The sequence below is a fragment of the Erwinia sp. 9145 genome (assembly GCF_000745075.1).
GTDB lineage: Bacteria > Pseudomonadota > Gammaproteobacteria > Enterobacterales > Enterobacteriaceae > Erwinia > Erwinia oleae.
Window position 1 is genome coordinate 4,195,057 of record NZ_JQNE01000001.1, and the last position, 57,671, is coordinate 4,252,727.

The 57,671-nt window shown below is 55.8% G+C and carries 51 protein-coding genes, 6 tRNA genes, 2 rRNA genes and 3 other RNA genes (2 of these 62 only partly in view); 45 read left to right on the forward strand and 17 right to left on the reverse strand.

Translation table 11 applies throughout. The features are described 5' to 3' along the window. The 11 genes from FA91_RS19705 to FA91_RS20720 form a co-directional block, all read left to right on the forward strand. Positions 1-497 carry the 3' portion of a TDP-N-acetylfucosamine:lipid II N-acetylfucosaminyltransferase gene (locus FA91_RS19705; RefSeq protein ID WP_034918615.1) on the forward strand. It extends 577 nt beyond the left edge of the window, so 497 of the gene's 1,074 nt are visible here — the last part of the coding sequence; the start codon falls outside the window, past its left edge; it ends in the stop codon at positions 495-497. Continuing rightward, complete coding sequence (wzyE, locus tag FA91_RS19710; RefSeq protein ID WP_034918616.1) at positions 494-1,831, forward strand: ECA oligosaccharide polymerase; 1,338 nt, start codon at positions 494-496, stop codon at positions 1,829-1,831. Before FA91_RS19705 ends, wzyE begins: the two co-directional genes overlap by 4 nt. Before the next feature lie 48 nt (positions 1,832-1,879). Continuing rightward, positions 1,880-2,620 (forward strand): lipopolysaccharide N-acetylmannosaminouronosyltransferase, encoded by a 741-nt coding sequence (wecG, locus tag FA91_RS19715; RefSeq protein WP_034918619.1) that lies wholly within the window; start codon positions 1,880-1,882, stop codon positions 2,618-2,620. A 168-nt stretch (positions 2,621-2,788) separates the two neighbouring features. After that, positions 2,789-2,865 (forward strand) — tRNA-Arg (locus tag FA91_RS19720). Between the two features lie 57 nt (positions 2,866-2,922). Next, positions 2,923-2,998: transfer RNA gene (locus FA91_RS19725), tRNA-His, on the forward strand. Positions 2,999-3,013: 15 nt separating this feature from the next. Then, positions 3,014-3,100, forward strand: a tRNA-Leu gene (locus FA91_RS19730). A 26-nt stretch (positions 3,101-3,126) separates the two neighbouring features. Beyond that, positions 3,127-3,203: transfer RNA gene (locus FA91_RS19735), tRNA-Pro, on the forward strand. A gap of 35 nt (positions 3,204-3,238) precedes the next feature. Then, positions 3,239-3,366, forward strand: a non-coding RNA gene (locus FA91_RS20710) — RtT sRNA. Between the two features lie 72 nt (positions 3,367-3,438). Then, positions 3,439-3,515: transfer RNA gene (locus tag FA91_RS19740), tRNA-Pro, on the forward strand. A gap of 34 nt (positions 3,516-3,549) precedes the next feature. Further along, positions 3,550-3,677, forward strand: a non-coding RNA gene (locus FA91_RS20715) — RtT sRNA. A 34-nt stretch (positions 3,678-3,711) separates the two neighbouring features. Next, positions 3,712-3,839: non-coding RNA, RtT sRNA (locus FA91_RS20720), on the forward strand. Between the two features lie 569 nt (positions 3,840-4,408). Here the strand turns inward: FA91_RS20720 and hemY are convergent. The 4 genes from hemY to hemC are packed head-to-tail and all read right to left on the reverse strand — an operon-like array spanning position 4,409 to position 8,428. Beyond that, the gene (hemY, locus tag FA91_RS19750; protein ID WP_034918624.1) at positions 4,409-5,599 is read right to left on the reverse strand and encodes a protoheme IX biogenesis protein HemY; all 1,191 of its coding nucleotides are present in this window, start codon (positions 5,597-5,599) and stop codon (positions 4,409-4,411) included. Between the two features lie 2 nt (positions 5,600-5,601). Then, positions 5,602-6,732 carry a uroporphyrinogen-III C-methyltransferase gene (gene hemX, locus FA91_RS19755; protein WP_034918627.1) on the reverse strand — a complete coding sequence of 377 codons (1,131 nt, stop codon included), beginning with the start codon at positions 6,730-6,732 and terminating at the stop codon, positions 5,602-5,604. 23 nt (positions 6,733-6,755) lie between these two features. Continuing rightward, positions 6,756-7,496: a uroporphyrinogen-III synthase gene (gene hemD, locus FA91_RS19760; protein WP_034918628.1), complete on the reverse strand. Its 741-nt coding sequence runs from the start codon at positions 7,494-7,496 to the stop codon at positions 6,756-6,758. Then, a complete protein-coding gene (gene hemC / locus FA91_RS19765) occupies positions 7,493-8,428 on the reverse strand; it encodes a hydroxymethylbilane synthase (RefSeq protein ID WP_034918631.1) in 936 nt (311 codons plus the stop codon). Before hemC ends, hemD begins: the two co-directional genes overlap by 4 nt. A gap of 278 nt (positions 8,429-8,706) precedes the next feature. Between hemC and FA91_RS19770 the strand changes: the two genes are divergently transcribed. The 7 genes from FA91_RS19770 (at position 8,707) to uvrD (ending at position 16,917) form a co-directional block, all read left to right on the forward strand. Then, on the forward strand, positions 8,707-11,244 hold the full coding sequence (locus tag FA91_RS19770) for a class I adenylate cyclase (RefSeq protein WP_034918635.1): 2,538 nt from the start codon (positions 8,707-8,709) through the stop codon (positions 11,242-11,244). A 102-nt stretch (positions 11,245-11,346) separates the two neighbouring features. Then, positions 11,347-11,529, forward strand: a complete 183-nt coding sequence (locus FA91_RS19775; RefSeq protein ID WP_034918637.1) for a lipoprotein — start codon at positions 11,347-11,349, stop codon at positions 11,527-11,529. Positions 11,530-11,556: 27 nt separating this feature from the next. Beyond that, positions 11,557-12,381: a diaminopimelate epimerase gene (gene dapF, locus FA91_RS19780; protein ID WP_034919597.1), complete on the forward strand. Its 825-nt coding sequence runs from the start codon at positions 11,557-11,559 to the stop codon at positions 12,379-12,381. Then, the gene (locus tag FA91_RS19785) at positions 12,378-13,085 is read left to right on the forward strand and encodes a DUF484 domain-containing protein (RefSeq protein WP_034918640.1); all 708 of its coding nucleotides are present in this window, start codon (positions 12,378-12,380) and stop codon (positions 13,083-13,085) included. The genes dapF and FA91_RS19785 overlap by 4 nt, the downstream gene beginning before the upstream one ends. Next, on the forward strand, positions 13,082-13,981 hold the full coding sequence (xerC, locus tag FA91_RS19790) for a tyrosine recombinase XerC (protein ID WP_034918642.1): 900 nt from the start codon (positions 13,082-13,084) through the stop codon (positions 13,979-13,981). The genes FA91_RS19785 and xerC overlap by 4 nt, the downstream gene beginning before the upstream one ends. Then, positions 13,981-14,697, forward strand: coding sequence for a 5-amino-6-(5-phospho-D-ribitylamino)uracil phosphatase YigB (gene yigB, locus FA91_RS19795; RefSeq protein WP_034918645.1), 717 nt, complete (start codon positions 13,981-13,983; stop codon positions 14,695-14,697). The genes xerC and yigB overlap by 1 nt, the downstream gene beginning before the upstream one ends. A 57-nt stretch (positions 14,698-14,754) precedes the next feature. After that, positions 14,755-16,917 (forward strand): DNA helicase II, encoded by a 2,163-nt coding sequence (uvrD, locus tag FA91_RS19800; protein ID WP_034919599.1) that lies wholly within the window; start codon positions 14,755-14,757, stop codon positions 16,915-16,917. On the opposite strand, the gene FA91_RS21475 is transcribed toward uvrD, so the two are convergent. After that, the gene (locus tag FA91_RS21475; RefSeq protein WP_255350085.1) at positions 16,914-17,045 is read right to left on the reverse strand and encodes a hypothetical protein; all 132 of its coding nucleotides are present in this window, start codon (positions 17,043-17,045) and stop codon (positions 16,914-16,916) included. The two genes, uvrD and FA91_RS21475, sit on opposite strands and share 4 nt — an antisense overlap. A gap of 32 nt (positions 17,046-17,077) precedes the next feature. Here FA91_RS21475 and ysgD point away from each other — a divergent pair, with 32 nt between their 5' ends. Further along, positions 17,078-17,134 (forward strand): YsgD/CorL family protein, encoded by a 57-nt coding sequence (gene ysgD / locus FA91_RS21410; RefSeq protein ID WP_231566816.1) that lies wholly within the window; start codon positions 17,078-17,080, stop codon positions 17,132-17,134. A gap of 130 nt (positions 17,135-17,264) precedes the next feature. Then, on the forward strand, positions 17,265-18,218 hold the full coding sequence (gene corA, locus FA91_RS19805; RefSeq protein ID WP_034918648.1) for a magnesium/cobalt transporter CorA: 954 nt from the start codon (positions 17,265-17,267) through the stop codon (positions 18,216-18,218). Between the two features lie 15 nt (positions 18,219-18,233). Here the strand turns inward: corA and rarD are convergent, their stop codons facing one another. Both rarD and FA91_RS19815 read right to left on the reverse strand, forming a co-directional pair. Continuing rightward, on the reverse strand, positions 18,234-19,157 hold the full coding sequence (rarD, locus tag FA91_RS19810; protein WP_051937351.1) for an EamA family transporter RarD: 924 nt from the start codon (positions 19,155-19,157) through the stop codon (positions 18,234-18,236). 37 nt (positions 19,158-19,194) lie between these two features. Beyond that, positions 19,195-19,668 (reverse strand): thioesterase family protein, encoded by a 474-nt coding sequence (locus FA91_RS19815; protein ID WP_034918650.1) that lies wholly within the window; start codon positions 19,666-19,668, stop codon positions 19,195-19,197. Between the two features lie 172 nt (positions 19,669-19,840). On the opposite strand from FA91_RS19815, the gene pldA reads away from it, so the two are divergent. The 3 genes from pldA to rhtC are packed head-to-tail and all read left to right on the forward strand — an operon-like array spanning position 19,841 to position 23,264. Continuing rightward, positions 19,841-20,719, forward strand: coding sequence for a phospholipase A (gene pldA, locus FA91_RS19820; RefSeq protein WP_034918652.1), 879 nt, complete (start codon positions 19,841-19,843; stop codon positions 20,717-20,719). Positions 20,720-20,777: 58 nt separating this feature from the next. Continuing rightward, positions 20,778-22,604, forward strand: coding sequence for an ATP-dependent DNA helicase RecQ (recQ, locus tag FA91_RS19825; protein WP_034918654.1), 1,827 nt, complete (start codon positions 20,778-20,780; stop codon positions 22,602-22,604). 33 nt (positions 22,605-22,637) lie between these two features. Then, positions 22,638-23,264 carry a threonine export protein RhtC gene (gene rhtC / locus FA91_RS19830; RefSeq protein ID WP_034918655.1) on the forward strand — a complete coding sequence of 209 codons (627 nt, stop codon included), beginning with the start codon at positions 22,638-22,640 and terminating at the stop codon, positions 23,262-23,264. On the opposite strand, the gene rhtB is transcribed toward rhtC, so the two are convergent. Beyond that, entirely contained in the window at positions 23,261-23,884 is a 624-nt protein-coding gene (gene rhtB, locus FA91_RS19835) for a homoserine/homoserine lactone efflux protein (RefSeq protein ID WP_034918658.1), read from the reverse strand. The two genes, rhtC and rhtB, sit on opposite strands and share 4 nt — an antisense overlap. 95 nt (positions 23,885-23,979) lie before the next feature. On the opposite strand from rhtB, the gene pldB reads away from it, so the two are divergent. Further along, a complete protein-coding gene (pldB, locus tag FA91_RS19840) occupies positions 23,980-24,972 on the forward strand; it encodes a lysophospholipase L2 (protein WP_034918660.1) in 993 nt (330 codons plus the stop codon). Between the two features lie 63 nt (positions 24,973-25,035). Further along, complete coding sequence (yigL, locus tag FA91_RS19845) at positions 25,036-25,836, forward strand: sugar/pyridoxal phosphate phosphatase YigL (protein ID WP_034918663.1); 801 nt, start codon at positions 25,036-25,038, stop codon at positions 25,834-25,836. 31 nt (positions 25,837-25,867) lie between these two features. On the opposite strand, the gene glpQ is transcribed toward yigL, so the two are convergent. Further along, positions 25,868-26,917: a glycerophosphodiester phosphodiesterase gene (gene glpQ, locus FA91_RS19850; RefSeq protein WP_034918664.1), complete on the reverse strand. Its 1,050-nt coding sequence runs from the start codon at positions 26,915-26,917 to the stop codon at positions 25,868-25,870. A 14-nt stretch (positions 26,918-26,931) separates the two neighbouring features. Beyond that, positions 26,932-28,281, reverse strand: a complete 1,350-nt coding sequence (glpT, locus tag FA91_RS19855; protein ID WP_034919603.1) for a glycerol-3-phosphate transporter — start codon at positions 28,279-28,281, stop codon at positions 26,932-26,934. A 396-nt stretch (positions 28,282-28,677) separates the two neighbouring features. Here glpT and FA91_RS19860 point away from each other — a divergent pair, with 396 nt between their 5' ends. Next, positions 28,678-29,526, forward strand: a complete 849-nt coding sequence (locus FA91_RS19860; RefSeq protein WP_034918667.1) for a carboxylate/amino acid/amine transporter — start codon at positions 28,678-28,680, stop codon at positions 29,524-29,526. Positions 29,527-29,584: 58 nt separating this feature from the next. Here FA91_RS19860 and FA91_RS19865 read toward each other — a convergent pair whose 3' ends face one another. The 3 genes from FA91_RS19865 to metR form a co-directional block, all read right to left on the reverse strand. Beyond that, positions 29,585-29,830, reverse strand: a complete 246-nt coding sequence (locus FA91_RS19865; RefSeq protein ID WP_034918670.1) for a hypothetical protein — start codon at positions 29,828-29,830, stop codon at positions 29,585-29,587. Positions 29,831-30,027: 197 nt separating this feature from the next. Next, complete coding sequence (locus tag FA91_RS19870; protein ID WP_034918674.1) at positions 30,028-30,498, reverse strand: DUF1456 family protein; 471 nt, start codon at positions 30,496-30,498, stop codon at positions 30,028-30,030. 84 nt (positions 30,499-30,582) lie between these two features. Continuing rightward, positions 30,583-31,518: an HTH-type transcriptional regulator MetR gene (gene metR / locus FA91_RS19875; protein WP_034918677.1), complete on the reverse strand. Its 936-nt coding sequence runs from the start codon at positions 31,516-31,518 to the stop codon at positions 30,583-30,585. A gap of 135 nt (positions 31,519-31,653) precedes the next feature. Between metR and metE the strand changes: the two genes are divergently transcribed. Continuing rightward, on the forward strand, positions 31,654-33,924 hold the full coding sequence (gene metE, locus FA91_RS19880) for a 5-methyltetrahydropteroyltriglutamate--homocysteine S-methyltransferase (protein WP_034918678.1): 2,271 nt from the start codon (positions 31,654-31,656) through the stop codon (positions 33,922-33,924). Between the two features lie 47 nt (positions 33,925-33,971). Here the strand turns inward: metE and FA91_RS19885 are convergent, their stop codons facing one another. After that, the gene (locus tag FA91_RS19885; protein WP_034918679.1) at positions 33,972-34,793 is read right to left on the reverse strand and encodes a dienelactone hydrolase family protein; all 822 of its coding nucleotides are present in this window, start codon (positions 34,791-34,793) and stop codon (positions 33,972-33,974) included. 267 nt (positions 34,794-35,060) lie between these two features. Between FA91_RS19885 and udp the strand changes: the two genes are divergently transcribed. The 9 genes from udp to tatD all read left to right on the forward strand — a co-directional run bounded on the left by udp (position 35,061) and on the right by tatD (position 43,141). Next, positions 35,061-35,822, forward strand: a complete 762-nt coding sequence (udp, locus tag FA91_RS19890) for a uridine phosphorylase (protein ID WP_034918682.1) — start codon at positions 35,061-35,063, stop codon at positions 35,820-35,822. 179 nt (positions 35,823-36,001) lie between these two features. Further along, complete coding sequence (rmuC, locus tag FA91_RS19895) at positions 36,002-37,528, forward strand: DNA recombination protein RmuC (protein WP_034919606.1); 1,527 nt, start codon at positions 36,002-36,004, stop codon at positions 37,526-37,528. Positions 37,529-37,604: 76 nt separating this feature from the next. Next, entirely contained in the window at positions 37,605-38,360 is a 756-nt protein-coding gene (gene ubiE, locus FA91_RS19900; RefSeq protein ID WP_034918685.1) for a bifunctional demethylmenaquinone methyltransferase/2-methoxy-6-polyprenyl-1,4-benzoquinol methylase UbiE, read from the forward strand. 12 nt (positions 38,361-38,372) lie between these two features. Beyond that, positions 38,373-38,978 (forward strand): SCP2 domain-containing protein, encoded by a 606-nt coding sequence (locus FA91_RS19905; RefSeq protein ID WP_034918686.1) that lies wholly within the window; start codon positions 38,373-38,375, stop codon positions 38,976-38,978. Further along, positions 38,975-40,612 carry a ubiquinone biosynthesis regulatory protein kinase UbiB gene (ubiB, locus tag FA91_RS19910; RefSeq protein ID WP_034918688.1) on the forward strand — a complete coding sequence of 546 codons (1,638 nt, stop codon included), beginning with the start codon at positions 38,975-38,977 and terminating at the stop codon, positions 40,610-40,612. The genes FA91_RS19905 and ubiB overlap by 4 nt, the downstream gene beginning before the upstream one ends. Before the next feature lie 99 nt (positions 40,613-40,711). Beyond that, on the forward strand, positions 40,712-40,960 hold the full coding sequence (tatA, locus tag FA91_RS19915; protein ID WP_034918691.1) for a twin-arginine translocase TatA/TatE family subunit: 249 nt from the start codon (positions 40,712-40,714) through the stop codon (positions 40,958-40,960). 3 nt (positions 40,961-40,963) lie between these two features. After that, positions 40,964-41,494, forward strand: a complete 531-nt coding sequence (tatB, locus tag FA91_RS19920) for a Sec-independent protein translocase protein TatB (protein WP_034918693.1) — start codon at positions 40,964-40,966, stop codon at positions 41,492-41,494. Positions 41,495-41,496: 2 nt separating this feature from the next. Then, entirely contained in the window at positions 41,497-42,249 is a 753-nt protein-coding gene (gene tatC / locus FA91_RS19925) for a Sec-independent protein translocase subunit TatC (protein ID WP_034918696.1), read from the forward strand. A gap of 73 nt (positions 42,250-42,322) precedes the next feature. Further along, a complete protein-coding gene (gene tatD / locus FA91_RS19930) occupies positions 42,323-43,141 on the forward strand; it encodes a 3'-5' ssDNA/RNA exonuclease TatD (protein WP_051937354.1) in 819 nt (272 codons plus the stop codon). On the opposite strand, the gene rfaH is transcribed toward tatD, so the two are convergent. Then, positions 43,129-43,617 (reverse strand): transcription/translation regulatory transformer protein RfaH, encoded by a 489-nt coding sequence (gene rfaH, locus FA91_RS19935; RefSeq protein WP_034918698.1) that lies wholly within the window; start codon positions 43,615-43,617, stop codon positions 43,129-43,131. The two genes, tatD and rfaH, sit on opposite strands and share 13 nt — an antisense overlap. 250 nt (positions 43,618-43,867) lie before the next feature. On the opposite strand from rfaH, the gene ubiD reads away from it, so the two are divergent. Together ubiD and fre are read left to right on the forward strand one after the other, a co-directional pair. Further along, a complete protein-coding gene (gene ubiD / locus FA91_RS19940; protein WP_034918701.1) occupies positions 43,868-45,361 on the forward strand; it encodes a 4-hydroxy-3-polyprenylbenzoate decarboxylase in 1,494 nt (497 codons plus the stop codon). 16 nt (positions 45,362-45,377) lie between these two features. After that, positions 45,378-46,082 (forward strand): NAD(P)H-flavin reductase, encoded by a 705-nt coding sequence (fre, locus tag FA91_RS19945; RefSeq protein WP_034918704.1) that lies wholly within the window; start codon positions 45,378-45,380, stop codon positions 46,080-46,082. Positions 46,083-46,136: 54 nt separating this feature from the next. On the opposite strand, the gene fadA is transcribed toward fre, so the two are convergent. After that, the gene (gene fadA, locus FA91_RS19950; protein ID WP_034918706.1) at positions 46,137-47,300 is read right to left on the reverse strand and encodes an acetyl-CoA C-acyltransferase FadA; all 1,164 of its coding nucleotides are present in this window, start codon (positions 47,298-47,300) and stop codon (positions 46,137-46,139) included. 11 nt (positions 47,301-47,311) lie between these two features. Further along, positions 47,312-49,498, reverse strand: a complete 2,187-nt coding sequence (gene fadB / locus FA91_RS19955; protein ID WP_034918709.1) for a fatty acid oxidation complex subunit alpha FadB — start codon at positions 49,496-49,498, stop codon at positions 47,312-47,314. Between the two features lie 184 nt (positions 49,499-49,682). Here fadB and pepQ point away from each other — a divergent pair, with 184 nt between their 5' ends. The 7 genes from pepQ to FA91_RS21510 form a co-directional block, all read left to right on the forward strand. Continuing rightward, positions 49,683-51,014: a Xaa-Pro dipeptidase gene (gene pepQ, locus FA91_RS19960; protein WP_034918712.1), complete on the forward strand. Its 1,332-nt coding sequence runs from the start codon at positions 49,683-49,685 to the stop codon at positions 51,012-51,014. Beyond that, the gene (locus tag FA91_RS19965; protein WP_034918715.1) at positions 51,014-51,622 is read left to right on the forward strand and encodes an IMPACT family protein; all 609 of its coding nucleotides are present in this window, start codon (positions 51,014-51,016) and stop codon (positions 51,620-51,622) included. Before pepQ ends, FA91_RS19965 begins: the two co-directional genes overlap by 1 nt. Before the next feature lie 33 nt (positions 51,623-51,655). Continuing rightward, positions 51,656-53,107 (forward strand): Trk system potassium transporter TrkH, encoded by a 1,452-nt coding sequence (gene trkH / locus FA91_RS19970; protein ID WP_034918718.1) that lies wholly within the window; start codon positions 51,656-51,658, stop codon positions 53,105-53,107. Between the two features lie 14 nt (positions 53,108-53,121). After that, positions 53,122-53,658, forward strand: coding sequence for a menaquinone-dependent protoporphyrinogen IX dehydrogenase (hemG, locus tag FA91_RS19975; RefSeq protein ID WP_034918720.1), 537 nt, complete (start codon positions 53,122-53,124; stop codon positions 53,656-53,658). A 374-nt stretch (positions 53,659-54,032) separates the two neighbouring features. After that, positions 54,033-55,574: ribosomal RNA gene (locus FA91_RS19980) — 16S ribosomal RNA — on the forward strand. A 70-nt stretch (positions 55,575-55,644) separates the two neighbouring features. Further along, positions 55,645-55,720: transfer RNA gene (locus FA91_RS19985), tRNA-Glu, on the forward strand. Between the two features lie 231 nt (positions 55,721-55,951). Continuing rightward, positions 55,952-57,671 (forward strand): 23S ribosomal RNA (locus FA91_RS21510) (it continues 287 nt past the right edge of the window). Together the 16S and 23S rRNA genes with 1 tRNA gene alongside form the textbook arrangement of a ribosomal RNA operon.

Genomic DNA, 57,671 nt, shown 5'->3' on the forward strand with positions numbered 1-57,671 from the left:
GCAATCAGCATATTCAGGCGTTGCACGAGATCCGCCAGCAACTGGGCGAAGACGTTTCGATCGTGATTCCGTTAGGCTACCCTGAAAACAATGAAGCCTATGTTCAACAGGTACGTCAGGCGGCGGAAGCGCTGTTCAACGCTGATAGCTTACAGATCCTCACCAATAAGCTCGATTTCAATGCCTATTTGCAACTGATTTCACGCTGTGATTTGGGCTATTTTATTTTTGAGCGGCAGCAGGGTATTGGCACGCTTTGCCTGCTGATTCAGGCCAATATTCCTTTTGTGATCAACCGGAAAAATCCCTTTTGGCAGGATCTGGCTGCGCAGCAGGTGCCGGTGCTGTTTACCGGTGATGCGCTCGATCGCAAACTGATTGACGAGGCGCAGCGACAGATGAGCCTGCTGGATAAATCGGGCATCGCCTTTTTTGATCCCGCTTTCGTTGCGGGCTGGAAAGAAGCCCTCGCCCTGGCGGAAGGAGCGACGGCATGACCGAATGGCAGTTTGCTGGCCTGCTGGTGGTTTATCTGCTCTCGCTGGGCGTTATTTTAACGCTGACCTGGCGCGAGTTCCGGCGCGTACGATTCAACTTTAACGTTTTTTTCTCGCTGCTTTTTCTGCTGACCTTCTATTTTGGCTTTCCGCTAACCTGCCTGCTGGTTTTCCGCTTTGGCGTGCAGGTGGTGCCGCCTGAATATCTGCTCCAGGCGCTGCTTTCCGCCACCGGTTTCTATGTCATTTATTACATCAGTTATAAAACGCGGCTGAGGCCGACGTCCGCGCGGCCGTCGCGGCCTGCCTTCACCGTTAATCGCATTGAAACGTGGCTCACGCTCAGTATTCTGGCGCTGATTGCGCTGGGATCGGTACTGGTGTTCTTTTTACACAACGGATTTTTGCTGTTCAGACTGCACAGCTACAGCCAGATTTTCTCCAGCGATGTCTCCGGTGTTGCGCTTAAGCGTTTCTTTTACTTCTTTATTCCTGCGATGCTGGTGGTCTATTTTCTCGATCCGCGCTTTCGTAACTGGCTGCTTTTCCTTGCGGCGACGGTCAGCTTCGGCCTTCTTACCTACGTGATCGTCGGCGGAACGCGGGCGAATATCATCATCGCTTTCGCCCTGTTTTTGTTCATCGGCATTATTCGCGGTTGGATCACGTTGTGGATGCTGGCGGCCGCAGGTGCCGCGGGCGTTGTCGGTATGTTCTGGCTGGCGCTTCGACGCTATAACCTTGACGTCAGCGGAGACGAGGCCTTTTACACTTTCCTTTATCTGACGCGCGACACCTTCTCGCCATGGGAAAACCTGGCCCTGCTACTGCAAAACTATGACAAAATTGAGTTTCAGGGGCTGGCGCCTGTTGTCCGCGATTTTTACGTTTTCATTCCTTCCTGGCTGTGGCCGGACAAACCTTCGACCGTTCTTAACAGCGCAAACTATTTCACCTGGGAAGTGCTGAATAATCACTCAGGCCTGGCAATTTCGCCGACGCTGCTGGGGTCGCTGGTGGTCATGGGCGGCGCAGCGTTCATCCTGCCCGGCGCGATACTGGTGGGATTGATCATCAAATGGTTCGACTGGCTGTATGTGAAAGGCCAGCAGGAGAGCAATCGTTATAAGGGCGCAATTCTGCAAAGTTTCTGTTTTGGCGCGATATTTAATATGATCGTGCTCGCCAGAGAAGGACTGGATTCGTTTGCGTCGCGTGTGGTGTTCTTTTGCGTGATTTTTGTCGCAGCGGTAGTGGTCGCCAAGCTGCTTTACGCTTTCCTCGACGCTGCTGGCCTGATTCGCGCCAGGGGCTCCATGCGCGTACAACACTGATTTTAAGCAGGCCGTTTGCCTCACGCTGTGAATGAATAAGGAAAATGCATGAACTCCCTGAACGCTGCGCCGCAGTATCAAATCCGTGGTCTCACGCTGTTGGGGTTTCGTGATATGGCCGGGTTTGTTGACTATCTTTACCAGCCCGATGGCCTGAAAACCGGTACGCTGGTGGCGATAAATGCCGAGAAGGTGCTGACCGTAGAAAGCCAGCCGGAGATCCGCCAACTGATTGATGCAGCAGAATATAAATATGCCGATGGCATCAGCATTGTGCGCTCAATTCGTAAAAAATATCCGCAGGCGAAGGTTTCCAGGATTGCTGGCGCCGACCTGTGGGAGGCGTTGATGGCGCGCGCGGGGCGTGAAGGAACGCCGGTTTTTCTGATTGGCGGCAAGGCTGCCATATTGCAGGAAACGGTGGATAAACTTCGCCGACAGTGGAACGTGAATATTGTCGGCGCGCAGAACGGCTATTTTGAGCAGGCCGATCGTGATGCGCTGTTCGCGCGGGTTGCCGCCAGCGGCGCCCGGTTCGTGACGGTGGCGATGGGCTCGCCGCGGCAGGAGGTGCTGATGCGTGACTGCAAAGCCGTTTATCCGCAGGCGCTCTATATGGGCGTCGGCGGCACCTACGACGTATTTACGGGGCATGTGAAGCGTGCGCCTGAAATATGGCAGCGTTTGGGCCTGGAGTGGCTCTACCGCCTGATTGTGCAGCCCTCCCGAATACGGCGTCAGCTCAAGCTGCTGAAATACGCGAATTATCACTGGCGGGGCGATCTTTAAAACGTGGCTTTTTTATGGAGAAAAGCCTTGGTGCGCGTGAGGATGGGGCACAAAACGTCTGCGCTTTAGACAGAACGCACAAAGCATAAGCAAACGCGTTTTTTTGTGAAAAAAGCACTGGACAGGATCGGCTCAAATCCGTAGTATCCCCATCCGCAACGGCGCTATGCGCCCGTAGCTCAGCTGGATAGAGCGCTGCCCTCCGGAGGCAGAGGTCTCAGGTTCGAATCCTGTCGGGCGCACCATTAAGTTGTGTGCAAGAGCTGCGGTGGTAACAACCGCGTTAGTAAAGAGTAGTGATGGTGGCTATAGCTCAGTTGGTAGAGCCCTGGATTGTGATTCCAGTTGTCGTGGGTTCGAGTCCCATTAGCCACCCCAGATTTTGTCAGGTATGCGAAGGTGGCGGAATTGGTAGACGCGCTAGCTTCAGGTGTTAGTGTCTTAACGGACGTGAGGGTTCAAGTCCCTCTCTTCGCACCACAAAATCGATAGTGCTTTGCAGTATTCGGCGAGTAGCGCAGCTTGGTAGCGCAACTGGTTTGGGACCAGTGGGTCGGAGGTTCGAATCCTCTCTCGCCGACCACTTTCAAAAAAACGGCTTCTTTGAAGCGGTTTTTCCTCTGTGATCATTAACAGAGGATGAGAACCTCCGAAGGAGGTTTGAGTCGAGCGTAGCGAGACAACGTTGCCCGGGCAACGGCCCGCAGGGCGCTCTCGCAGAGAGCGTCATCCTCTCTCGCCGACCACTTTCAAAAACGGCTTCTTTGAAGCGGTTTTTTTTGAGTTCATAAAAAAGCTCAACAAGCAGTAACAGATTACGGCGAGTAGCGCAGCTTGGTAGCGCAACTGGTTTGGGACCAGTGGGTCGGAGGTTCGAATCCTCTCTCGCCGACCACCACAGAAAAACCTGCTTACAGAGCAGGTTTTTTTTCGGCTGTGATTAACAGAGGATGAGAACCTCCGAAGGAGGTTTGAGCCGAGCGAAGCGAGACAACGTTGCTCCGGCAACGGCCCGCAGGGCGCTCTCGCAGAGAGCGTCATCCTCTCTCGCCGACCACCACAGAAAAACCTGCTTTCAGAGCAGGTTTTTTTTCGTCTGTGATTAACAGAGGATGAGAACCTCCGAAGGAGGTTTGAGCCGGGCGAAGCGAGACAACGTTGCTCCGGCAACGGCCCGCAGGGCGCTCTCGCAGAGAGCGTCATCCTCTCTCGCCGACCACCACAGAAAAACCTGCTTTCAGAGCAGGTTTTTTTTCGTCTGTGATTAACAGAGGATGAGAACCTCCGAAGGAGGTTTGAGCCGGGCGTAGCGAGATGAATTTGTCGCCTTAGGGTGACAGATAAGCCATTGAAGTCATGAAGGTTTACCTGGCTATACGCTCTCTGTCGTGAAAATGAGACGTTCGCCAGCGGCCGACTGATGGGAAAAGGTGACAAAAAAGCGCCTGTCGATTTTATAATGTTAATTATCAATGTGTTAGTTGATAGCGTCGGGTGGGAAAAATATTGGCATGTGATATGCATTAGTAAAAACGTAGATGCTCATTCCACTTTTTATGTTTGCTCACGCTTCATAAGCCAGGAATGTCGCAAAGCCATTATCGTACCTGTTGTCCACCAGCCCATATCGTCGCAAGGCCTTATGGGAGTTAAGGACATTACGTTGAGTCGGGTACTCGCTCATTGTCTTACTGACCTGATTTTACACCTGCCGGTTTGGCGGGTGTTTTTTTATGCATAAAAAAAGGTCTCAGTACGACTGAAACCCTTTTATAAAAATGCGGTAACTCAGGGATTATTTTTCAACGTCAGCAGCAGCCCGTCACGACGCATTTCTGCGGCTTCCTCAGGTTTGTGCTGCTTGTCCAGCGTGTCGGCCAGCCAGGCATAGTCAAACGCATCAGGACGCTGCTTCAGCGCTTCACGAAACGCCTCAGAAGCCTGCTGCCATTCGCCATGCTTCATCAGCAGCTGACCCAGCGTGCTGTAGAGCAGCGGCGTGGCGCCATGCTGCTTAATCTGCTGACGAAGCGCTTTTTCAAGCTGCTCAGGATTGCCCGCGTTCAGACGCGGCATCAGCAGTACCAGACGTTCGTCATAGCTGCGTTTCAGCCCATCCAGCACGATGGTTTGCGCGGTGTCGTGATCGTTGCAGACGATCAGATGATCCGCCATCGCGACCTGGAGCACGGTTTCCTGACGCGTTTTACGGCTCTGCTCCTGCCACCAGCGCTTCAGGCCATCGCTGCCGCGGTCGGCCATCGACTGATTCATCAGACCCAGCCACGCTTCCTGTTGCAGAGCCTGACGGTGCGCCTCATCGCCAACCTGCGCTTTCTGCATTGACGGCAGAATATCCAGCAGCGCGCCCCATGCGCCGGTGCGAACGTAGGCCTGTTCCGCAAGGCGCAGCACTTCAGGATGACGCGGCGCCACTTCCAGCAGACGATCGATGCCGTTGCGGGCGGCGTGATCTTCATTGCGCGCCAGCTGAATACGCACGCGGGTGATCTCTACCGGCAGCTGATCGCTGCCCGCCAGTTCGGCAGCCCGCGCCAGATGCTGATTTGCCCGCATCTCATCGTTGCGCTGCTGAGCGGCTTCCGCTGCCAGCAAATAGTTCACAACGGGCTGTTCCGCGTGATCGGCATGACGCGTCAGCAGCTTTTCAACCTGACGGTAATCGCCTTCGGCCAGCTTCACCAGCGCGGCGTTGGTCTGCTTACGCGCCCGCTTGCTTTTGCGGCCGAGGAACCAGCCACGCGTCCTTACGCCGGTACGGAGCAAACGGCGCAGAAGCCACTCCACGGCAAGGATCACCAGTAAAGAGAGGATCAGAATGATTGCCAGGCCGGTGACGCTGGTTTCGATGTTCCAGCTGTCGGTCTGGATCAGCACATAGCCCTGATGACCGGCCAGCATCGGCCCCAGCACAATACCCGCCATCAACAGTAAAAACAGGATCAGAACTTTAAGCATGGTTATTCTCCCTGCTGCTGTTGCCCGGCAGCGGGCTGCGCCAGCAGGTTGCGAACGCGCGTTTGCATCAGTTTATCCAGCATTGGCTGGCTGGCCAGCGCATCCGGCACCTCCATCGAAATGCTTTGCTGACTGAGCTCGTCCAGCTGGCTGAGAAACGCTTTCGTGGCCGGATCGTTGGCGTCAAACCAGGCGCGAACCCAGGCAGAAACCGTATCGATGGACTGTTTATAAATCTCGTCCTGATGGCGCGGCACCGCCTGCGCGGCGATCAGCAGACGCGAACGAATGTTCTCACGCAGGTAGACGTCCTGGTTCGGCGCCAGCAATGGTTCGGCGGTGGTATCGCGGCGGCGAACCGTAATGAAATCATCCATAAAGTTGTGCCAGCTTTTCACCAGGTTCTGACGCCATTCGCGCAGGGAAGAGGAGAGCTCACCGCTGTCGGCGTCCATCGGCGCGTTGTCGTCGTCGCGATCGGCAATGCGCAGGTTATCCACGCCGTTCGACAGCTGGTTCAGCTTCAGGGTGATGCCGTCATAATCGATCTGGCTGACCGCCGAAAGATTACTGATATCCTGATTAAGCGCGCGGCGTACGTCGATCAGGCTGGGATCGTTCATGTCGCCCAGGCTGGCATCTGCCGTTTTGAGCAGCGCCGCAGCGGTGGTTACGTCCTGATCGCTCCAGAGTTTGCGACCAGCCAGTTTTACCAGATAGTCGGCCTGCGCCAGAAGCCAGGTTTTCGCATCATTACCGGAGATGGTCGCCACTTTTCGCTTGAGTTCGTCGAGCTGTTGGCTGGTCGCCGCCTGCTGCTGCCGGGCGGTGTTCAGGGCGTCGGTCTGCGCGGTGAGCTGCTGCATCAGCGCTTTTTTATCGCTGGCGGCCTGCTGCTGGAGATCGGAAAGCTGGCTGGCCAACGCCTCACTGGCCGCCGCCTGGCGATCGGCCTGCTGTTTACCGTGAATATAGAGCCCGGCACCCACGGCCAGCGCAATGGCGATGGCCAGAACCGCCAGCGCCGTGCTGGTGTTTTTTGTCTTTCGAGGTGGTTTTTTCTCTGCCAGTGAGGTTTCAACCGCCGGGGTGGTTTCCTCAATGCTGGCCGAGGCGTCTTTGTGTTCCGTCATTGCGACTCTTCCCATCTTAAAGTTTATTGTAACGCGCGCAGCAGGGCATCGTTATTGGCGTTTTCCGCCACGACGATATCATGCCAGCCCAGTTCTCTGGCGCGGGTAGCCAGGCGTTCACTGACGACAACCAGCCGACAGTGGAGAAGCCATTCCTCGCGGTCGACAGCCGGGAACAGCGAATAAATTTGTTGCAGCATTTCGCCGCTGGTCACCACCACGGTGGTGATGCCCCGATCACGCCAGCGGCGTCCTTCAATAGCGCCCTGATAAATTTTTGCACTACGTTGATAGCACTCAATAAACTGTATATCAGCGCCGCGCTGTTGCAAGGTTTCAGCGAGTAATTCACGCCCGCCGTTGCCGCGCAAGATCAGCGCGCGCTTGCCGGAAACCTGCTGAAGCGCAGGTAACTGTATCAGCACTTCACTGATTTCCTGCTCATGCGGCCAGACGACATTCAGCCCGCTTACGGCGTGCAACGCAAGCGCAGTGGAACGTCCTATAGCATAGTAGTTCAGGCTGGCCGGCCACGATACGCCAGCGCGTGCGAGCGCGGGCTGCGCATAATGGACAGCGTGCTGCGAAAGGAGCATAACAAGGTCGCCCGGTTGCAGCGCGGCGAGCTGCTCTGGCAGCTGTGAGAGGCCGGTGCCGGGTGTAAATTCGATAAGCGGCATTGACCAGGCGGTTCGTCCCTGCCTGCGCAAGCGGGTAACCAGCTCTTCTGCGGCGGGTTCGGGACGCGTCACCAGAATGCTCATGCGGGCGCCTGATAGATTCTGGCAAGGATTTCCCGCCCGCCGCCGTTGAGCAGCTCTTCCGCCAGCGAGATACCCATTTTTTCAGCCTCTGCGCGCGGGCCGCGGCGTTCACCGCGGATCATCGCCGTGCCGTCCGGCGAACCGATCAGGCCACGCAGCCAGAGCGCATCGCCTTCCAGCACCGCATAGCTGCCGATCGGCACCTGACAGCCGCCTTCGAGGCGGGTATTCATGGCGCGCTCGGCTTTTACACGCGTGGCGGTGTCGTCGTCATTCAACGGCGCCAGCAGGGCGATAGTTTGCGCGTCGTCAAGGCGGCACTCTATGCCTACCGCACCCTGGCCGACCGCCGGCAGCGACTCTTCGGCTGGCATGGTGTGACGAATGCGATCGGTAAGCCCAAGCCGTTTCAGGCCTGCGGCGGCAAGGATGATGGCATCGTATTCTCCGGCGTCCAGCTTGCCCAGGCGCGTGCCGACGTTACCGCGCAGCGAACGGATGATAAGATCGGGACGACGCGCGCTTAACTGGCACTGACGGCGCAGGCTGGAGGTGCCGACGACCGCGCCGTGAGGCAGGTCGTTAACGGCGGCAAAACGGTGCGAGACAAAAGCGTCAAGCGGATCGTCCCGCTCGCAGATGGTTACCAGACCCAGACCGTCCGGGAACGCGACCGGCACATCTTTCATCGAATGCACCGCAATATCGGCCCGATCGGAGAGCATTGCCTGTTCAAGTTCTTTAACGAACAATCCTTTGCCGCCCACTTTTGCCAGCGGCGTATCAAGCATCACGTCGCCTTTGGTCACCATGGGCACCAGCTCAACGCGCAGGCCCGGATGGTATGCCATCAGGCGCTGTTGAACATATTGTGCCTGCCATAATGCGAGCGGGCTTTGTCTGGTAGCAATTCTTAAAATTTTGTCTAACATGCTTCATACCGTTTTGATCGGACGCTGATTATCCTATCATTGTTACGAGAAGGCTGACAGTTTCCACGGTCTGAAACGGGCGCATTGAAGGATCTTCGGCGAAAGCGATTGTAAAGCGTGCTAAACTTACGTGTAGCGCATCTTTCTTTACGGTCAATCTGCCAGGTGTTAGATTGATCACGTTTCCGGCAATAGTTCGCACGACTATTTTTAACTATAAGCGGCGGATCTCGGAAACAGGGTTTTTTGTAAGCACTGGGACAATCAGGCGAGACGTCTTGTACCTCTACATAGAGTCACTGAAACAGAGACTGGATGCCATCAACCAGCTTCGCGTCGATCGCGCGCTGGCCGCGATGGGACCTGCGTTTCAACAGGTTTACAGTCTGCTGCCAACCTTATTACATTATCATCATCCGCTGATGCCGGGTTACCTTGAAGGTAACGTTCCACATGGCATCAGCTTTTACACGCCTGATGAAAGTCAGTTGAAATATCTGCATGATTTAGAAGGGAAATCTGGAAAATCTGCTGCCGTTCCTCTGGCGGGTGAAATGCCCATCACCGGCATCTATTCAATGGGAAGTACCTCCTCGGTTGGGCAAAACTTCACTTCTGACCTTGATATCTGGGTTTGTCATCAGTCCTGGCTCGACAACGAAGAGCGCCTTTGCCTGCAAAAGAAATGCACGCTACTGCAAAACTGGTGTGCGGCGATGGGCGTTGAAGTCAGCTTCTTCCTGATCGATGAAAACCGTTTTCGTCATAATGAAAGCGGCAACCTTGGCGGCGAAGACTGCGGTTCCACGCAGCATATTCTGTTGCTGGACGAGTTTTACCGTACCGCCGTACGCATGGCGGGCAAACGTATTTTATGGAATATGGTGCCGGGTGAAGAGGAAGAGCATTACGACGATTACGTCATGTCGCTTTACCAGAAAGGCGTCCTGACGCCAAACGAATGGCTCGATCTTGGCGGACTGAGCACGCTTTCAGCGGAAGAATACTTCGGCGCCAGCCTCTGGCAACTGTATAAAAGCATCGATTCCCCGTATAAAGCGGTGCTGAAGACGCTGCTGCTGGAAGCCTATTCGTGGGAATACCCCAGCACACGGCTGCTGGCGATGGACATCAAGCAGCGCCTGCACGATGGTGAAATCGTCTCTTACGGCCTCGACCCCTACTGCATGATGCTGGAGAGAGTGACGCACTACCTGACCAGCATTGACGACATGCCGCGCCTCGACCTGGTGCGCCGCTGCTTTTACCTGAAGGTGTGCGAAAAACTCTCTGTCGGGCAGACTAAATCCGGTTGGCGACGCGAGATCCTCGGTCAGTTGGTGAAAGAGTGGGGCTGGGACGCGCAGCGCGTCGCCATTCTGGACAGCCGCGCAGAATGGAAAATCGGTCGCGTGCGCGAAGCGCATAACGAACTGCTGGACGCGATGATGCAGAGCTATCGCAACCTGATCCGCTTCGCGCGCCGCAACAATCTCAGCGTCAGCGCCAGCCCGCAGGATATCGGCGTGCTGACCCGCAAACTTTACGCCGCGTTCGAAGCGCTGCCCGGTAAGGTCACGCTGGTGAATCCACAGATCTCGCCGGATCTCTCCGAGCCGCATCTCACCTTTATTCACGTGCCGAACGGTCGCGCCAATCGCGCAGGCTGGTATCTGTACAATCAGTCGCCGGATATGCAGTCGATTATCAGCCATCAGCCGCTGGAATATAACCGCTACCTCAACAAGCTGGTTGCCTGGGCGTGGTTCAATGGCCTGCTCACCAGCAAGACGCAGTTGCACATCAAGGGCAATGACCTTTGCGATTTGCCGCGGCTTCAGGAGCTGGTGGCGGACGTTTCGCAACACTTCCCGCTGCGCCTGCCTGCGCCAACGGCGAAAGCGCTTTACAGCCCGTGCGAAATCCGTCATCTGGCGATCATCGTCAATCTGGAGTATGACCCGACAGCGGCATTCCGTAATCAGGTGGTGCATTTCGATTTCCGCAAGCTGGACGTCTTCAGTTTCGGTCAGCAGCAGCAGTGCCTGATCGGCAGTATCGACCTGCTTTATCGCAATTCGTGGAACGAAGTGCGCACGCTGCATTTCAGCGGCGAGCAGGCGATGATCGAAGGATTGAAAACCATTTTGGGCAAAATGCATCAGGACGCCGCGCCGCCGGATCACGTTGAGGTCTTTTGCTACAGTCAGCATCTGCGCGGGCTGATCCGTACCCGCGTTCAGCAGCTGGTTTCAGAATGCATTGAGCTGCGGCTGTCGAGCACGCGCCAGGAGCCGGGGCGTTTTAAAGCCGTGCGCGTGGCGGGGCAGACCTGGGGCCTGTTCTTCGAACGCCTCAGCGTCTCCGTGCAGAAGCTGGAAAACGCCGTCGAATTTTACGGGGCTATTTCGAATAACAAACTGCACGGGCTGTCGATCAAAGTTGAAACGGATCAGTCGCGCCTGCCTGCGGTCGTGAACGGTTACGCCAGCGAAGGCATTATTCAGTTCTTCTTTGAAGACACGAAGGACGACCGCGGCTTCAATATCTACATTCTCGATGAAACCAATCGCGTGGAGATTTATCACCACTGCGAGGGCAGTAAAGAAGAACTGGTACGCGACGTCAGCCGCTTTTACTCCTCTTCTCACGACCGTTTTACCTACGGCTCCAGCTTTGTAAACTTTAACCTGCCGCAGTTCTATCAAATTGTGCAGGCGGAAGGCCGCTTCCAGGTGATCCCATTCCGCAGCCGGGCGCTCAGCGATCCGCTGCCGGAGGTGGATGACTACACGCAGCATTATCAAATGCGCTAAGTCGTATTTGCCGCGTGACGAAACACCTTTTCCTGTTGCTTTTACTCTTTCACCTGCGATGATAGACAACCAACAGGCACCCATAACAAGCAGAAACCTAGCATGAACAAAATGATTTGCCGGATGGCGCTGGTGCTGGCGGCAGCCAGCCTGACGGGATGTGGGCTGAAAGGGCCGTTGTACTTTCCGCCGGACGATCGGCCAAAACAGCAAACCGCGCCCGATGCGGCACAGACTGTCAAACCGTCGCAGAGTGATGAGCAGCAGACGCCAACGACTCGCTAAACCATGAACCCTTCGTCGGAGCAGAAAATGCAGTTCTCAAAAATGCACGGCCTGGGCAATGACTTTATGGTGGTCGATGCCGTTACGCAAAACGTCTATTTTTCTCCAGAGCTGATCCGCCGGCTGGCGGATCGCCATCTGGGGATCGGCTTCGATCAACTGCTGGTAGTTGAACCGCCTTACGATCCCGATCTCGATTTTCACTATCGCATTTTCAATGCTGACGGTAGTGAAGTGGCGCAGTGCGGCAACGGCGCGCGCTGCTTTGCCCGCTTCGTACGGCTGAAAGGGCTGACGAATAAAAGCGATATACGCGTGAGCACCCAGACCGGACGGATGGTGCTCAGCGTCACGTCCGATGAGCAGGTATGCGTCAACATGGGCGAGCCCAACTTTGAACCGCAGCAGGTGCCTTTTCGCGCCAACAAGGCCGAAAACCTTTACCTGATGCGCGCCGCCGAGCAAACGGTGATGTGCGGCGTGGTGTCGATGGGCAATCCGCACTGCGTAATGCAGGTCGACAGCGTGAAAACCGCGCAGGTCGAGGTGCTCGGTCCGGTGCTCGAAAGCCATGAGCGTTTCCCGGAGCGGGTCAACGTGGGCTTTATGGAAGTGGTGAGCGAGCAGCATATTCGCCTGCGCGTTTTTGAACGCGGCGCTGGCGAAACGCAGGCCTGCGGCAGCGGCGCCTGTGCGGCAGTAGCGGTCGGTATTCAACAGACGCTGCTGGCGGAAAAAGTCAGGGTTGATCTGCCTGGCGGCAGCCTAAACATAGCCTGGAAAGGCGTTGGTCATCCGCTCTATATGACCGGCCCCGCCACTCACGTTTACGACGGATTTATCCATTTATGAAAAATGTCGGTGAACAACAGGACGCCAGCGAACTGTTGCTGGACGATCGTGCCATCAGCGATTACCTGCTGCAAAATCCAGACTTCTTTATTCGCAATGCGCGCCAGGTCGAGCAGATGCTGGTGCCGCATCCGGTGCGGGGAACGGTTTCACTGGTGGAGTGGCAACTGGCTCGTCAGCGCAACCACATCACCCGGTTGGAAGAAGAGATCACCCTGCTGATGGAGCAGGCCAGCGCGAATCAACAGCTTTTCGACCGGCTGTTAACGCTTCAGGGGCGCCTGGCGGCGGCGCCCAGCCTGCATGACATGCTCAACCGGCTGCATCGCTGGGCGCGCGAGCTGGGTCTGGCCGGTGCGAATGTGCGTCTGTTCAGTGAAAAATGGCGCATCGGCGCGCCGTCCGATTTCACCCAACTGGCGCTGTCGCGTCAGGCGTTCGAGCCCGTCCGCATTCAGCGACTCGGCAAACACCAGCACTACCTGGGCAGCCTGAACGGCCCGGAACTGCTGCTGCTGCTGCCGCAGGCGAAAGCGATCGGCTCGGTGGCGATGTCGCTGATGGGCGAGCAGGGCGATCTCGGCGTACTGATCTTCAGTAGTCGCGACACGCAGCACTATCAGTCCGGCATGGGAACGGTACTGCTACAGCATCTGTCGCAGATGCTGCCGGAACTGCTGCTGCGCTGGGTTGAGCGTGCATGAGCGCGCTCCAGCCTGCCGTTGACGGCTTTCTGCGCTACCTGAAGGTTGAGCGTCAGCTCAGCCCGCTGACGCAGGTTAACTACCAGCGCCAGCTCTCCGCCTGCATAATGCTGCTGGAGGAGATGACGGTGACGGCGTGGAATACGCTTGATGCGGCGGGCGTGCGCTCGCTGGCGGCCCGCAGCCGTCGCGCGGGCCTGAAGCCCGCCAGCCTGGCGCTGCGCCTCTCCGCGCTGCGCAGTTTTCTTGACTGGCAGGTGGCGCAGGGCGCGCTGAAAGCCAATCCGGCGAAAGGCGTCGCCACGCCGCGCGCGCCGCGTCACCTGCCGAAAAATATCGACGTCGATGAGGTCAACCAACTGCTGGAGATCGATCTGAACGATCCGCTGGCGGTACGCGACCGCGCGATGCTGGAAACGATGTACGGCGCAGGTCTGCGTCTCTCTGAGCTGGTTGGCATTGATACCGGCCATCTCGATCTGGAAGCAGGCGAAGTCTGGGTGATGGGGAAAGGCAGTAAGGAGCGGCGGCTGCCCATCGGCCGCACGGCAGTACAGTGGCTGACGCACTGGCTGGAAATGCGCGAGCTGTTTGCGCCCGCCGACAACGCGGTATTTCTTTCCATGCAGGGAAAACGTATTTCGACGCGCAACGTACAAAAACGGTTTGCCGAGTGGGGCGTGAAGCAGGGCGTGTCGAGCCATATTCATCCGCACAAGCTCCGCCACTCTTTTGCCACCCATATGCTGGAATCCAGCGGCGATCTGCGCGCGGTGCAGGAGCTGCTGGGCCACGCCAACCTGACCACCACGCAGATCTATACCCATCTCGACTTCCAACATCTGGCGTCGGTTTACGATGCCGCCCATCCCCGTGCCAAACGAGGAAAATCCTGATGCATTTCTACCGCCCGCTGCGGCCCGTTGCCGCGATGAGCTTCGATCTCGACGACACCCTGTACGATAACGCCGGGGTCATCCGCCGCACGACAGATGAATCCCACACGTTCCTGCAAAACTATCATCCCGCGCTGAAGCAGTTCAGCGTGGAGCAGTATCAGCTGCTGCGTGACAGCCTGCGTGAGCAGGAGCCGGAAATTTATCATGACGTCAGCGAATGGCGACGTCGTGCGGTGGCGCTGGCGATGCGCAATGCCGGTTTAACGGAGCAGGAAGCAGAAGCGGGTTCGCGCGCGGTGATGGCGCATTTCGCCCACTGGCGCAGTCAGATCGAGGTGCCGGACGAGACGCACAGCACGCTGAGCGCACTGGCAGAAAAGCTGCCGCTGGTGGCGATCACCAACGGCAACGCCGAGCCGCACCTGTTCGGTCTTGATAAATATTTCAAATTTATTCTGCGTGCGGGGCCGCACGGTCGCGCCAAGCCGTATGAGGATATGTATCGGCTGGCGGCAGAGAAGCTTAACCTGCCGCTTTCCGCCATCCTGCATGTTGGCGACGACCTGACCACCGACGTTGCCGGCTCAGTACGTTGCGGTATGCAGGCCTGCTGGATCAACCTGCGCGAAGGCAATCTGATGCATATCAACGACACACGTCTGCTGCCAACGCTGGAAATTTCCCGGTTGGCATCGCTGACGGCGCTGATATAATAGCTGTTTAAATATCCAGTGGCGCGATGCGTCATTTCTCCTGATTTGGTGGTGCCTGTGGACGTTTCTGAGTTACTGGACGGTCTGAACGACAAACAACGCGAGGCCGTTGCCGCGCCGCGCAGCAACCTGCTGGTGCTGGCGGGCGCGGGCAGCGGCAAAACGCGCGTGCTGGTGCATCGCATCGCCTGGCTGCTGTCGGTGGAGAATGCGTCCCCCTACTCGATCATGGCCGTTACCTTTACCAACAAAGCCGCCGCCGAAATGCGTCACCGCATCGAACAGTTGATCGGCACCAGCCAGGGCGGCATGTGGATCGGCACCTTCCACGGCCTTGCGCATCGCCTGCTGCGGGCGCACCATCTGGACGCCAGGCTGCCGCAGGACTTTCAGATCCTCGACAGCGAAGACCAGCTTCGCCTGCTCAAACGCCTGATCAAAGCGATGAACCTTGATGAGAAGCAGTGGCCCGCGCGCCAGGGCATGTGGTACATCAACGGTAAAAAAGATGAGGGGCTACGGCCCAAACACATCGAAAGTTATGGCAATCCCGTCGAGCAGACGTGGCTGCGCATCTATCAGGCCTATCAGGAAGCGTGCGATCGCGCCGGGCTGGTGGATTTCGCCGAGCTGCTGCTGCGCGCCCATGAGCTGTGGCTGGATAAGCCGCATATCCTCAACCACTATCGGGAACGCTTCACCAATATTCTGGTGGATGAGTTTCAGGACACCAACAACATCCAGTACGCCTGGATCCGTATGCTGGCTGGCAGTACGGGGAAAGTGATTATCGTTGGCGACGATGACCAGTCGATCTACGGCTGGCGCGGCGCGCAGGTTGAGAATATTCAACGCTTTCTTAACGACTTCAGCGGCGCGGAAACCATTCGGCTGGAGCAGAATTACCGTTCCACCAACAACATTCTGAAAGCGGCGAATGCGCTGATTGCCAATAATAATGGTCGTCTCGGTAAAGAGCTGTGGACCGACGGCAGCGATGGCGATCCCATTTCGCTTTATTGCGCTTTCAACGAGCTGGACGAAGCGCGCTTTGTGGTCAACCGCATCAAAGTGTGGATGGAGAACGGCGGCGCGCTGAACGACTGCGCCATACTTTATCGCAGCAACGCCCAGTCGCGCGTGCTGGAAGAGGCGCTGCTGCAAACCAGCCTGCCTTACCGGATTTATGGCGGCATGCGCTTCTTCGAGCGCCAGGAGATCAAGGACTCGCTCGCCTACCTGCGGCTGATCGCCAATCGCAACGACGACGCGGCCTTTGAACGCGTGGTGAATACGCCCACGCGCGGCATCGGCGATCGCACGCTGGACGTGGTGCGGCAAACCGCCCGCGAGCGCCAGCTCACGCTCTGGCAGAGCACCCGATCGCTGCTTCAGGAAAAAGCGCTGGCGGGCCGCGCGGCGTCCGCGCTTCAGCGCTTTACCGAACTGGTGGACTCGCTGGCGCAGGAAACCAGCGAGCTGTCACTGCACGTACAGACTGACCGGGTTATCAAAGACTCCGGGCTGTGGCTGATGTACGAACAGGAGAAGGGCGAAAAAGGCCAGGCGCGCATTGAAAACCTTGAGGAACTGGTCAACGCCACGCGCCAGTTCAGCTATCAGGACGAAACCGAAGATCTGATGCCGCTCCAGGCGTTTCTCTCTCATGCCGCGCTGGAAGCGGGCGAAGGTCAGGCTGACCGCTGGCAGGATGCGGTGCAGATGATGACGCTGCATTCGGCAAAAGGGCTGGAATTTATGCAGGTGTTTATCGTTGGCGTGGAAGAGGGGATGTTCCCCAGCCAGATGTCGCTGGAAGAGGGCGGCAGGCTGGAAGAAGAACGTCGTCTGGCCTATGTGGGCGTTACGCGTGCGATGCAAAAACTCACGCTGACCTGGGCAGAAACGCGTCGCCTGTATGGCAAAGAGGTTTATCATCGTCCATCCCGTTTCATCGGCGAGCTGCCGGAAGAGTGCGTGGAGGAAGTTCGCCTGCGCGCCAGCGTCAGCCGCCCGGTCAGCCATCAGCGTATGGGCACGCCGATCGCGCAAAACGACAGCGGCTTTACGCTCGGTCAGCGCGTCCGCCATGCCAAATTCGGCGAAGGCACGATTGTTAACCTTGAGGGCAGTGGCGATCACAGTCGTCTTCAGGTCGCCTTCCAGGGCCAGGGGATCAAATGGCTGGTCGCCGCCTATGCGAAGCTGGAAACGGTTTAATCGTCCGTTGCCTGTCGCTGCGTCTCAGGCAGCGTCAGGCGCCGTCCACCGTCCGGCAGCATCGTAAAAATTTGTCGCTTAATTAACGCTGACCACTGGTTGACGCCATTTTCGGCACAGCGTAACATGCGCGCACCATTACCTTCAGAGGACATACGCCTTGGACACACCCAGTCGATACTGGCTCACTTACCTGGATTCCAGGTACAACTCCTAAGGCTATCCCTCCTTGCCGATAGCCTTCGTGGTTGTTGGCGACCCGCATTCTGTCGCATCGAGTCAGATGTAACCGACACGCCGTGTTCAGGCTTCGTCCCTTTTGTTATTGACCAATTGGGAGTACAGCTATGCTGAGCGCATTTAAACTGGATCACAGCCGCTTAACCCGCCTTGAACTGGACGATCCCAGCGACAAGCTCGTGAACTCCGTTTGGGTCGATCTTATCGAACCCGAAGAAGACGAGCGCGACCGCGTGCAGAGCGAACTGGGCCAGAGCCTGGCAACCCGTCCCGAGCTGGAAGACATCGAAGCGTCGGCGCGTTTTTTTGAAGACGAAGACGGCCTGCATATCCACTCCTTTTTCTTTTATGAAGATGCAGACGATCACGCTGGCAACTCCACGGTGGCGTTTACCATTCGTGAAGGTCGCCTCTATACGCTGCGCGAGCGCGAACTGCCCGCTTTTCGCCTCTACCGCATGCGCGCCCGTAGCCAGGTCCTGGCCGACGGCAACGCCTACGAACTGCTGCTCGATCTGTTTGAAACCAAAATCGAACAGTTAGCGGACGAAATTGAAAATATCTACAGTGACCTGGAAAAGCTGAGTCGCGTCATTATGGAAGGGCAGCAGGGCGATGAGTTTGACTCCGCGCTCTCCACGCTGGCTGAACTGGAAGATATCGGCTGGAAGGTGCGTTTATGTCTGATGGATACCCAACGCGCGCTGAATTTCCTGGTGCGTAAAGCGCGCCTGCCGGGCAATCAGCTTGAGCAGGCACGGGAGATCCTGCGCGATATCGAGTCCCTGCTTCCGCACAATGAATCACTGTTTCAGAAGGTTAACTTCCTGATGCAGGCGGCGATGGGCTTTATCAATATCGAGCAGAACCGCATCATTAAAATCTTCTCGGTTGTGTCCGTGGTCTTCCTGCCGCCAACGCTGGTGGCCTCCAGCTACGGCATGAACTTTGAGTTTATGCCTGAGCTGAAGTGGAGCTTTGGCTATCCGGCCGCGATTGGCCTGATGATCCTTGCCGGGCTGGCGCCTTACGCCTACTTTAAGCGTAAAAACTGGCTGTAAAGAGAAGGGTGATGGTCAACCTTCTGCCCCGCTTTCGCGGGGTTTTTGATGCGGTTCCCTGCGGCGCAGCGCCCAAACCGCATCAAAGATGAAAACGGCCAGCGCCACCCAGATGAAACCGAAGGTAACGGCCTTATCCGGCGTGATGCGTTCGCCGTAAAACACCACCGCCAGCAAAAACATTAGCGTTGGGCCAAGGTATTGAAAGAAGCCCACCGTTGAGAGGCGCAGCCGCGAACAGGCGGCGGTAAAGAGCATCAGCGGAATGGTGGTCACGATACCTGCCGCCACCAGCAGCAGATTCAGAGAGAGCGCGTTCTGGCTCAGATGGCTGGTGCTGCTGTCAGCAACGCCGAACAGATAGATTGCCGCCACCGGCAGCAGCCAGCTGGTTTCAATCAGCATGCCGGTCTGCGCGTCCACGCCAATTTTCTTTCGCACCAGACCGTAAAAAGAGAAGGTTACCGCCAGCCCCAGCGCGATAACCGGCACCGAACCAAACTTCCATAGCTGAATAATCACGCCGCAGGCCGCCAGCGCGACCGCAAACCACTGTAACCGGCGGAAACGCTCGCCGAGAAACAGCATCCCAACCAGCACGTTAAACAGCGGGTTGATAAAGTAGCCGAGACTCGCTTCCAGCATATGATCGTTGTTCACTGCCCAGATAAACAGCAGCCAGTTGCTGCAAATCACCGTGGCGGATGCGGCCAGCAGCAGCACTTTTTTCGGCTGGCGGAGAATGATTTTTACGTTCGCCCAGTGGCGGGTGACGCTCACCAGCAGCAGCATAAAGAAGAACGACCAGATCACCCGATGCGTCATGATCTCATCCGGCGAAACCTGTTTAATCAGCTTGAAGTAGGCGGGCGCGATGCCCCAGATAAAATAAGCACCGAGAGCAAAAAGCACGCCCTGACGCGTTTGCTGTGCATCCATGTAATGTTACTCCATCAGATTGTGAGAAAATACCCGATCAGCCTACCAGATAGGTGGCCGTTGCGCTGGCAATATAAACGCCTGCGTCGTTGTGCAATTCAACACGCGCCACCGCCACTTTGTTGCCCGCGCGCAGCAGGCTACTGCTGGCGATGAAACGATCGCCGCGTCCGGGGCGCAGATAGTCCACGCGTAAATCGATGGTGCCCATTCGTGAAAGCCGCTCTCGCAGCGCCGCTTCGGTAATGCCGTCCTGACGCGTCAACACGCTGTGAACGCAAATCAGGCCTGCCGCCACATCAAGCACGGAGGCGATCACGCCGCCGTGCAGGATTTTCTGCGCCGCGTTACCCACCAGCTGCGTCTGATTGGCAAAACTGACCTCGGCGTAGTCCGCCTCCAGACGATCGAGCGTCAATCCCAGCGCGCGATTAAACGGCATGTCGTAAATAAAAATGTTGCCGATCAGACGGCGGGCGGCTTCCTGATCCAACGGGACAGCAGCGGTCATGAAAAAATTCCTTTACGAGAGCGTGCACAAAAGCACAAGGTAACAGACTGGCTATTTTAGGTTGCGCATCGATTGCTTTCCACTTTACAAAAACAGCGCTAATGCCCCCGGATATTTGCGTGTAGAATGGCGTGCTTTTTACTCAATTTGCGTCTCATTTCTGGAGAAAATTATGTCAATGCTGAAAGGGTTGCTGACCGCCGCGATCCTGTTTCCCTCGTTAGTGCTGGCAAAAGAAGCTACGGTCACCGAGATTCACGATCGGCCCGCCGTGCACGGCAGTATTATTGCTAACCTGTTGGAAAAGCACGATAATCCGTTTTTGCTTTACCCTTATGAAAGCAACTATCTTCTGTATACCGATACCAGCAACATTAATAAGAAAGCTATCGATTCCTATAGCTGGGCGGACGAAGCACGGCACGATGAGGTCAAATTTCAGTTAAGTCTGGCGTTTCCTCTCTGGCGTGGCATTTTGGGTGACAACTCGGTGCTGGGCGCATCCTATACTCAGGGTTCGTGGTGGCAGCTCTCCAACCGCGGCGGTTCGTCGCCGTTTCGTGAGACCGATTACCAGCCGCAAATTTTCCTCGGCTGGGCCACCGACTACTCTTTTGCTGGCTGGACGCTGCGCGACGTTGAAGTGGGCCTCAATCATCAGTCAAACGGTCGTTCGGAACCCACTTCACGCAGTTGGAACCGCGCGTACGCTCGTCTGATGGCGCAAAACGGCAACTGGATGGTGGAAGCAAAACCCTGGATACGTTTCTCCGAAAGCGCAAATGACGACGACAATCCTGATATCACCAAATACATGGGGTATTATCGTCTGACGGTTGGCTATCAACTGGGCGAAAGCGTTTTCAGCGTCAAGAGCAACTATAACTGGAACAGCGGTTACGGCGGCGCGGAACTGGGCTGGAGCTACCCAATGACCGATCACGTGCGTTTTTATACGCAGGTATTTAGCGGCTATGGTGAATCGCTGATTGACTATAACCATCGCCAGACGCGCGTCGGCGTTGGCGTCATGTTGAACGATCTGTTTTAACGTTTTTCTCGACGGGCCACGCTCCGGCGGCCCGCCGATCATCAGATTTGGGGAATATGTGTCTACGGCTGTAGTAATTGATCGGGAAGCGCTGGCGCAACAGATCCTGCAAGATACGTTCGGCTATCCGCAGTTTCGCCCCGGCCAGCAAAGCATTATTCAGGCTGCGCTGAAAGGGCGCGATTGCCTGGTGGTGATGCCGACCGGCGGTGGCAAATCGCTTTGCTATCAAATCCCCGCGCTGGTGCTTGAGGGACTGACGCTGGTAGTGTCGCCGCTTATCTCGCTGATGAAGGATCAGGTGGATCAACTGCTGGCGTACGGCGTCGCGGCGGCCTGCCTGAATTCTACGCAGACGCGCGAAGAGCAGCAGACGGTGATGGCCGGATGCCGCGACGGCAGCGTGAAGCTGCTCTACATCGCCCCTGAACGGCTGATGATGGATAACTTTCTCGACAGCCTGAGCCACTGGCGCCCGGCGATGCTGGCGGTTGATGAAGCGCACTGCATCTCGCAGTGGGGGCACGATTTCCGTCCTGAATATGGCGCGCTGGGCCAGTTGCGACAGCGCCTGCCCGACGTACCTGTGATGGCGCTTACCGCCACCGCCGATGAAACCACCCGTAATGATATCGTTCGTCTGCTTCAGCTTGACGATCCGCTTATCCAGCTTAGCAGCTTCGATCGTCCCAACATTCGCTACACGCTGGTGGAGAAATTTAAACCGACTGAGCAACTGATCCGCTACGTGCAGGATCAGCGCGGCAAGTGCGGCATTATTTATTGCAACAGCCGGGCCAAGGTTGAAGATACCGCCGCTCGTCTGCAAAGCCGCGGCCTGAGCGTGGGCGCCTATCATGCGGGCATGGACAGTGCCCACCGCGGGCAGGTGCAGGAGGCCTTTCAGCGCGACGACCTGCAAATCGTGGTTGCCACCGTCGCTTTTGGCATGGGCATCAACAAGCCAAACGTGCGTTTTGTGGTGCACTTCGATATTCCGCGCAATATTGAGTCTTACTATCAGGAAACCGGACGCGCCGGACGCGATGGTCTGCCGGCGGAAGCGCTGATGCTTTACGATCCCGCCGATATGGCGTGGCTGCGTCGCTGTCTTGAAGAGAAAGCGCCGGGGCCACTACAGGATATTGAACGCCACAAGCTGAATGCAATGGGCGCTTTCGCCGAAGCGCAAACCTGTCGCCGCCTGGTATTGCTTAACTATTTTGGTGAAGGGCGACAGCAGCCCTGCGATAACTGCGATATCTGCCTCGATCCGCCGCGCCGCTATGACGGCCTGGTTGAAGCGCAAAAAGCGCTGTCGGGCATTTATCGCGTCGGGCAGCGCTTCGGTATGGGTTACGTGGTGGAAGTATTGCGCGGCGCGAACAACCAGCGCATACGCGAGCTGGAACACGACAAGCTGCCGGTTTACGGCATCGGACGCGACCAGACCAACGAGCATTGGGTCAGCGTGCTGCGTCAGCTCATCCATCTGGGCCTGGTGACGCAAAATATCGCTATGCACTCGGCGCTTCAGCTTACCGAGGCGGCGCGCCCGATTCTGCGCGGTGAGGCGCCGCTGATGCTGGCGGTGCCGCGTCTGGTCAGCATCAAACCGCGTCAGTCAGGTCAAAAATCCTTTGGCGGCAATTACGATCGCAAGCTGTTCGCCAAGCTGCGCAAATTGCGCAAGGCGATTGCCGATGAAGAGAATATTCCGCCTTATGTGGTGTTCAACGATGCCACGCTGATCGAAATGGCGGAGCAGATGCCGCTCACCGCTTCAGAAATGCTGGGCGTGAGCGGTGTCGGGCAGCGGAAGCTGGAACGTTTTGGTAAGCCGTTTCTGATGATGATTAAAGATCACGTCGATGGCGAGGAGTAGCGCCATTCAGCTCTCACAACAGGAGATCACGCTATGCTGATGTTGTTTATCACCGTTGCCGCCGTGCACTTTGTTGCGCTGATGAGCCCCGGCCCGGACTTCTTTTTTATCTCACAAACGGCGGCCAGCCGCTCGCGGAAAGAGGCCATGTTCGGCACGTTGGGGATCACGTTGGGCGTGGCCGTCTGGGCGGGCGTGGCGCTGATGGGGCTGCATCTGATCCTGCAAAAAATGGCCTGGCTGCACCAGGTGATTATGATTGGCGGCGGCCTTTATCTCCTGTGGATGGGCTTTCAGCTGTTGCGCTCCGCACGCAATCAGCACCGCCAGTCCGCCGCGCCTGCGGCGGAGCCGGTCGTGCTGCAAAAGCGAGACCACAGCTTTATTAAAGGATTGTTAACCAACCTGTCGAACCCAAAAGCCGTGGTCTATTTCGGCAGCGTGTTCTCACTTTTTGTCGGTGATGACGTCAGCGCCGGGGCGCGCTGGGGGCTGTTTTTACTGATCGTTGTTGAGACGTTTATCTGGTTCAGTCTGGTGGTCAGCCTTTTCGCGCTGCCAAAAATGCGCCAGGGCTATCAACGCCTGGCGAAGTGGATTGACGGCGTGGCGGGTGCGCTTTTCGCCGGTTTCGGCATTCACCTGCTGCTTTCCCGCTAGGCAATACGGCGCGCTGAAGCCAGCAGCGCGCCAACCGCGACAAACATGCCGCCAAAAATACGGTTCAGCAGTTTCATCTGACGCGGCCCTTTCACCCATGCCGCGATGCGCGTTGCCAGCGTAGCGTAACCAATCATGACAATGATATCGATGACAACGGTGGTCACGCCCAGTACCAGATACTGCATCGCCTGGGGCTGATGCGGAATAATGAACTGCGGAAACAGCGCGGCAAGAAAGACAATACTTTTAGGGTTGGTCAGATTTACCAGCACCGCGCGTTTAAACAGCTTGCGACGCGGTATCACCTGCGCCACCGCCTGCAAATCCAGGCCGCCGCTGGCGCGCCACTGCTGAATGCCAAGCCAGACCAGCCAGGCGGCGCCGGCCCATTTCAGCACGTCAAAGGCCAGCGCAGATTGTGCAAAAAGCGCCCCCAGGCCAATGCCGACCAGCGCAATATGCAGCGAAAGTCCGACCTGAAGCCCTGCGATGGAAGCAAGCGCGCCGCGATAGCCGTGGCTGATGCCGGTGCTCATGGTATTGATTGCCCCGGAGCCGGGTGAGAGGCTCAAAATCGAGGTGGTAAGAAGGTAGGTGAGCCACCATTCGACGGTCATTCGTAACGTTCCCTCACAGCGCAGAAGTATGACACAATACGCTATTGTCAAAAGGTGCGCCACGTAATGACGACAGAGCGGATAAAGGAAAGCCGATGAGGAATACCGCTGACGGCTGGACATCGCGGGAAAAAGCGTTTGCCGCATTTGCCACCGGTCCGCTGCTGGATTTCTGGCGGCGGCGCGAAGAAGATGAGTTCACGGGTGTTGAAAACGTGACGATCCGCTACGTGCGCTTCATTTCTCCGCAACATGACAAGGTTATTTTACTTTGTCCCGGTCGCATTGAGAGCTACGTGAAGTATCCCGAAGTGGCTTACGATCTGTTTCACTGCGGATACGACGTGATCATTATTGATCATCGCGGCCAGGGGCGATCAGAACGGCTGTTGCAGGACTCCCATCGCGGGCACGTCGAGAATTTTGAACACTATGTTGACGATCTGGAGACGCTCTATCTGAAAGAGATTGTGAGCCGGCACTATCGTCGCCGCTTCGCACTGGCGCATTCGATGGGCGGGGCCATTCTGGCGCTGATGATCGCGCGTCAGCCGACAGCGTTCGATGCCGTGGTGCTTGCCTCGCCGATGTTTGGTATTTTTTTGCCAATGCCGGTGTGGATGGCGAACCGCATTCTTAACTGGACGGAAGCGCGTCCGGCCCTGCGTGACGGCTATGCGTTAGGAACCGGCCGATGGCGGGCGCATCCATTTGGCATCAATATGTTGACTCACAGCCACGAACGTTACCGCCGCAACCTGCGTTTTTACGCTGACGATCCCGCGCTTCGGGTTGGCGGCCCCACCTACCACTGGGTTCGTGAAGGGATGCAGGCAGGGCTGAACATTCTCAGTAAGGCAACGGCGATCTCCACGCCGTTACTGCTGTTGCAGGCTGGCGCAGACAAGGTTGTGGACAACCGCGCACAGGATCTGTTTTGCCAGACAATGGCCGCCGCAGGTCAGCCCTGTGAGGGCGGTAAACCGCAGGTGATCAGCGGTGCGCGTCATGAGATCTTGTTCGAAAAAGACAGCATGCGTGCCGAAGCGTTACATGCCATCGTCGATTTTTTTGCCCGGCATAACTGATTTGCACCACTCAGAGACACGTCATTCAGACACTTGTCCGACAACCGATTAATCAGAGGAATTATGTACCCTATTGTTGCTTCCGACCTTGATGGCACCCTGCTTACCCCGGATCACCGCCTGTCGCCCTTCGCGCGCGAGACGCTTCAGCTACTGACGCAGAAAGGCGTGCATTTTGTTTTCGCTACCGGACGGCACTATATCGATGTCGGTCAAATGCGCGACAGCCTCGGCATTGACGCCTTTATGATCACCTCGAACGGCGCGCGCGTGCATAACACCGCGGGCGAACTGGTGTTCAGCCATAACCTGGACGAAGACATCGCCGAAGAGCTGTTCGCTTTGCATCACAGTCATCAGGACATTTTTACCAATATCTATCGTGATGAAGAGTGGTTCCTGAACCGACAGCGGCCGGAAGAGCTGGATTTTTTCCGCGAATCAAATTTCAACTATCAGGTTTATCAGCCGGGATCGCTGCCTGCGGACGGCATCAGCAAAGTGTTCTTCACCTGCGCGATACCTGAACTTCTGATCCCGCTGGAGGAAGCGCTGATCGCACGCTGGGGCGATCGCGTCAACGTCAGCTTCTCGCTGCCAACCTGCCTGGAAGTGATGGCGGGCGGCGTCTCAAAAGGGCACGCGCTGGATGCGGTTTCCCGGACGCTGGGCTTTTCGCTGAAAGAGTGCATTTCGTTTGGCGACGGCATGAATGATAAAGAGATGCTGACCATGGCGGGCAAAGGCTGCATCATGAGTAATTCTCATCAGCGCCTGAAGGATCTCCTGCCGGATCTGGAGGTCATCGGGCCTAATGCCGACAACGCGGTGCCGGTTTACCTGCGCAAGCTTTATAACGTGTAAAATTCCGCCCTCAGTCGAGGGCGGAATGCGTTTAGTGATGAAGAAAGCGCACGGCCTTGTCCGGGAAATCGGTGAACAGGCCGTCTACCTGCGCCTGGTTATAGAGCACGTCATAGACGCGATCGACGTTGTCAGCCCAGGGCGGTAGCTGGTCGGCGCGAACGGTATAGGGATGCACCACCATCTTGTTCTGATGCGCTTCCTGAACCATATCCGTCAGACGGATTCTCGCTTTTGTCGAGCCAGGCGCAATCAGCATGTGATAGTCCGGGCCGATGCCGTCGGCGTACTGCGCGATGGTTTTCATCGCGCCGGGTTTGAACATCCAGTCGTAGCTGTAGTTGACCCATTTGCCGTTTTTCTGCTCCTGCGTCTCTTTTGAGTCGGTATCGGTGATGAGCTGTACCAGCCTCAGATCCATTCCTCTTTTCGGCTCCAGTTCCGTTTTGATCCGCTTCAGCTCGTTGTAGTCGAAACACTGCAACCAGACATTATCGCTTTTGCCGCTGTAGCCATAGCGCTTCAGTACATCCAGTACCTTCGCAGAGATATCCTTGCCTTCCTGACGGTGAAACCACGGCGCTTTGATCTCGGTATAAATGCCGATATTTTTGCCCGTAGAGTGGTTCAGCCCCTGAATAAACTCGATTTCCTCTTCAAAGGTATGAACGCGAAAGTCGGACTTACCCATAGGGAAACGACCAGGGAAAGTTTGCACTTTTTTGCCGTCTTTTACGGTGAAGCCTTCGGTAAACTTAAGGCCTTTGATTTCCGCCAGCGTGAAGTCAATGGCATAAAAGCGACCATCTTTGCGGGCGCGGTCGGGATAGCGTTCCGCCACGTCAGTGACGCGATCGAGGTAGTGATCGTGAAGCACAACCAGCCGGTCGTCTCTGGTCATCACCAGATCCTGTTCGAGGAAATCCGCTCCCTGCGCGAAGGCCATCGCCTTGGCGGGAAGTGAATGCTCAGGTAAATACCCGCTTGCGCCGCGATGAGCGATAACAATTTTTTCCTGCGCGGCCAGCGCGCCCGCTGAAGTACCGATCAACAATGCGGTCACTAACATGGCTAACTTCATAGACTTCCCCTTATTTATTTCATCTGACTGATGTGCTGCTTGTGCTTGTTTTCACTGAGCATTGTCATGATCAGCAGGATAACCGCCATGACGCCGCCGCCAATCATCAGTATGAATCCGCCATCCCAGCCATACGCATCGACGGTGTAACCTACCACGGCGCTGGCCGCGACCGAACCGCCCAGATAGCCAAACAGGCCGGTAAAACCAGCCGCGGTGCCCGCTGCTTTTTTGGGCGCCAGTTCCAGTGCATGCAGGCCAATCAGCATTACCGGGCCGTAAATCAGAAAGCCGATAACAATCATACAAGCCATATCAATATTCGGATTTCCGGCGGGGTTCATCCAGTAAACCACCGTTGCGATGGTCACCAGCACCATAAAGAACACGCCGGTTGCGCCACGGTTGCCCTTAAAGACTTTATCCGACATCCAGCCGCACAGCAGCGTGCCCGGAATGCCGGCATACTCATACAGGAAGTAAGCCCAGGACGATTTATCCAGCGCGAAGTGCTTCGCCTCTTTTAAATAGGTGGGCGACCAGTCAAGAATGCCGTAGCGCAGCAGATAAACGAACACGTTAGCCAGCGCGATGTACCACAGCAGCTTGTTAGGCAGAACGTACTGCATGAAGATCTGCTTCGCTGTCAGCTCTTCTTCGTGTTTTTCATCGTAGTCCGGCGGGTAGTCATTTTTATACTCTTCAATGGGCGGCAAACCGCAGGATTGCGGCGTATCGCGCATCAGGGCGAAGGCAATCAGCGCAACCAGAATCGCGCCGAAAGCCGGCATATAGAGCGCGGCTTTCCAGTCGTTAAACCACGCCATGCCGAGCAGAAACAGTAGCGGAGGTAAACCCCCGCCGACGTTATGCGCACAGTTCCAGACGGAAACGATGCCGCCGCGCTCTTTCTGCGACCACCAGTGGACCATGGTGCGTCCGCAGGGCGGCCAGCCCATCCCCTGAAACCAGCCGCAGAGAAACAGCAGCACGAACATCACCATAATGCTCGACGTGGCCCAGGGCACAAAGCCCATAAACAGCATGACAGCACCGGCCAGGATCAGACCGGCGGGCAGAAACACGCGTGGGTTTGAACGGTCAGAAACCGAGCCCATAATGAATTTAGAAAAACCGTAGGCGATGGAAATGCCGGAAAGCGCAAAACCGAGATCGCCGCGCGAGAAGCCCTGTTCGACCAGATAGGGCATAGCCAGCGCAAAGTTTTTACGCACCAGATAGTAGGCAGCGTAACCGAAAAATATCCCCAGGAAGATTTGCCAACGCAGTTTGCGGTAGAGCGGATCTACTCGGCCGTCGTCGACGCGCGGCTGATGTGCCGCTGGCTTGAAAATACTGAGCATGTGGCCTCCAATGGCACGATAGTGTTTTATTTTTATGCGCCCTGCGGCGCGCCAGAAAACAGGTGAAGATGAAATGAAATGTTCCATTTCGCGCGCAGAATAAGTGAGAAGAAACAAAGAATCCGTGAAGAAGAGCGCAATTGTTACAGATTTATGACAGAGCGATCGTTTGTGTGTCGTATTTCACGAAAATATTTCACTTCTCAGCCATGAGAATGTGAGATTTATCACTATTAAACGCAATCGTAAAAGCTCCTTTTTTCGCTTCTGCGCGTTTATGTTCTCAAAAGAAAATCAGGAGAGGTTATAGTTTGCGCACTTGTCAACGAAATAGTTCTCTGCCATTTGCCGGTTTTTGCTACTCTGTCGCCACTTTTCACTGGCAGGTTCTTCATTGTGACATTACTGATTGTCACCACAGTTTTGTGGGCATTTTCTTTCAGCCTCATTGGCGTCTATCTCGCCGGGCAGGTGGACAGCGTTTTTTCCGTACTGGTGCGACTGCTGCTGGCGGCGGCGGTATTTCTGCCTTTTCTGCGCGCCAGAGGCTATCGTCCATCGACGCTGATGCTCTATATGGCCGTGGGCGCGCTCCAGCTTGGCATCATGTATTTAATCAGTTTCGAGGCTTATCTGTATCTCAGCGTCTCGGAACTGCTGCTGTTTACCGTACTGACGCCGCTCTATATCACGTTGATTTACGATCTGCTGCGCGGGCGTGGCGTGCGTTTGGGCTACGCTGCCAGCGCGCTGCTGGCGGTAGTAGGTGCCGCGATCATTCGCTACGACAGAGTGAGCGATAACTTCTGGTTTGGCCTGCTGCTGGTCCAGTTAGCAAATATCTGTTTTGCCGTGGGTATGGTTGGTTACAAGCGGTTGCAGGAGACGAGGCCCATGCCGCAGCACACCGCTTTTTCCTGGTTCTATCTGGGTGCTGCGCTGGTGGCGGTGGTGGCGTGGTTTCTGTGGGGCAATCCGAACAAACTGCCTACCACCTCGCTTCAGTGGGGCATTCTGCTCTGGCTGGGCGTGGTGGCTTCCGGGCTGGGCTATTTTATGTGGAATTACGGCGCCACGCAGGTTGATGCCGGGACATTGGGGATCATGAATAATATGCATGTGCCTGCTGGTCTTCTGGTTAATTTAGCCATCTGGCAGCAGCAGCCGCACTGGACAAGTTTTCTGATTGGCGGCGCGGTAATATGCGCTTCGTTGTGGGTGCATCGACGGTGGGTAATAAAATAAAAGCAGACGTTTAATAAAATCGGGAAATAAACAGTTATTTCCCGAAAAATAACGAATATTATTTAATCCATTCGTTAATTTTATCTACAATGCCACCGAAAATATTTTCGACAAATGAGCCAACACGATTACCCAGGTCTTTACCAACGCCAGTGAAATCTTCTTTGGTATACCCCAGTTCTGCCGCAGGCTTGAAGCTTTCAAAAATATTTCCGAAAAATGATCCAATAGCATCACTCAGGGAATCCTGAATTTTACCTGCGCCATTTACCGCTTCAATTTCAGTACTTTTTAATTCTCTCATATTAAAATCCTTTTATTACTCATTAATTTCATTAAGAGGCTAAATACCTCGTTCGAGAGGTTAAATTCTGACATTGTCGGAGTCAAATATTAATTTAGCAGTGTGCATGAGGAAACGAATAATTAGAAATTATTCGATTTTTAAATGCATTTGAAATTATATATCAGGTGGTATTTCACCACCTGATATAGAGAGAATTATGAAACGGCAGGACGCACTCTTTTCGTTAATCCTTTGAGGAAATTACGTAAAATCTGATCGCCGCATTCGCGATAGTTTTTGTGGCCCGGTTTACGGAAAATGGCCCCGATCTCTGCCGGGCCCACCGCAAAATCAACCTGCTTCAGAATGTCGATGATATCCGTAGTTTTCAGATCGAAGGCCACGCGCAGTTTTTTCATCATGATATTGTTGGTCATTTTGCGTTCGATGGACGGCGCAGGCGCGTCCTCGCTTTTGCCGCGACGCTGAAAAATCAGGCCGTTCAGGAAATAGCCCATGATCACGTCCGGGCAGGCTCTGAAAGCCGGATCGTCATCTTTCTTCAAAAAGCTGTGCACTTCCGCTTCTTCAACCTGGCTTTCTGCCAGCGCAAGGATCTTTACTATCTGAGCATCGCTCAGATCAAGCATATAGCGCACGCTGCGCAGCACATCGTTGTTTGTCATGTTTACCCGTCAGATAATGGTGGTCATCCGGGCATTATAAAGACAAATGCGTTGATAAACAGGAAAACCGCCGACGCGCTGCGGTCAGGTTTGGCTTTGCGGCAGGAGCGCGCCGGAAAGAGACGCATCGCGCACCCGTGGCAGATGTTCGCAGGCGTGCTGCCGCGCCGAACGGATAAACGCGTCCAGAACCGGCTGCCGCTGTTCGCCGTCGCGCACAGCGGCATACAAACGGCTCCACAGACCTTCGCCCGGCGTTTTTGTAACCACCAGCCCCTGATTTTCAAAGCTTTCCACCACCCAGTGCGGCAGGGCGGCGACGCCCATTCCGGCAGACACCATCTGGATCAGCAGCAATGTATTGTCCACGCTTTTCAGCGCGGGACTGACGCCCGCCGGTTGCAGGAAGTGCCGCCAGATATCCAGCCGCTGGCGCTGTACCGGATAGATCATCAGCACTTCATTCGCCAGATCTTCCGGTGAAATCTTATCGGCGCGGGCCAGCGGATGATCCGGCGCCAGCACCAGCCTCACTTCGAAATCAAACATTGGCGAGTAAAACAGGCCGCTGCGCGGCAGAATATCGGAGGTCAGCACAATATCCAGTTCGCCCTGCTGAAGCGCAGGCTGCGGATCGAAGGTAACGCCGGATTTAAAATCCATCACCACCTGCGGCCAGCTCTGACGGAAATTGTTCAGCGCCGGCGTCAGCCACTGAATGCAGCTATGGCATTCGATAGCGATACGCAGCGTGGTTTGATGCGGCTCATGGCAGGCCTGAAGCGCCTGCTGGATTTGCGGCAGCACCTGCTCGGCCAGTTGTAACAGTATTTCACCCTGCGGCGTGAAGCGCAGCGGCTGGCTTTTACGTACAAACAGGCGAAAGCCCAGACGTTGCTCCAGATCGCTGAACTGATGTGATAACGCCGACTGCGTTTGATGAAGCTGCGCGGCGGCGGCGGCCAGGGAACCGGTAGTTCGTAACGCCTGTAGCGTTCGCAGGTGCTTGAATTCGATCATGAGAGTCCTTCACATCGACAATGAACAATTTGCGCTTGTGGTTAGTACAGTACCTGCGGATTATAGATGTGTAAACATCTGGACGTCTAAAAGCCTGATTGCCACGACAACGGGCGGTAACTGAGGTAAGCACTGATGACTATTCTGAACCATACACTCGGATTCCCTCGCGTCGGCCTGCGCCGCGAACTGAAAAAAGCACAAGAAAGTTACTGGGCGGGCAACAGTTCGCAGGAAGCCCTGCTGGCGACCGGCCGCGAGCTGCGCGCTCGCCACTGGCAACAGCAGAAGGACGCGGGGGTGGATTTGCTGCCGGTTGGCGACTTCGCCTGGTACGATCACGTGCTGACTACCAGCCTGCTGCTGGGCAACGTTCCCGCCCGCCATCAAAACGAAGATGGCTCTGTCGATCTGGACACGCTGTTCCGCATCGGACGCGGCCGTGCGCCAACCGGCGAGCCAGCCGCCGCCGCAGAAATGACCAAATGGTTTAACACTAACTATCACTACATGGTGCCGGAATTCACCAAAGGGCAGCAGTTTTCACTGACCTGGACGCAAATTCTGGACGAGGTGGATGAAGCGCTGGCGCTCGGTCACAAGGTGAAACCTGTTCTGTTAGGCCCGGTTACGTATTTATGGCTGGGCAAAGTGAAGGGCGAGCAGTTTGACCGCCTGAGCCTGCTCAACGAGATCCTGCCGGTTTATCAACAGCTACTGGCAGAGCTGGCAACGCGCGGCATTGAGTGGGTGCAAATTGATGAGCCTGCGCTGGTGCTTGAGCTGCCGCAGGCGTGGCTGGATGCTTTCCGGCCAGCGTATGACGCATTGCAGGGAGACAGCAAACTGCTGCTCACCACCTATTTCGAAAGCGCAGGCACTAACCTGGATACCATTCGCGGGCTGCCGGTGCAGGGACTCCATGTGGATCTGGTGCATGGTAAAGATGATATCGTTGAACTGAATGAAAAACTGCCGACCGACTGGCTGCTCTCCGTTGGCGTGATCAACGGACGTAACGTCTGGCGTGCCGATCTCAGCAGCTGGTTTACGCGTCTTCAGCCGCTGATCGGCAAACGTCAGCAGCTCTGGATCGGCAGTTCCTGTTCACTGTTGCACAGCCCAATCGACCTGAGCGTCGAAACCCGTCTCGATGAGGAAGTGAAAAGCTGGTTCGCTTTCGCACTGCAAAAATGTAGTGAATTGTCGCTACTCAGTCAGGCGCTGAACAATAACGATCCACAGTCGCTGGATGCCTGGAGCGCACCGATTCGCGCCCGTCGTGAATCATCCCGCGTGCACAATGCGGCGGTGGGCAAACGTCTGGCGGCGATTAACGCGCATGACAGCCAGCGCAACAGCAGCTATCCGGTTCGCGCCGAGGCTCAGCGTCAGCGTTTTAACCTGCCGGCCTGGCCGACCACCACTATCGGCTCCTTCCCACAGACCACTGAGATCCGCGGCCTGCGCCTGGACTTCAAAAAGGGGCGCCTGGACGGCAGCCACTACCGCACCGGCATTGCTGAACACATTAAGCAGGCCATTGTGGAGCAGGAGCGTTTAGGGCTGGACGTGCTGGTACATGGCGAAGCCGAACGTAATGACATGGTTGAATACTTTGGCGAGAACCTTGATGGTTTTGCCTTTACGCAGAATGGCTGGGTGCAGAGCTACGGTTCACGCTGCGTTAAGCCCCCGGTCATTATCGGCGACGTCAGCCGTCCTGAAGCCATTACCGTTGAGTGGGCGAAGTACGCGCAGTCACTGACCGACAAGCCGGTAAAAGGCATGTTGACCGGTCCGGTGACCATCCTTTGCTGGTCCTTCCCGCGTGAAGATGTTTCGCGTGAAACCATCGCTAAACAGATCGCCCTGGCGCTGCGTGATGAAGTGGAAGATCTGGAAAAAGCGGGCATCGGCATCATTCAGATTGACGAACCCGCGCTGCGCGAAGGTCTGCCGCTGCGTCAGTCGGACTGGGCAGCCTATCTGGCATGGGGCGTCGAAGCCTTCCGCCTCAATGCCGCCGTGGCGCAGGATGATACGCAGATCCACACCCACATGTGTTATTGCGAGTTCAATGACATCATGGATTCCATTGCAGCGCTGGATGCGGATGTGATCACTATTGAAACGTCACGCTCGGATATGGAACTGCTTGAATCGTTTGAAGTGTTTGACTATCCAAACGAAATTGGCCCGGGCGTTTACGATATTCACTCGCCAAATGTGCCAAATGTGGAAAGCATTGAAGCGCTGTTGCTTAAAGCCGCGCAGCGTATTCCTACAGAGCGCCTGTGGGTTAACCCGGACTGCGGCCTCAAGACGCGCGGCTGGACGGAAACGCGGCAGGCGCTGGCGAATATGGTGAAGGCGGCGCAGAACCTGCGTAAAGCAGAAGCCTGATCTCTTGTGCTGTGTTGTACGAGTTTGGGCGCGCTGTGCGCCCTTTTTTATTTCACGCCGTACTGGCGGAACCACGTCAGCATTCGCTGCCAGCCGTCTTTAGCCGATGGCTCGTGATAGCTCGGACGATAATCAGCATTAAATGCATGGCCTGCCTCGGGATAGACCACGATTTCCGATTTTGAGTTTGCCGCACGCAACGCCTGGCGCATGGTTTCAACGCTCTCCTGCGGAATGCCATTGTCCTGGCCGCCATACAGGCCCAATACGGGCGCATTCATATCGACCGCCGTATCAACCGGATGCTTCTGCTGCTTCAGCGTTTTTTCACCCGCCAGTTTTCCGTACCAGGCCACGCCTGCTTTCAACTGCGGATTATGTGCGGCATAGAGCCAGACGATCCTGCCGCCCCAGCAAAAGCCGGTAATGGCCATATTGCGAATGTCGCCATCGTTGCGTGAGGCCCAGTTAGCCACATGGTCAAGATCGGCCAGTACCTGCGTGTCCGGAACCTTACTGACCAGCTCACTCAACAACGTTGAAACATCAGTATATTCAGCAGGATCGCCCTGTCTGAAATAGAGCTCAGGCGCAACGGCAAGGTACCCTTCCGCCGCCAGACGGCGACAGATATCACGGATATGCTCATGCACGCCGAAAATTTCCTGAACGACCAGAATCACCGGCAGCGGCCCCTTTACATCGCGCGGTCTGGCGTGGAAAGCAGGCATGTTATCACCCTGCGTAGGGATGGACGTTTCACCAGACTGGATATCGGCATTATCGGTAATAATTGTGGTTGAAGCCGTGGGTGACACAGCAGCAGCGAACCCTGTGTTTTTTTGCGTCGTGTTATCGTCAGATTTCATTGTCCTCTCCGTGCAGGGATGCAATCAGCTAACTATAGCCCGGAATGGCTTTGAGCCGGAAAGCGCTTTTGTGAGGGATACGAGACGCTACGCAAAACAGGGAAAAAAGGAGGCGCCAAAAAAATAAATTGTGATGAAAATCACTATTTACGAAAGATCAGGCTGTCATTTTCATTTCCTGAGTGAGGTAACTCACATAAAGGTTATCAGCTTTATCGTATCTTAGCGGCTTGCTACCCTTATCTTTTCGTTGCAGGAGTTTTGAAAATGGCTCAGTCAGACGTTTTTCACCTTGGGTTAACCCGGTCCGATTTACAGGGCGCGACGTTGGCGATTGTGCCGGGCGATCCTGAGCGGGTGAAGAAAATTGCCGCCCTGATGGATAATGCGGTTCATCTCGCTTCCCATCGTGAATTTACCACCTGGCGCGCGGAAATTGACGGAAAAGCAGTTATCGTCTGCTCAACGGGCATCGGCGGGCCTTCAACGTCAATTGCCGTTGAGGAGCTGGCTCAGCTGGGCGTGCGTACTTTCCTGCGCGTGGGCACTACGGGCGCGATACAGCCTGATATCAGCGTTGGCGACGTGCTGGTCACCACCGGCGCTGTTCGGCTTGATGGCGCCAGCCAGCACTTCGCACCGCTTGAATTCCCGGCCGTGGCGGACTTTACCTGCACCACCGCGCTGGTTGAGGCCGCTAAAGCGGCGGGTGCCACCACGCACATCGGTATCACGGCCTCTTCCGATACCTTCTATCCGGGCCAGGAACGCTACGATACATTTTCGGGGCGTGTGGTCAGCCGATTCCAGAATTCAATGAAGGAATGGCAGCAGATGGGCGTGCTGAACTATGAAATGGAATCGGCCACGCTGCTCACCATGTGCGCCAGTCAGGGGTTACGTGCCGGGATGGTTGCTGGCGTTATCGTTAATCGCACCCAGCAGGAGATTCCTGACGCAGAAACGATGAAACGTACAGAAAGCGATGCCGTACGTATCGTTGTTGATGCCGCCCGTCGTTTAATCTAATCATCAGGGGCCGAAGAGCGTTCGGCCCTGCTCAACCCGTCACGCCAGCCGTTTTACGAGACGCGTCCAGATTCTGCATGAAATCAGCGCCGCTGGCGTTACATTCTCTCTTTTGTGTGGACATTCATACAGTACGCCTCTACCTTTTCCCGAAGAGAGCACAGGAAAGGAGAATGCGCGTGGACGCCACACTCATTTATGGCATTGGCTGCGGACTTGCAGGCCTGATTGCGGGCTGGCTGCTTGCCTGGTTTCGCGGCCAGCAGCGACACGAAACCGAACGCCAGCTACTCAGGCAGTCGGCTGAGCAGTTGCGTCAGGAGCGTGAAAGGCTTGAACAGCAGCTTGATGGTCACCAGCAGGCGCAGAAACAGAGTGAAATTGAGCTAAGGCAACTGCATGGCGCGCTTGCGGCCGCACAGGAAAAGCTGCATCACCTCGATCACTGGCGCGGCGAAAGCGAACAGCTCACTCGCGAACTGCGTAACCAGCTTGAGATTAACAGCGCGCAGGAGGTCGAACTTCGCGAGCTGGCGATCCGTCTTGAAGAGACGCGTCTGGCTGCGGAAGAGAAACAGCGCCTGTTGGTTAACAGTGAACAGCGGCTGAATACGCAGTTTGAAAATCTGGCAAACCGCATTTTCGAGAACAGCGGGCGGCGCGTCGATGAGCAGAACCGGCAGAGTCTGAACGGCCTGATAGCGCCCCTGCGCGAACAACTGGAGGGGTTTCGGCGTCAGGTTCAGGACGGCTTCGGACAGGAAGCCCGCGAACGTCATACGCTTGCGCACGAAATTCGTAACCTTCAACAGCTGAACGCGCAGATGGCGCAGGAGGCGATCAACCTGACTAAGGCGTTGAAAGGCGATAATAAAACGCAGGGTAACTGGGGCGAAGTGGTGCTCAGCAGAGTACTGGAGGCATCAGGACTGCGCGAAGGTCATGAGTATGAAACGCAGGTGAATATTCAGCTTGAACAGAAGGGTCGGATGCAGCCTGACGTCATCGTTCGGCTGCCTCAGGGTAAAGACGTAGTCATTGACGCCAAAATGACGCTGGTGGCCTACGAACGCTATTTTAACAGTGAAGACGAGGTGCAACGGGAAGCGGCCATCGGCGAGCATATTGCCTCGATTCGCAGCCATCTGCGCTTACTCAGTCGAAAAGATTATCAACAATTGCCCGGTTTACGTTCCCTGGATTATGTGTTGATGTTTATCCCGATCGAGCCCGCATTTTTGCTGGCGATTGACCGTCAGCCGGAGCTGATTAACGAGGCGTTGAACCAGAACATCATGCTGGTAAGCCCCACAACGCTGCTGGTAGCGCTGAGAACAATCACTAACCTGTGGCGTTACGAACATCAAAGCCGTCACGCGCAGCGGATCGCAGATCGTGCAGCGAAGCTTTATGACAAGATGCGCCTTTTTGTCGACGACATGTCTGCGGTGGGGCAGAGCCTGGATAAAGCGCAGGGCAGCTATCGTCAGGCGATGAAAAAGCTTTCAGAGGGGCGCGGCAATCTGATAGCGCAAACGGAAAGCTTCCGTCATATGGGCGTTGAGGTGAAGCGGCCAATTAACCCGCAAATCGTTGCTCAGGCAACGCCTGAACACCCTACTGATATCGGTGATGAAGCGCAGGAAGACAGATCCGATGTCTATTTCCTCAACGACGCTGATACTGCCGGGCGCGTCAACGAATAAGCCGCCTGGCCGCGTGCCTGGTCTGGATGACTCTGGTACACTTGGCAGATAATTGATTGCAGAGCAGGCAAAACAAATGGCAGATGAATCAAAGGACACCACGCATTTTGGCTTTCAGACGGTAGCGAAAAGCGATAAGGCCGAAAGGGTGGCTGACGTTTTCCATTCCGTGGCGGCCAAGTACGATCTGATGAACGATTTGATGTCGTTTGGTATTCACCGCATCTGGAAGCGCTTTACCATCGACTGTAGCGGCGTACGGCGTGGGCAGCGCGTGCTCGATCTGGCGGGCGGAACGGGCGATCTGACTGCTAAGTTCTCGCGCCTTGTTGGCGAAACCGGCGAAGTGGTGCTGGCGGATATCAACAGCTCGATGTTAAAGGTGGGGCGCGAAAAGCTGCGTAATAAAGGCATTATTGGCAACGTGAGCTATGTTCAGGCCAATGCTGAGGCGCTTCCTTTTCCGGATAACTATTTCGACTGTATTACTATCGCCTTTGGCCTGCGTAACGTCACTGAAAAAGAGAAGGCGCTGGCCTCAATGTTTCGCGTGCTGAAGCCCGGCGGACGCCTGCTGGTGCTGGAGTTCTCCAAGCCGCTGCTTGAGCCATTAAACAAAGTCTACGATGCCTACTCTTTCCACGTACTGCCGCGCATTGGCGAGCTGGTGGCAAAAGATGCCGGTAGCTATCGTTACCTTGCCGAATCCATCCGTATGCACCCGGACCAGGAAACACTGCGACAGATGATGGCCGATGTGGGATTTGAAAATACGCATTACCACAATCTTACCGGCGGCATCGTTGCGCTTCACCGCGGGTTTAAGTTTTAAACAGGAATGCGAATGACCTTAACGCCGCTGTTAACTGCGGGGCTGGAAACGGCGCTGAATAAAATTCTTTACCGCGATCGTAGCCTGAAAGTGGCACGTCAGCGACTGGCGGGGAAAAGCCTCTGTGTTGAACTGACTGAAATCAGGCAGCCGCTAACCTTTGTTTTTAGCGAAAAACAGCTTGATGTGCTGACCGAGTGGGGCGACGTCCACGATTGCACGGTGAAAACCCGACTCTCGACGCTACCAAAATTGCGGGATCGTCAGCAGCTTACCAGCCTGATCCGCAGTGGCGAGCTCGACGTCACGGGTGATATCCAGGTTGTACAACAGTTTTCTGCGCTGCTGGATCTGGCCGAACTTGATCCGGCGGAGTATCTGGCGCCCTGGACCGGCGACGTTATCGCACATGGCATAAGCCAGTTGGGGCGTCGCGGTGTGCAGTTTGTGCGCGGAGACGTGCATCGCAAGCAGGACTATCTGGGCCAGGCGCTAACCGAAGAGTGGCGCGTTGCGCCAGGCGCGCTTGAAATGGCCTGGTTTGCTGAAGAAGTGGATGCTGTTGAGCGCGCGTTGTCAACGCTGGACGCTCGCCTCAATGCGCTGGAGGCTAAATGACGTTTGGAGAAATTCGCCGCCTCTATTTCATCATCCGTGTTTTTTTAAGCTACGGGCTTGATGAGCGGATCCCCGTAATGCGTCTGACCGTTCCACTTCGCCTGTGGCGTAAAAGCCTGTTCTGGATGCCGAACCGATATCCTCAGTTGCCGCTTGGCGAGCGCCTGCGGCTTGCGCTGGAACAGCTTGGCCCGGTGTGGATTAAGTTTGGTCAGATGATGTCCACGCGGCGCGATCTTTTTCCGCCCCATATCGCCGATCAACTGGCGATGCTTCAGGACCGTGTCGCGCCATTCGATGGCGTACTGGCGAAGCAGCAGATTGAGCTGTCGCTCGGCAAGCCGGTGGAAGCGTTGTTCGACAATTTTGATATCAAGCCGCTGGCATCGGCCTCTATCGCCCAGGTGCATACCGCTACGCTGAAGGAAAACGGCAGAGAAGTCGTCATTAAAGTTATCCGGCCGGACATCCTGCCGGTTATCGTCGCCGACATGAAGCTTATTCATCGCATGGCGCGTTGGGTGCCCCGTTTGCTGCCGGACGGGCGCCGGCTTCGCCCGCAGGAAGTGGTCAGGGACTATGAAAAAACGCTGATTGATGAACTGAATTTGCTGCGCGAGGCGGCAAATGCCATTCAGCTACGTCGCAATTTCGATAACAGCAAGATGCTCTACGTGCCGGAGATTTATTCCGACTACTGTAGCGAAACGATGCTTGTCATGGAGCGCATTTACGGTATTCCTATTTCAGACGTGGTTGCGCTTGAGCAGCACGGCGTGAATATGAAGCTGCTGGCTGAACGCGGCGTGCAGGTTTTCTTCACTCAGGTTTTTCGTGACAGCTTCTTCCATGCGGACATGCATCCTGGCAACATCTTTGTCAGCTATGAGCATCCGGAAGATCCACAGTATATTGGCATCGACTGCGGTATTGTGGGCTCGCTCAATAAAGAAGATAAGCGTTATCTGGCAGAAAATTTTATTGCCTTTTTTAATCGCGATTATCGCAAAGTGGCCGAGCTACATGTTGACTCCGGATGGGTTCCGCCGGATACCAACGTTGAAGATTTTGAATTCGCCATTCGCACCGTCTGCGAGCCTATTTTTGAGAAGCCGCTGGCGGAGATCTCCTTCGGGCACGTGCTGCTCAATCTGTTCAATACGGCACGCCGCTTCAATATGGAAGTTCAGCCGCAGCTCGTGCTGTTGCAGAAAACATTGCTCTATGTTGAAGGCGTGGGGCGGCAGCTTTATCCGCAGTTAGATCTGTGGAAAACGGCCAAGCCTTTCCTGGAAAAGTGGATTAAAGATCAGATTGGCATTCCGGCTATTGTGCGGGCGCTCAAAGAGAAAGCGCCGTTCTGGGCGGAAAAACTGCCGGAACTGCCGGAGCTGTTTTATGACAGCCTGCGACAGCACAAGCACTTGCAGCGCAGCGTGGACAAGCTCACCCACGATTTGAAAACCGAACGCGTCAGACATCACCAGTCGCGATACCTTTTCGGCGTTGGGGCAACGCTGCTGCTGACCGGTACGGCAACGTTGTTGACCCGGCCAGAGTGGGATCTCTTTTCGGCCGCGATGGTTGCTGGCGGCATCGTCACCTGGCTGATTGGCTGGCGCAAAACAGGCTAATTGTCATGAAAGGTAAATTGGCGTGGGCTGCACATCGTCACCGCGCCCGTTGCTGTTATATACTGCAAAATTGATTTTACAACGCATCAGAGGCTAATTATGGGCGGTATCAGTATCTGGCAACTATTAATCATTGCCGTGATTGTTGTTCTTCTTTTCGGCACCAATAAACTACGTGGGTTAGGTTCTGACCTCGGTTCGTCAATCAAAGGCTTTAAGAAGGCGATGAGTGACGATAACGAGAAAGACAAAACCCCCCGCGCTGACGATGCTGACTTTAATGCCAAACTGGCTGATAAGCAGCAGGCAGAAGCGAAGAAAGAAGACATTAAAAACGACAAGGTGTAAACCGTGTTCGATATAGGCTTTAGTGAACTGGTATTAGTGTTCGTTATCGGGCTGGTGGTACTGGGCCCTCAGCGTCTGCCGGTGGCGGTTAAAACCGTTGCAGGGTGGATACGCGCGCTGCGCTCTATGGCGACCAGCGTTCAGAACGAGCTGGCGCAGGAGCTGAAGCTTCAGGAGCTACAGGACAGCCTGAAAAAAGTGGAAGAGGCCAGCAAGAACAGCTTTTCACCAGAGCTCAAAGCGTCTATGGAGGAGCTCAGGCAATCAGCGGAATCCATGAAGCGCACCTATTTGGGTGAAAATGAGAAAGCTGATGATGAAGCGAACACCATTCATAATCCCCTGATTAAAAATCCTGATGATGCGCATGATGGCGCTACGCCGGCGGCGGCCGAACATCAATCGAGCGCGCCTGCCTCTTCTCCGGCGGTTCCTTCTGAACCCGGCAGCGAACCAGCGTCGGCGACAAAGGCGGAGCCATTGCTCTCCAGCCGGGCGCCCGTTTCCACCACTCAACCCAGCGATGAACGTTAACTATGGCTGTTGAAGATACCCAACCGCTGATCAGTCATTTGATTGAGCTTCGTAAGCGCTTACTGAACTGTATTATTGCCGTCGTCGCTATCTTTCTCTGTCTGGCTTATTTCTCTAACGATATTTACCAGCTGGTTTCCGCGCCGCTCATGAGACAGATGCCCGCAGGCGCCAGCATGATCGCCACCGACGTCGCTTCGCCGTTTTTCACGCCGGTGAAGCTGACAATGATAGTCTCCGTGTTCCTGTCGGTGCCGGTCATTCTTTACCAGGTCTGGGCATTTGTTGCGCCTGCGCTGTATCGTCACGAGCGCAAGCTGGTCATGCCGCTGCTGTTTTCCAGTTCATTCTTATTCTATATCGGAATGGCTTTCGCCTACTTTATTGTCTTTCCGCTGGCCTTCGGCTTTTTTGCTAAAACGGCACCGCAGGGCGTTCTGATCGCCACTGACATCAACAACTATCTCGATTTCGTGATGGCGCTGTTTATGGCGTTTGGTATCTCTTTTGAAGTACCTGTTGCCATCGTATTGATCTGTTGGACCGGGCTGACCACGCCGGAAGATCTGAAGAAAAAGCGCCCTTACATACTGGTGGGGGCCTTTGTGGTCGGCATGTTACTGACGCCTCCGGACGTGTTTTCGCAAACGCTGCTGGCTATCCCGATGTACGCCCTGTTCGAAGTGGGAATCTTCTTTTCGCGCTTTTATGTCGGCAAACGGCGTCATGAGGAGGAGCAGGAAGATACCGAGTGAGACAGCATCAGCATCTCACACAACACATCATCTCTTAACCGCCCGTAAGGGCGGTTAACGTATGGAAAATCCTATGTTTGATATTGGCGTCAATCTCACCAGCACGCAGTTTGCTAACGATCGCGACAAGGTGGTTAAGCGCGCAAAGGATGCAGGCGTTACGGGCTTACTGCTCACCGGCACCAATGCGCTGGAAAGCCAGCAGGCACAAAGCCTTGCCGCACGTCGTCCTGGCTACTGCTGGTCAACCGCTGGCGTTCACCCCCATCACGCTGGCGAATGGTCGGCAGAAACGGAAGCCACGCTCAGACGTCTGGCCATCAGCGAGCAGGTGGTCGCTATCGGTGAGTGCGGTCTTGATTTTTATCGTAACATCGCCAGCCCTGAGCAGCAGGCATTTGCCTTTAGCGCACAGCTTGAACTAGCGGCAGAGCTGTCGATGCCGCTGTTTCTCCACTGCCGTGATGCGCATGAGCGCTTCATCTCGCTGTTAACGCCCTGGCTGCCCTCGCTGCCCGGCGCGGTGGTGCACTGTTTTACCGGCACGCGCGATGAGCTGGAGGCCTGTCTGCACGCCGGGCTGTATGTTGGCATCACCGGGTGGGTTTGTGATGAACGCCGCGGTGGTGCGTTACGTGAGCTGATGCCGCTGATCCCCGCTGACCGACTGCTGCTGGAAACGGATGCGCCCTATCTTTTACCGCGCGATTTGCGGCCCAGGCCCACCTCAAGGCGCAATGAACCCTGCTTTCTGCCGCACATTGTTCAACAGGTGGCTGGATTACGCGGTGAAGATAGCCACGCACTGGCAAAGCAGTGCGATCGCAATGCGCGCAGGTTGTTCCGGCTGGAAGAGTCAGTAGCAGAGCAGGGGATTACTCAGAGCTTCTGAAACTGCTTGTTGTCGACGCTACGCATGATTTGCTTATTCAGCAACGTCAGCAGCAGCATTGAGCGGGCCTCGCCGTCGGGTTCGGCGAAGATGGCTTTGATGCCTTCAAATGTCCCTTCGGTGATCACCACGCTGTCACCGGGGACAGGTAGTTCAGGATCGATAAGAGAGGCTGGCTGCTCCGTTTGCAGGGCGGTAATGACCGCCTGCGAAACCGTGGCAGGTTGGGAGCCGAAGCGTACAAAGTGGCTGACGCCGCGTGTTGCGCTGATGGTGGTGGTATGAATCCTTTCCGGATCGAATTCGATAAAAAGATAGTTCGGAAACAACAGTTCACTGACCTGAGTACGCTTGCCACGAACCAGCTTCTCAATCTCAATCATCGGACTGAGACAATGTACCGCCTGACGCTCAAGATGTTCCTTCGCGCGAAGCAGTTGGCCACGTTTGCAGTAGAGTAAGTACCAGGATTCCATAACGTCACTTCTTATTAAACAGACCGATAAGAATATCAAACTCGTGGTCAGAGTTATAGCCGAATCAAAAGGGCTGACGGCGTGCGTGGCGGTTTTTACGGCAGACTACGCCGCCTCTGTGTTTATATCGCTGGCCAGAGGCTGCGGGAGGCGCAAAGGCGATCGCGCGCTCATCCCACCGCGAAAAACTAAGCACGCGGCCGGAATCCTCCCTATAATGGCCGATTCACTGATGTACTGATGGGAAGTCATGAAATACCACGATTTACGCGACTTTCTTTCTCTGCTTGAACAACGCGGGGAACTGAAGCGAATTAAGCAAGAGATCGACCCCGATCTGGAAATGACTGAAATCGCCGATCGCACCCTGCGGGCGGGCGGTCCGGCGCTGCTGTTTGAAAATCCTAAAGGCTATAACATGCCGGTGCTTTGTAACCTCTTTGGTACGCCAGACCGGGTTGCGCTGGGCATGGGGCAGGAGGACGTCACCGCGCTGCGCGATGTGGGGCGCCTGCTGGCCTTCCTGAAAGAGCCGGAACCGCCGCGCGGCTTCCGTGACTTTTTCGATAAGATGCCGCAGTGGAAGCAGGTGCTGAACATGCCGACGAAGCGTCTGCGTGATGCGCCCTGCCATCAGCAAATCTGGCAGGGTGATGAGGTCGATTTGCACCAGATCCCGATAATGAAGTGCTGGCCTGACGACGCGGCGCCGCTGATCACCTGGGGGCTGACCGTGACGCGCGGCCCGCATAAAGAGCGGCAGAATCTTGGCATCTATCGGCAGCAGCTTATCGGAAAAAATAAGCTGATTATGCGCTGGCTTTCCCATCGCGGCGGCGCGCTGGATTTTCAGGAGTGGTGCCAGCAGCATCCGGGCGAACGTTTCCCGGTTTCGGTGGCGCTGGGGGCCGATCCTGCGACTATTCTTGGCGCGGTGACACCGGTGCCGGACACGCTATCAGAATACGCGTTCGCCGGTCTGCTGCGCGGCACAAAAACCGAAGTGGTGAAGTGCATTTCCAACGATCTTGAAGTGCCCGCCAGCGCAGAGATTGTGCTGGAAGGCTATATCGAACCGGGCGAAATGGCGCCCGAAGGTCCATACGGCGACCATACCGGTTACTATAATGAAGTTGATAGTTTCCCGGTTTTTACCGTTACGCATATAACTCAGCGCCGTGATGCTATCTACCATTCAACTTATACCGGCCGACCTCCGGATGAACCGGCGATTCTTGGCGTAGCGTTGAATGAAGTTTTTGTCCCGATTCTGCAAAAGCAGTTTCCTGAAATCGTCGATTTTTATCTGCCGCCGGAAGGGTGCTCATATCGCATGGCGGTGGTGACAATGAAAAAGCAGTACGCCGGGCATGCAAAGCGGGTGATGATGGGCGTCTGGTCCTTTCTCCGCCAGTTTATGTATACCAAATTTGTGATCGTCTGTGACGACGACATCAACGCGCGCGACTGGAACGACGTGATGTGGGCGATAACGACGCGTATGGATCCGGCGCGCGATACGGTTCTGGTAGAAAATACGCCAATCGACTATCTCGATTTTGCCTCGCCCGTCTCCGGGTTAGGCTCAAAAATGGGTCTGGACGCCACCAATAAGTGGCCGGGAGAGACGCAGCGTGAATGGGGCCGCCCTATCCGTAAAGATCCGGCGGTGACGGCGCGTATTGACGAAATTTGGGATGAACTGGCCATTCTTGATGGTACGAAACCCGGCAAACGAATTTGACCCAAAGAGGGAACGCATGACAACGTTAAGCTGCAAAGTGACCTCGGTAGAGGTGATAACCGATACCGTTTACCGTGTCCGCATGGTGCCGGAAGCTGATTTCAGCTTTAAAGCGGGTCAATATCTGATGGTGGTAATGGATGATAACGACAAACGTCCGTTTTCGCTCGCCTCCACGCCGATGGAGCGGGACATTATTGAACTGCATATCGGCGCGTCCGAACTGAATCTTTACGCCATGGCCGTCATGGAGCGCATCCGGCAGGATCGCCAGATAACCGTGGATATACCGCATGGCGATGCATGGCTTCGCGAAGAGGACGAAAGTCGTCCGCTGGTGCTAATCGCCGGCGGTACCGGCTTCTCCTACACGCGATCTATCCTGCTCACCGCGCTTGCGCGTCAGCCCAATCGCCACATCGCCCTGTACTGGGGCGGACGCGAGCTCAAGCACCTTTACGATCTGGACGAGCTGAATGCGCTGGCGGTGAAGCATCCTAATCTGCGTATTGTTCCGGTTGTCGAGCAGCCGCATCAGGGCTGGCAGGGGCGTAGCGGTACGGTGCTGACGGCGGTGATGAATGATTTCGACAGTCTGGACACGCAGGATATCTATATTGCAGGACGCTTTGAGATGGCGAAAATTGCCCGCGACAGGTTCTGCGCCGAGCGCAGTGCGCTGGAAGATCGCATTTTCGGCGATGCCTTTGCCTTTATCTGATTATTCGTAATCCATCCCGCCCTGGCAAGGCGGGAAGTCTTCTGAATACACGCATTACATACGCTCAAAGACCGTTGCAATCCCCTGTCCCAAACCAATACACATGGTTGCCAGCCCAAATTGCGCGTCGCGTTGTTCCATCAGGTTGATCAGCGTGGTGCTGATGCGCGCGCCGGAGCAACCCAGCGGATGGCCGAGAGCAATCGCGCCGCCGTTGAGGTTGACCTTGTCATCCAGCACCTCCATCAAGCCCAGATCGTTGATGCACGGGAGCGTCTGTGCGGCAAACGCCTCATTCAGCTCAATGATGCCGATATCACTGATATTCAGATCCGCTCTTTTCAGCGCCAGTTGAGACGCCGGCACCGGGCCATATCCCATAATGGAAGGATCGCAGCCGACAACGGCCATTGAACGAACGCGGGCGCGCGGTTTAAATCCCAGTTCGCGAGCACGCGATTCACTCATCACCAGCATCGCCGCCGCGCCGTCAGAAAGCGCTGACGAACTGCCCGCCGTTACCGTGCCGTTGACCGGATCGAACGCCGGACGCAGCGCGGACAGCCCGGCAGCGGTGGTATCCGCGCGGATCACCTCGTCAGCATCATAGCGCCTGAGTATGCCATCAGCATCGTGACCATTGACCGGGACAATTTCCGCCGAAAAGCGCCCTTCCTGCGTCGCGGCCCACGCTCGCTGATGCGATCGCGCGGCAAATTCATCCTGCATTTCACGGCTGATATGATGCTGACGCGCCAGCATTTCCGCCGTGAGTCCCATCATGGCGGCCGCTTTGGCGACGGTTTTGCCGAGTCCCGGATGGAAGTCCACGCCGTGGTTCATCGGAACATGACCCATATGCTCCACGCCGCCGATCAGGCAGGCGCTGGCGTCGCCGGTCATAATGGCGCGCGCGGCATCGTGCAGAGCCTGCATCGAAGAGCCGCACAGGCGGTTGACGGTGGTGGCCGGCACACGATGTGGGATCTCCGCCAGCAGCGCGGCATTGCGCGCAATATTGAATCCCTGCTCCAGGGTTTGCTGCACGCAGCCCCAGTAAACATCATCGAGGTTCTCCGCTGCCAGAGCGGGATTGCGGCTGAGCAGGGCGCGCATCAGATGAGCGGAGAGATCTTCAGCCCGCACGTGGCGAAAGGCACCGCCTTTGGAGCGACCCATCGGCGTACGCACGGCATCAACAATAACGACTTTTTCCATTTCTTTACTCCTCATGCCGTCTTCAGCGCGGCGTCGCTGATGGATTCCGCCGGGGGATACCAGCTCTCGTTGCGCGCGGCTTTGTCGGCGAGCGCGGCGGGCGGCTGGTACAGCGGGCCAAGATCGTGAAAGCGTGCCGTGTCTGCCAGGAAGCGCGCGTTGCCCTGCGTATCCAGGTAGCGCAAGGCGCCGCCGTGGAAAGGCGGGAAGCCGAGGCCGTAAACCAGCGCCATGTCCGCTTCGGCCGGCGTCGCGATGATGTTCTCCTCAAGGCAGCGAACCACTTCATTAAGCATTGGGATCATCATGCGGGCGACGATCTCGTCATCACTGAATACCCGCGTTGGCTGGCAGACGCTTTGCAGCATCTCATCCACCGCCGGATCGGGGGTTTTCTTTGGCTTACCCTTCGCATCGGTTTCCCAGCGGTAAAAGCCCTGTTGGCTCTTCTGCCCAAAACGCTTCGCCTCAAACAAGACGTCGATCGCGTCGCGATACGCTTTCTTCATACGATCGGGGAAGCCCCCGGCCATCACGCGCTGCGCATGGTGCGCGGTATCAATGCCCACCACATCAAGCAGCCATGCGGGCCCCATTGGCCAGCCAAACTGTTTCTCCATCACCTTGTCGATTTGCCTGAAGTCCGCGCCGTCGCGCAGCAGCAGACTGAACCCGGCGAAATAGGGGAAAAGCACGCGATTAACAAAAAAACCGGGGCAGTCGTTAACCAGTACCGGCGTCTTGCCCATTTTGCTGGCCCAGGCGACCACCTTCGCCAGCGTCGCCTCGCTGGTTTGCTCGCCACGGATCACCTCCACCAGCGGCATGCGGTGCACCGGGTTGAAAAAATGCATGCCGCAGAAGTTTTGCGGACGCTGTAGCGCGCGGGCCAGTGTGCTGATGGGAATGGTTGACGTATTGGAGGCCAGAACCGTTTCGCTGCCGATATGTTGTTCCGTTTCGGCCAGCACGGCGGCTTTCACCTGGGGATTTTCCACCACCGCTTCGACCACAATCTCCGCGCGATCAAAGTCCGCATAGTTGAGCGTGGGTTTGATGGTGGCCATCACGCCCGCCAGCCGCATGCCGTCAATTTTGCCGCGCGCAAGCTGCTTGTTGAGCAGCCGGGCCGTCTCCGTCATGCCCAGCGTCAGGGCGTCGGCGCTGATATCTTTCATGATGACCGGCACGCCTTTCCACGCAGACTGGTAAGCAATGCCGCCGCCCATGATGCCTGCGCCCAGCACCGCTGCCTGCTTTGGCATATCGACATTGCGGGCCAGCGCTTTGGCCTTCGCTTTGACCGCCTGGTCGTTGAGGAAAATGCCCACCAGCGCGCGCGCCTCTTTTGAACCCGCCAGCGGAACAAACGCGGCCGTTTCCAGCCGTAGCGCTTCATCACGTGCCAGACCGGCAGCCGCCTCAATGGTTTTTACCGCCGCGAGGGGAGCGGGGTAGTGTTTGCCGGCGGTTTGTAGCACCATGCTTTTCGCGATGGTAAAACTCATTGCCGCTTCAATTTTACTGAGGCGTAGCGGCGCCAGCTTGGGTTGACGTCGCGCGCGCCAGTCCTGCTTACCGGCAATGGCCTCTCGTAAGATTGTTATGGCGGCGTCATGCAGCCGATCGGCGGCGACCACCGCGTCAACCAGGCCAAGCGCCAGCGCTTTTTCCGCATCGACATCTTTACCGGCCGCAATGATTTCCAGCGCGCTGTCGGCGCCCAGCAGGCGCGGCAGGCGCACGGAGCCGCCAAAACCGGGCATGATCCCCAGCTTTGTTTCCGGCAGGCCGATGCGGGCATCGGGCGTGGCGATACGAAAGTCGGTCGCCAGTACGCATTCACATCCGCCGCCCAGCGCATAGCCCTGAATGGCAGAGAGCGTCGGTACCGCCAGATCCTCCAGGCGATTAAAAATGCCGTTGGCGAAATCCAGCCACTGCGTCAGTTTTTCCGGCGGCGCAGCAAAGAGAGAGAGAAATTCAGTAATATCGGCACCGACAATAAAAGCGGGTTTGGTTGAGCTGAGCAATACGGCCTTCAAATCGGGCTGCTGTTCCAGCACCGACAACGCTTCGCCGAGGCTGGCTACGGTTTTTGTATCGAGTTTATTGACCGAACCTGGGGCATCGAAGACCAGGCCGGCGATGCCATCCTCAAGCCAGCTTACGGTCAGGGTTTCGCCTTGGTAGAGCATGTGTGTCTCCTGAGTCAGCGATAAACGATCTGGTCATACCAGATGCTGGTGAGTGTGGAAGGGATGTTAATTTTTTGCAAACAAGAGTTTGCTGATTTGCAAACAAGATCACAGCGGCGGCAGGACGGCATCCTGCGTGAGGCTGTGATAAAATGCACGCCATTCACGATTATGGAGTCATGCTATGGATTCGTTAGTCACGCTGTACCGGGAGCATCTCAAGGTCTTACAGGGCCGCGCCCGGCAACTGTTGGCCCGCTATAAGCTGGACGGCCTGCTTCTCCATTCAGGGGAACTGCTGACGGTTTTTCTGGACGACCACCACTACCCTTTCAAGGTAAATCCGCAGTTCAAAGCCTGGGTGCCGGTGACCTCGGTGCCAAACTGCTGGCTGTGGGTGGACGGCGTCAGTAAACCTAAGCTCTGGTTCTATTCGCCGGTTGACTACTGGCATAACGTTGAGCCGCTGCCGCAAAGTTTCTGGACCGACGAAATTGACATTATCGCGCTGAAAAACGTCGACGATATTAATCAGCTCCTGCCCACGCAGCGCCAGAACGTCGCCTATATTGGCCCGGTTCCAACGCGTGCCGCGCAGTTGGGCATCGCCTCTGCGCTGATTAATCCGCAGCAGCCGATCGATTTTCTGCATTACCATCGCTCTTTTAAAACTGATTATGAGCTGTACTGCATGCGCGAGGCGCAGAAAACAGCCGTTGTCGGCCACCGCGCAGCAAAAGAAGCTTTCCTTTCCGGCATGAGCGAATTCGATATCAATATCGCCTATCTGGCGGCAACCGGGCATCGCGATACGGACGTGCCCTATGGCAATATCGTTGCGCTGAATGAGCATGCGGCGGTGCTGCATTACACCACGCTCGACCATCTGCCGCCGGCGCAGTCGCGCAGTTTTCTGCTTGACGCCGGAACGGAATATAACGGCTACGCCGCAGACCTGACGCGAACCTATGCCGCCAGCAGCGATAACGATTATGCGGAACTGATCCGCGATATGAACACCGAAGAGCTGGCGCTAATCTCAACGCTGAAAGCAGGCGTGCGCTATACCGATTACCATCAGCAGATGCATCTGCGTCTGGCGAAGCTGCTGCTGAAACATCAGTTAGTGAAAGGGTTGAGCGAAGAAGCGATGGTGGCGGACGATCTCACCGGCCCGTTTATGCCGCATGGCCTGGGACATCCGCTTGGCTTGCAGGTGCATGACGTCGCCGGTTTTATGCAGGACGAAAGCGGCACGCACCTGGCGGCACCCGCTCAATATCCCTATCTGCGCTGTACGCGCGTGTTGCAACCGCGCATGGTGTTGACCATCGAGCCTGGCATCTATTTTATTGATTCGCTGCTCGCGCCGTGGCGGGAGGGTAAGTTCAGCCACCATTTTGACTGGGCACGTATCGACGCGCTAAAACCTTATGGCGGCGTGCGTATTGAAGACAACGTCATCATTCACGAACAGCGCGTGGAGAATATGACGCGGGATCTGAAACTGGATTAATGGACGCTTACGACATTCCCGCTGAGGCGTTCAGCTTCAGCGAGGAGATCAAAAAAAGCCGCTTTATTACGCTCATCGCGCATACTGATGGCGTGGAAGCGGCGCGCGCTTTTGTTCAGCGGGTGAAAAGCGAGCATCCTGCGGCGCGTCACCACTGCTGGGCGTGGGTGGCTGGCGCGCCCTCCGATTCGCAGAAGCTGGGCTTTTCCGATGATGGCGAGCCGTCCGGCACGGCAGGGAAACCCATGCTTGCTCAGCTAATGGGTAATCATATCGGCGAGACGGCCGTAGTGGTGGTGCGCTACTACGGCGGTATTCAGTTGGGCACCGGCGGGCTGGTTAAAGCTTACGGCGGCGGCGTTCAGCAGGCGCTGAGGCTGTTGCCGCGTCGACAAAAAGTGCCCATGCTGAATTTCTCTCTTGTCTGTGACTACGCGCAGTTTGCCGATATTGAAAGAATGATAGTCCGCTTCAGCGGGCAGCTATTACAGCGTGAATATTCACAGGTTGTCGCGCTTACGCTGGCTCTGCCGCATGCGCAGGTTGACGGGTTTACGCAGAATCTTAATGATTTCAGCAAAGGGGCGCTTCGGCTGTCTTCGCTTTAATCACTTCGTTATTGTCAGGAAAGGAACGGCTGAATGCATTTTCGCACCATTACCCGCATCGTCGGTTTGCTCATCATCCTGTTCTCCGGAACGATGATTCTCCCCGGCCTGGTGGCATTGATTTACCGTGATGGTGCGGGCCGCGCGTTCACCCAAACCTTTTTTATGGCGCTGCTGATTGGCTCGCTGCTGTGGTGGCCCAACCGCAGACAGAAAAAAGAGCTCAAGCCGCGCGAGGGTTTTTTGATTGTGGTGCTGTTCTGGACCGTGTTGGGCAGCGTCGGGGCCATGCCGTTTATTTTTGCCGAACATCCCAATCTCTCGCTCACCGATGCGTTTTTCGAGTCTTTTTCCGGCCTGACAACAACCGGTGCGACCACGCTGACAGGCCTTGATTCACTGCCGAAGGCGATTCTGTTTTATCGCCAAATGTTGCAGTGGTTGGGCGGCATGGGGATCATCGTGCTGGCGGTAGCGATATTGCCGATTCTGGGCGTGGGCGGGATGCAGCTCTATCGCGCCGAAATGCCCGGCCCGCTGAAAGATAACAAAATGCGCCCGCGCATCGCTGAAACGGCGAAAACGCTCTGGCTTATCTATGTTTTGCTTACCGTGGTCTGCATGATCGCGTTGTGGCTGGCGGGAATGCCGCTGTTTGACGCCATCGGTCATAGCTTCTCCACTATCGCCATCGGCGGATTTTCAACGCACGATGCCAGTATCGGCTATTTTAACAGCCCGACAATCAACACGATCATCGCCGTTTTTCTGCTGATCTCCGGCTGTAATTATGGTTTGCACTTTACGCTGCTCAGCGGCCGTAACCTGCGCGTTTACTGGCGCGATCCCGAATTTCGTATGTTTATCGGCGTTCAGTTCACGCTGGTCATGGTGTGTACGCTGGTGCTGTGGCTGCATAACGTTTATGCAAGCGGTATGCAGACGCTGAATCAGGCGTTCTTCCAGGTGGTTTCGATGGCGACAACCGCCGGTTTCACCACCGACAGCATCTCGCGCTGGCCACTCTTTTTACCCGTACTGCTTCTCTGCTCCGCTTTTATCGGCGGATGCGCAGGATCGACCGGCGGCGGCCTGAAAGTGATCCGCATCCTGCTGCTGTTCAAACAGGGCTCGCGTGAGTTAAAAAGGCTGGTCCATCCAAATGCGGTTTACACTATCAAGCTGGGGCAGCGCGCGCTGCCTGAGCGCATTCTTGAAGCGGTATGGGGATTTTTCTCGGCCTATGCGCTGGTTTTTTTATTGAGCATGCTGGCGATTATCGCCACCGGCGTTGATGACTTTTCTGCGTTTGCCGCTGTGGCGGCCACGTTGAATAACCTTGGACCCGGACTGGGCGTAGTGGCAGACAACTTCACTACGATGAATGATATGGCGAAATGGATTTTGATCCTGACCATGCTGTTTGGTCGTCTTGAGGTCTTTACGCTGTTAGTCCTGTTCACGCCGACGTTCTGGCGTGAGTAAAAATTGGTACTGTTATGAAAGCGTTGATTATTTTTTCCAGCCGTGACGGCCAGACCCGCGAAATAGCGGCTTATATCGCCAGTCAGCTTAAGGGCCGCCAGGAGTGCGAGCTCGTTAACGTGCTCCATGCGACGCATATAGACTGGTCGCACTACGATCGCGTACTGATTGGCGCTTCCATCCGCTATGGGCATTTCCATCCGCAGGTCACGAAATTCATTAAGCACCACCTCAGCGAACTGAAACAGCGGCCCGGCGGTTTTTTCTCGGTTAACCTGACGGCAAGAAAACCGGAAAAGCGTTCGCCGCAAACCAACGCCTATACCCGCAAGTTTCTGCTTCAGTCTCCCTGGGAGCCGGATTGCTGTGCGGTGTTTGCTGGCGCGCTGCGCTATCCGCGTTATGGCTTTTTCGATCGCATCATGATTCAGCTTATTATGCGGATGACCGGCGGCGAAACGGATGCCAGTAAAGAAGTTGAGTATACCGATTGGGCGCAGGTCGCTCGATTTGCCGGCGAATTTGCTGAATTAACCCGCAAAACGAAGTAAAAAAAGGCGTTTTGTTGATAAATAACGCGGTTGATTATTTTTTTCGAATAAACACTTGTCAGGCTTCAGGAAGTCCCTATAATGCGCCACCACTGACACGGAACAACGGCCTGACGGTCGCCGGTTCAGGAAGAGAAAAGAGAAAAAACTCTTGACTCTTCAGCGGGAAAGCGTATTATCTGCACCCCGCGCCACACGAGATATGTGGCACTGCTCTTTAACAATTTATCAGACAATCTGTGTGGGCACTCGCAGGATTGATATCACAGCCTTCGGGCGAATGAACTATCAAGTCTTTGTTGAGTGAACACGTAATTCATTACGACGTTTTAATTCACAGAGCACCGCCATCCACGTGATGGCAAATCAGACTTTAATTGAAGAGTTTGATCATGGCTCAGATTGAACGCTGGCGGCAGGCCTAACACATGCAAGTCGAACGGTAGCACAGAGGAGCTTGCTCCTCGGGTGACGAGTGGCGGACGGGTGAGTAATGTCTGGGGATCTGCCCGGTAGAGGGGGATAACCACTGGAAACGGTGGCTAATACCGCATAATCTCGCAAGAGCAAAGTGGGGGACCTTCGGGCCTCACACTACCGGATGAACCCAGATGGGATTAGCCAGCTGGTGAGGTAACGGCTCACCAGGGCGACGATCCCTAGCTGGTCTGAGAGGATGACCAGCCACACTGGAACTGAGACACGGTCCAGACTCCTACGGGAGGCAGCAGTGGGGAATATTGCACAATGGGCGCAAGCCTGATGCAGCCATGCCGCGTGTATGAAGAAGGCCTTCGGGTTGTAAAGTACTTTCAGCGGGGAGGAAGGGTGAAGAGCGAATAACTTTTCACATTGACGTTACCCGCAGAAGAAGCACCGGCTAACTCCGTGCCAGCAGCCGCGGTAATACGGAGGGTGCAAGCGTTAATCGGAATTACTGGGCGTAAAGCGCACGCAGGCGGTCTGTTAAGTCAGATGTGAAATCCCCGGGCTCAACCCGGGAACTGCATTTGAAACTGGCAGGCTTGAGTCTCGTAGAGGGGGGTGGAATTCCAGGTGTAGCGGTGAAATGCGTAGAGATCTGGAGGAATACCGGTGGCGAAGGCGGCCCCCTGGACGAAGACTGACGCTCAGGTGCGAAAGCGTGGGGAGCAAACAGGATTAGATACCCTGGTAGTCCACGCCGTAAACGATGTCGATTTGGAGGCTGTGAGCTTGACTCGTGGCTTCCGTAGCTAACGCGTTAAATCGACCGCCTGGGGAGTACGGCCGCAAGGTTAAAACTCAAATGAATTGACGGGGGCCCGCACAAGCGGTGGAGCATGTGGTTTAATTCGATGCAACGCGAAGAACCTTACCTGGTCTTGACATCCACGGAATCGGGCAGAGATGCCTGAGTGCCTTCGGGAGCCGTGAGACAGGTGCTGCATGGCTGTCGTCAGCTCGTGTTGTGAAATGTTGGGTTAAGTCCCGCAACGAGCGCAACCCTTATCCTTTGTTGCCAGCGATTCGGTCGGGAACTCAAAGGAGACTGCCGGTGATAAACCGGAGGAAGGTGGGGATGACGTCAAGTCATCATGGCCCTTACGACCAGGGCTACACACGTGCTACAATGGCGCATACAAAGAGAAGCGACCTCGCGAGAGCAAGCGGACCTCATAAAGTGCGTCGTAGTCCGGATCGGAGTCTGCAACCCGACTCCGTGAAGTCGGAATCGCTAGTAATCGTGGATCAGAATGCCACGGTGAATACGTTCCCGGGCCTTGTACACACCGCCCGTCACACCATGGGAGTGGGTTGCAAAAGAAGTAGGTAGCTTAACCTTCGGGAGGGCGCTTACCACTTTGTGATTCATGACTGGGGTGAAGTCGTAACAAGGTAACCGTAGGGGAACCTGCGGTTGGATCACCTCCTTACCAGAAGATACTTTTTTGCGCAGTGTCCACAACAGATTGTCTGATAGAAGTAATGAGCAACAGTATCAGAGTCCCCATCGTCTAGAGGCCCAGGACACTGCCCTTTCACGGCTGTAACAGGGGTTCGAATCCCCTTGGGGACGCCATCTCCGATAACGCGTGAAAGACGTTATCACTCAGTATCCCAAAACTGACTTAATCAAGTCGGCTTTGTGATATTTGCTCTTTAACAATCCGGAACAAGCTGAAAATTTGAAAACGACATAGTGGGTCACTCTGCGTATAGAGTGGCGCAAACACTATGGTCGGGTCTCTCAAATGCCTGCAACAGCATGTGTCCTCCGGGACGCTTGTGGGTTGTGAGGTTAAGTGACGAAGCGTACACGGTGGATGCCCTGGCAGTCAGAGGCGATGAAGGGCGTGCTAATCTGCGATAAGCGTCGGTAAGGTGATATGAACCGTTATACCCGACGATACCCGAATGGGGAAACCCGGTGCAATCCGTTGCATCATCGCAACATGAATACATAGTGTTGCGAGGCGAACCGGGGGAACTGAAACATCTAAGTACCCCGAGGAAAAGAAATCAACCGAGATTCCCCCAGTAGCGGCGAGCGAACGGGGAGGAGCCCGGAACCATCATCAGCGGTTGCGTCAGTGGAAGCGTCTGGAAAGTCGCACGATACAGGGTGAAAGTCCCGTACACGAAGATGCAGCCGTTGTGAGTTCGAAGAGTAGGGCGGGACACGTGGTATCCTGTCTGAATATGGGGGGACCATCCTCCAAGGCTAAATACTCCTGACTGACCGATAGTGAACCAGTACCGTGAGGGAAAGGCGAAAAGAACCCCGGCGAGGGGAGTGAAACAGAACCTGAAACCGTGTACGTACAAGCAGTGGGAGCCTCATTTATGGGGTGACTGCGTACCTTTTGTATAATGGGTCAGCGACTTGTATTCTGTAGCAAGGTTAACCGTATAGGGGAGCCGAAGGGAAACCGAGTCTTAACCGGGCGTTAAGTTGCAGGGTACAGACCCGAAACCCGGTGATCTAGCCATGGGCAGGTTGAAGGTTGGGTAACACTAACTGGAGGACCGAACCGACTGATGTTGAAAAATCAGCGGATGACCTGTGGCTGGGGGTGAAAGGCCAATCAAACCGGGAGATAGCTGGTTCTCCCCGAAAGCTATTTAGGTAGCGCCTCGTGAACTCATCTCCGGGGGTAGAGCACTGTTTCGGCTAGGGGGCCATCCCGGCTTACCAACCCGATGCAAACTGCGAATACCGGAGAATGTTATCACGGGAGACACACGGCGGGTGCTAACGTCCGTCGTGAAGAGGGAAACAACCCAGACCGCCAGCTAAGGTCCCAAAGTCATGGTTAAGTGGGAAACGATGTGGGAAGGCCCAGACAGCCAGGATGTTGGCTTAGAAGCAGCCATCATTTAAAGAAAGCGTAATAGCTCACTGGTCGAGTCGGCCTGCGCGGAAGATGTAACGGGGCTAAACCATGCACCGAAGCTGCGGCAGCGACGCGAATGCGTTGTTGGGTAGGGGAGCGTTCTGTAAGCCGTCGAAGGTGGACTGTGAGGTCTGCTGGAGGTATCAGAAGTGCGAATGCTGACATAAGTAACGATAAAGCGGGTGAAAAGCCCGCTCGCCGGAAGACCAAGGGTTCCTGTCCAACGTTAATCGGGGCAGGGTGAGTCGACCCCTAAGGCGAGGCCGAAAGGCGTAGTCGATGGGAAACAGGTTAATATTCCTGTACTCGGTGTTACTGCGAAGGGGGGACGGAGAAGGCTATGTTGGCCGGGCGACGGTAGTCCCGGTTTAAGCGTGTAGGTGTGTGTTCCAGGCAAATCCGGTTCACTTTACACTGAGGCGTGATGACGAGGCACCACGGTGCTGAAGCAACAAATGCCCTGCTTCCAGGAAAAGCCTCTAAGCATCAGGTAACACAGAATCGTACCCCAAACCGACACAGGTGGTCAGGTAGAGAATACCAAGGCGCTTGAGAGAACCCGGGTGAAGGAACTAGGCAAAATGGTGCCGTAACTTCGGGAGAAGGCACGCTGGTGCGTAGGTGAAGTCACTTGCT

Coding starts and splice junctions, on each gene's coding strand:
- hemX (WP_034918627.1), bottom strand. CDS start 6,732: ATGACGGAACACAAAGACGCCTCGGCCAGCATTGAGGAAACCACCCCG.
- hemY (WP_034918624.1), bottom strand. CDS start 5,599: ATGCTTAAAGTTCTGATCCTGTTTTTACTGTTGATGGCGGGTATTGTG.
- fre (WP_034918704.1), top strand. CDS start 45,378: ATGACAACGTTAAGCTGCAAAGTGACCTCGGTAGAGGTGATAACCGAT.
- fadA (WP_034918706.1), bottom strand. CDS start 47,300: ATGGAAAAAGTCGTTATTGTTGATGCCGTGCGTACGCCGATGGGTCGC.
- hemC (WP_034918631.1), bottom strand. CDS start 8,428: ATGTTAGACAAAATTTTAAGAATTGCTACCAGACAAAGCCCGCTCGCA.
- metR (WP_034918677.1), bottom strand. CDS start 31,518: ATGATCGAATTCAAGCACCTGCGAACGCTACAGGCGTTACGAACTACC.
- FA91_RS19865 (WP_034918670.1), bottom strand. CDS start 29,830: ATGAGAGAATTAAAAAGTACTGAAATTGAAGCGGTAAATGGCGCAGGT.
- FA91_RS19785 (WP_034918640.1), top strand. CDS start 12,378: ATGAAAAATGTCGGTGAACAACAGGACGCCAGCGAACTGTTGCTGGAC.
- xerC (WP_034918642.1), top strand. CDS start 13,082: ATGAGCGCGCTCCAGCCTGCCGTTGACGGCTTTCTGCGCTACCTGAAG.
- rhtB (WP_034918658.1), bottom strand. CDS start 23,884: ATGACCGTCGAATGGTGGCTCACCTACCTTCTTACCACCTCGATTTTG.
- FA91_RS19885 (WP_034918679.1), bottom strand. CDS start 34,793: ATGAAATCTGACGATAACACGACGCAAAAAAACACAGGGTTCGCTGCT.
- metE (WP_034918678.1), top strand. CDS start 31,654: ATGACTATTCTGAACCATACACTCGGATTCCCTCGCGTCGGCCTGCGC.
- hemG (WP_034918720.1), top strand. CDS start 53,122: ATGAAAGCGTTGATTATTTTTTCCAGCCGTGACGGCCAGACCCGCGAA.
- tatC (WP_034918696.1), top strand. CDS start 41,497: ATGGCTGTTGAAGATACCCAACCGCTGATCAGTCATTTGATTGAGCTT.
- ubiD (WP_034918701.1), top strand. CDS start 43,868: ATGAAATACCACGATTTACGCGACTTTCTTTCTCTGCTTGAACAACGC.
- FA91_RS19815 (WP_034918650.1), bottom strand. CDS start 19,668: ATGACCGCTGCTGTCCCGTTGGATCAGGAAGCCGCCCGCCGTCTGATC.
- rfaH (WP_034918698.1), bottom strand. CDS start 43,617: ATGGAATCCTGGTACTTACTCTACTGCAAACGTGGCCAACTGCTTCGC.
- wzyE (WP_034918616.1), top strand. CDS start 494: ATGACCGAATGGCAGTTTGCTGGCCTGCTGGTGGTTTATCTGCTCTCG.
- pldA (WP_034918652.1), top strand. CDS start 19,841: ATGTCAATGCTGAAAGGGTTGCTGACCGCCGCGATCCTGTTTCCCTCG.
- wecG (WP_034918619.1), top strand. CDS start 1,880: ATGAACTCCCTGAACGCTGCGCCGCAGTATCAAATCCGTGGTCTCACG.
- udp (WP_034918682.1), top strand. CDS start 35,061: ATGGCTCAGTCAGACGTTTTTCACCTTGGGTTAACCCGGTCCGATTTA.
- rhtC (WP_034918655.1), top strand. CDS start 22,638: ATGCTGATGTTGTTTATCACCGTTGCCGCCGTGCACTTTGTTGCGCTG.
- ubiB (WP_034918688.1), top strand. CDS start 38,975: ATGACGTTTGGAGAAATTCGCCGCCTCTATTTCATCATCCGTGTTTTT.
- glpT (WP_034919603.1), bottom strand. CDS start 28,281: ATGCTCAGTATTTTCAAGCCAGCGGCACATCAGCCGCGCGTCGACGAC.
- dapF (WP_034919597.1), top strand. CDS start 11,557: ATGCAGTTCTCAAAAATGCACGGCCTGGGCAATGACTTTATGGTGGTC.
- tatD (WP_051937354.1), top strand. CDS start 42,323: ATGTTTGATATTGGCGTCAATCTCACCAGCACGCAGTTTGCTAACGAT.
- rarD (WP_051937351.1), bottom strand. CDS start 19,157: ATGGATGCACAGCAAACGCGTCAGGGCGTGCTTTTTGCTCTCGGTGCT.
- yigB (WP_034918645.1), top strand. CDS start 13,981: ATGCATTTCTACCGCCCGCTGCGGCCCGTTGCCGCGATGAGCTTCGAT.
- ubiE (WP_034918685.1), top strand. CDS start 37,605: ATGGCAGATGAATCAAAGGACACCACGCATTTTGGCTTTCAGACGGTA.
- hemD (WP_034918628.1), bottom strand. CDS start 7,496: ATGAGCATTCTGGTGACGCGTCCCGAACCCGCCGCAGAAGAGCTGGTT.
- glpQ (WP_034918664.1), bottom strand. CDS start 26,917: ATGAAGTTAGCCATGTTAGTGACCGCATTGTTGATCGGTACTTCAGCG.
- FA91_RS19905 (WP_034918686.1), top strand. CDS start 38,373: ATGACCTTAACGCCGCTGTTAACTGCGGGGCTGGAAACGGCGCTGAAT.
- fadB (WP_034918709.1), bottom strand. CDS start 49,498: ATGCTCTACCAAGGCGAAACCCTGACCGTAAGCTGGCTTGAGGATGGC.
- pepQ (WP_034918712.1), top strand. CDS start 49,683: ATGGATTCGTTAGTCACGCTGTACCGGGAGCATCTCAAGGTCTTACAG.
- FA91_RS21475 (WP_255350085.1), bottom strand. CDS start 17,045: ATGTTACGCTGTGCCGAAAATGGCGTCAACCAGTGGTCAGCGTTAATT.
- yigL (WP_034918663.1), top strand. CDS start 25,036: ATGTACCCTATTGTTGCTTCCGACCTTGATGGCACCCTGCTTACCCCG.
- FA91_RS19775 (WP_034918637.1), top strand. CDS start 11,347: ATGAACAAAATGATTTGCCGGATGGCGCTGGTGCTGGCGGCAGCCAGC.
- FA91_RS19965 (WP_034918715.1), top strand. CDS start 51,014: ATGGACGCTTACGACATTCCCGCTGAGGCGTTCAGCTTCAGCGAGGAG.
- tatA (WP_034918691.1), top strand. CDS start 40,712: ATGGGCGGTATCAGTATCTGGCAACTATTAATCATTGCCGTGATTGTT.
- FA91_RS19870 (WP_034918674.1), bottom strand. CDS start 30,498: ATGACAAACAACGATGTGCTGCGCAGCGTGCGCTATATGCTTGATCTG.
- corA (WP_034918648.1), top strand. CDS start 17,265: ATGCTGAGCGCATTTAAACTGGATCACAGCCGCTTAACCCGCCTTGAA.
- pldB (WP_034918660.1), top strand. CDS start 23,980: ATGAGGAATACCGCTGACGGCTGGACATCGCGGGAAAAAGCGTTTGCC.
- trkH (WP_034918718.1), top strand. CDS start 51,656: ATGCATTTTCGCACCATTACCCGCATCGTCGGTTTGCTCATCATCCTG.